Source organism: Myxococcaceae bacterium JPH2, from assembly GCA_016458225.1.
Taxonomy (GTDB): domain Bacteria; phylum Myxococcota; class Myxococcia; order Myxococcales; family Myxococcaceae; genus Citreicoccus.
In genome coordinates, this window is sequence record JAEMGR010000005.1 from 572,829 (window position 1) to 630,499 (window position 57,671).

Genomic DNA, 57,671 nt, shown 5'->3' on the forward strand with positions numbered 1-57,671 from the left:
CGCGAACCTCAACTGCAAGCGTGCGTCGTAGCCCTGCGCACCTGAACCGGAGTCCGCGTATCGCACCGAGTTCGGCGCGACACTTCCGATCTCCAGGAGGCACGTGTCCTCTTGGAGTGCCTGGTCTCCCTTCCACGTATAGGCGCGCTTGAAGATGTCCCCAAGCACTCCGCCCGCCTCCACCTTCGAGACCGTCAGCCCAGAGAGTCGACCGGAGGTATCCCCCGTGCTGGCGAAGCCCGTCCCATTGCAGCTCGTGAGCGGCTGGTTCGAGCCGCCTCGGTGGTACTCCACCCGCACCTGCTTGTTCGAGGCGGGCGCACTGGGCGCGTTGAGCACGTAGGAGCGCAGGCCGCCGAACGGCTCCCAGCGAGCATCGTCGATGAGCGTCACCATGCCCGACCAGGAGGTCCCATCCCACGTCGTCGCGGAGATCGACTTCACGCGGTGCGAACGCCCCGTCGTGTTGCCGTAGTAGCCGTAGGACACATAGCGCCCACCAGGCATCCACTCATTCATCAACAAGCCCGTTCGGTCGTAATAGAGGACACGATTGGGAGAGGCATTCGTATGGGCACCGACGCACGGATGCGTCCGGGCCGCCCAGCCGGTCTGCTTGCGCACACGGTAAAGGCCAATCATGTTCCCGTGCGCGTCATACTGATACCAAGAGTCTCCGAACGAGTCCGTCAACACCTGCGCCCGCCCCAAGGCCAGCGCGGGACGACTCGGGGAAGAGGCAGGACAAGCCGATGGCGCGGCGACCTCGTTGTCGTAGGCAAAACGATAGAGCGACTCCACCGAACTCGACGTGACGGCATTCGCGCCCCGCAGGCGTCCCAAGCTGTCGTACTCGTAATCCAGCCACTGCATGACGGTGGCGGCGGACATGGCGGGCGTCTGCTCACGGACGAGGTTTCCCGCCGCGTCGTACTCGAACTGATAGATGCCGCGGCCCTGCCCCGAGGAGCCGGACTCTTGCGGCCCCAGGGCCCAAGGAGCATGGACGCGCACGACGTTGCCGAAGTCGTCATGCTGGTAGTTCACGACAGGCTGGCTGCACGTGCCGGCGCCAGGCGGACAGCCCTGCTGGACACTCCGAAGGTTTCCGGCCGGGTCATAGGAGAGGAGTGTCCGCACCGCGTTCCCAGCGGTCGAGTTGGGGCCCAGCGGCTCCACGAGGCTGACCAGTCGATTGAGCCGGTCATACGAGAATGCCGTGCACTGCGGACTCAGCGGCTGCGGTGAGCCACTGCTCAGCGTGTTGGGGTCAATCCCTCCGCAGAGAGGGGGCGGGACCGACGCCCCCGGCTGATAGGCCAAGCCCATGCCGATGCGATTGCCCTGCGCATCGAACAGGCCCGTCTGGGAATAGATGGCTGCCGCCGTGGGCGAGGGTCCCGGAGAATTGGTCCCGGACGCCTCGAACGTGATGCGGCCCAGGGGGTCGCCCTCGAAGTAGCGCGTGCGGCGCACTGCCCCGGTCTCATCGCGATAGGTCTCGCTCCGCAGCTTCCCCTGGCGATACGTGTAGTCGACGCGCTCGGAGTAGACCGCGCCCCCCGGAGTCGCCGACGAGGCCTTCCACTGCAACAGATCCGAGCGAGGGTGCGCCCCACCCGAGTCGGCGCAGTCCGCCCCCGGAGCAACCCCCAGACGGAAGCACTGCACCTCGTAGTGCCCATCCGGGTGCTTGATGTAGTCGCCGTGCGCGCCGTTGTCATAGCCATACTCCGTGACGGCCTCCAACGAGGTCCCGACAGCGGTCGTGAACCGGGCCAGACGCTCACCCGCATACTCGAAGGTCGTCACGATTCCATTCGGGTCGGTGCTCTGGAGCAACCGTCCCCGCGAGTCATACGCATCGTAGGTCGTATCGAGGAACGTCCCGGTGCATCCCGCGCTCGTCGCCTGCGTGCAGACCCGCTTCTTCGAGACACGACCCGCCCGCTGCCCCGTCGAGGTGTCCGCCCAGTATTCGTACCGGGTCAGTGGGAAGGTGTACGCAGGCTTCCCGGAGGGCGCCGCCTTGTCGCAGGTCGTCGAGGTCTGACTCTCCACGAGGCAGGGCCCCATGACGGCTCGGATGCGCCCGCGGGGATCCTGCGCCGCGCCCGCGCTTCGAGAGCAATCATCGCTCGTGCAATAGAAGGTCCCAACGAGCCGCGGCGTGCGCGCCCAGGTGTGGGTGCCGTCCGAAAACTCCCACGTCAGCCCGGAGCGAATGACGCCCTGCAACTGATTGGTGAAGGAGTCATATTGCATGAACACCCCAGCCTGGGCGCCCGGGACGTCCTCACTGAAGGCGGAGGGTGAGAGCTTTGACTGAACCAACTGCTCAAACCCGCGCTGCGAAGCCGCGCGGGTGGCCCCGCCATACGCGTAGGTGTACTGGTTGACCAGGAGCGGTGAGCCTCCATCCTCACCAGTCGCCCCCAGATAGACCCGGTTGAGTTCGGCGGGAGGAAGGAACCCGGCCGACAGCACATCGGTTCCCGTCGCGAGCCCATGCTCGAAGACCGAGAAGCTCCCGTTGGGCTGCTGCTGGTACTGCGCCACCTCGACCTTGCCAGTCCGGCCGACGGGCGACAGGAACGTCATGTCCCAGGCTGTCGTCGCCCCAGCCGTCGCGAGCCCGGCGCACATCCCGCCGTCGCACTGCGCCACCACCTGCGTCTTCCCCAAGACAGGGCCCTGATCGCCTCGTGGCGCCCATCCACTCAGCTTCATCAAGAATCGATGCTCGACCGAGGACACCGCAGTCCCCGTTCCATCTCCCAGGAGCGACTGACTGCTCGTGAAGGACTGGTACTGATTGGGGCCACACGGCGACGTCAGCGTCAGCGACATCATCCCGGGCGCACACCCATTCCCGGAGACGCCAATGGAATACGCGTCGTGCGGACTCACCTCCTGACCGACATACCCTTCGGCGATTCCGCCATCCGTGCCCGTCAGACTCTGCCGAACGACGAGCACGCCATCCCGGGTCACTTCCCAGATGGGCTGTCCCTGAGCATCACGATAGGCGTAGTTCATCACCGTCCCAGGAACCGTTCCGCCACCCGACATCGAACGGTCCGGCCACTGGGTTCCGGAGACCAGACCCGCCTTGCTCTCCAGATACGAGTACTGAACCGCGCCAACCTCCAGGCTGCCACCTCGCCCGACAACATCGACGGACGCCACCACGCACTCCTTCGTCTTCCCATCGATGAGTGTGGGAACACGGGCCGGAAGCGCCTGATAGTGGAACACCAGCTTGTCCCCGCTGGCGGTGGTGACTGAATCCAGGACGGGCAGGTCCGCGCCCAAGACACCCGTTGTGCCCTCGGACGGCGTGCACTCCGCCGGGCTCTTGCTGCTGGGAATGGCATAGGAGAGACGCACCGCGCGCCGATGACATGAGGCAACGACGTCCACTCCAGCATCCTCCTGGCCCTCGGATGGACACGAGGCGGCGTCATATTGGGATGGCTCGACGTAGCTGAGGAAGTACGCGCCCTGCCAGATCATCTGCTGTGAGCGCACCGGCAGGTCCTTCAACACGTAGATGGGGCGAAGCGTCCGATAGTGATAGCGCCCCGAGGTGGTGTACACGATGAAGCCGTCACCGCTCCGCTGGATCTTCATGGACTGCTCGGACTCATCCCGGCTGAAACAGCCATCCGACTCGCAGGCCGCGAAGGTCTTCTTCGTTCCCGCCGGGCCGCCGTAGACATCCCAATAGGTCATGTCCTCGCAGGACGGCGTCTGGGGATCGCCACTGCAATGACTGCCCGTGTGCACCCGGAGCAGGATGAAGCTGTGAAAGTTGTGCCACCATTGGAGCGAAGCACCCGAGCGCCCTCCCGTCGCGGCCATGTGGCCGAACGGCGCGGGGAGGACCTGGGCCGGGTCGGCCTCGAGCCACGCGTTGTTGGCGCCGCTGAAGTGACGCTCGAGCGTGGCCCCGCCAAAGGGAGCGGAGAGCTTGAGGTCCTTGTTTGAGTAGCTCGGCTTGAGGGAGCCCAGCGCCACGGGGCTGGCCTGAGCCACGCCGAACTGGCCCGAGCCACCCAATGGCGGGAGAGGATTGAGACTGGCCTGGGCGATCTTCTCTTCAATCTCGTCATCCGGCAGCGGGTCATCCGTCCCGGTTGCGATGGCAATCACCGCCACCAGACTGAACGACAGACACACGACCACCGGGGTGCGGCGCCACCAGGGCCCGCCCCGCGTCATCAGAGGAGGAGTCAAGTTGAGGTTCTTTCAGTTGTGGCCCGAGGGCCAGGATTCAGGGAACAGGGGACGGGGACGGGCCTTCACCGACAGCCTCGGGAGGCGCGCGTGGCGGAAGACAGACTGCTTCCTTCGCGCCAGGGACCACGCTCACACAGCGCCACTCGGGCAAGCATTCAGCGCTGGATTGGCAACGACGGCTGCACACGTAGCCCGAGCCTCGCTCCGGTCGGGCGTGCACACACACCTGACTGAGACACTCCGAGGCGCCGTGCGCGCTGCAGTCCTCACCGACTTGTTTGTTTGCGGCCTGGTCCATGGGAGCGGGTCGCCACTCGCTCACCACGGTCCGGGTGCCATCGTCGGTTTTCGGCAGCGACTCCGCACGGCCCTTGTCGAGTGCCGGGTTGCACGCCACCAGTCCCACGAGGAGCAAGGCACTTGCCGCCAGACTCCTCGAACCCACCTTCCCCATGCGGGGCCACGCCATCTCCAATACCGACATCATCCCTCACGCGACAGAGCATTGATTGAACTGGAATGCAAAGTCACGTGTGTCAATAGCTGAGGCCAGTCCGACAAACAAGCCCCACTCGCGAAACAGCCATTTCGTGTCTCGGTGTCACATCGTGGGTTCGGCCAGGAGGGCGGCGCCAATGGCTCCCGACAGGTCTCCCAACTCGGCGACGTGAATCAATGGGGCACGCTCGGGGATGAACAGGTGGGGATACATCGACTCCGCGATGCGTCCCGCGTACTCCGGCCCCAGTCGCGTCCCGAGGCCTCCCCCCAGAATCACGGCTTCGACATCCAACAGGTTGATGGCCGAGGCAATGGCTGCTCCCAGCATCTCGATGGCCCGGTCAATCAACGCGATGGCCAATCCATCCTTCTTCTGCAAGGCGCTCATCCAGACACCGCTCGACAACCGCGAGCGTCCTTTGTCTCGCATGATGTCGAAGAGCTGGGTGCGCCGCCCGCGATGCACCTCCTTGCGCGCCTTGCGCTCCATGGAAGCGCGTCCCGCATACGCTTCCAGGCATCCCCGTCGGCCACACCCGCAGAGCGCGCCATCGGGCTTCACGACCATGTGGCCGATCTCCCCCGCGCCGCCGCGCCCACGCCAAGGCGTGCCATCCAACACCAATCCACCGCCCACGCCCGTGCCCCACCACACCCCCAACACCGAGCGATAGGGACGGCCCGCCCCCAGCCGGTACTCAGCCGCCACGGCCACCTGGACGTCATTGCCCAGCACCACCCGCCCTTTCACCAGGTCGCCCAGGTCCGCGGCCACGGGGTAGGGCTTCTCCCAATCCGCGACCACGTTGGTGGCGTGCGCGAGCGTGCCGTGATTGGCATCCACCGAGCCAGGAGCTCCCACCCCAATGCCTGACAGCCGAGGCGTCGCCAGCCCCGCGGCGACCGCCGCTTCCTCCAGGGTGCCGTACATCTCCCGGACGACCTCACCGGGCCCGCCCTTGCCTGGTGTTGGGTGGCGTGCCTGACCGAGCACCTCGCCCCGTGCATCGACGACCACGGCCTCGATCTTCGTGCCTCCCAGATCGATGCCACCCCAGACGCGCAGCTTGCCAGTGCGGGCCTTGGAGGTTCGCGGCATCGCGCGCGGCTTCTTCCGCGTCACACGAGACGTCGTCGTCTTTCGCGTGGCCATTCCCATGCCTCCCAGTCGCGGCAGCCAGGCCCTGGCGCCCTCCGCAATCTGGTCAGCACCGCTGGCGACTGAGGGCCGGCGTCCAAGCCAGCCCTCGACGGACCGCATGAGCCTGGGACACGCGAACACCCCTCAGCGCGGCCCCTTGGTCCTCCGCGGCGCGCTTACACTGGCACCGGCCGGAACAAGAGGTTGGGCGAGAGCGCCGCCACCGAGAGGCCGTGAACGGTCTGCGAAGCGGGGATCTCCGCGTAGCCAACGGACGCCAGCAACGACATCACCTCGTCGCGGCTGGAGCCCGCGCGGCGCAGCAACGAGTCCACCACCTCGATGACAAGCAAGCGGGGACGCCGCGCCTTCAGCGTGGCCAACATGCCGCGCAAGACCTCGGCCTCCGCGCCCTCGACGTCCATCTTCAGGACATCCCACCGCTCCAGGGGACGTGCCTCCGCCCACGCATCGAACGTCGTGACCTGCACCGAGATGGACTGCGCTCCGGTGCCGTACAACGAACGCACGCCGACATCGTGGGACCCGAGCTCGGCGGAGCTGCGGAGCTGCGCGGTGCGCGGACGGTCTCCCAGCGCGACCTGCACCACCTCCAGGCTCCCGGCCACGCTGTTCTGCTCCGCGAGCCGCCGCAGCCGCTCCGCCGTGTCCGGCGCTGCCTCGAAGGCAAACACCTTCCCGCGAGAGCCGTCCTGAAGCATCCGCGCCACGGGCAGGCAATGGACGCCGATGTTGGCCCCGACATCCACCAGCACTCCGCCGCCGCGCAGCTCGGCCATGAGCAAGGCATGCAGCTCAGGCTCATAGGAGCCACAGAAGAAGAGGTGTCGCTGGAGGTTGTCTCCCAGCATCACCTCGAAGCGGATGCCGTCATACGTCACGGTGAACGGCTTCTTGCTGTAGCTGAAGTGGCGGATCAGCCGAGCGTGGAAGGTCCGCGCCAGCTCCGACCGGGTGCTCCAGGGATACACCCCACGAGCCACATGCCCCACGGCGCGAACAATGGTCTTCTTCACTCAGCTACCCCTTTCAGCGTCTCGAAGCAGCGCCCGGTAGAACCCCACCACATCCTCGCGCTCGCGCGCCGGAGCGTACTCCCGATGGACGAACTCCGAGGCACTCCGCGACATGGCCTCGAAGCGAGCCGGGTCCTCACGGTGGAGTCGAATCGCCTCCTCCACGCGCTGACTGAAGGCCACGATGTTCCCCTGCTCCACGGGCAGAGACCACTCGGGGCGAAGGAACTCGCGCCCACCTTGCCCATGGAAGCCCACGACCAGGCAGCCGCACGCCATCGCCTCCACCGGCGGGAGCCCGAAGCCCTCCTGATGGCTGAAAGTGAGGAACAACGCCGAGCCCCGCAGCGCCTCGGCCACGCGCGCCGGGGTAAGCCCTTGCAGGATGTCGACGGCCCAGTCGCGCAGGCTCCCACGCGCGCGCAGCATCTGCAGCACCTGGACCGCGTCCTCCCGGTTGCGGCGCGACATGAGCGCGATGCGACGGCGAGACTCGCGCCCGCGTGCATGAAAGAGCGTGGGGTCCACCGCCGGGTGGACGCGCTCCACGCGAACGGATGGGAACGCGTAGCGCAGGTAGGCGGCGCTGTCCTCGGACACGACCAGCACCGCGCTCAGGTCCGGGTTGTCTTGATAGGGCGAAGGCGCGGTGTCCGTGAGTCCAGCGCGCGCGAAGGTGAGGTAGGCGCCCTGGTTGAAGAGGACCTGCCGGACGCCCCTCGGGAGTCGGCGGATGGAGGCGCCGTACACCTCCGGCACCACCAGGATGTCCTGGGCGCCGACGGGCGTGGAGGGCACGTGGCGGATCCGCGTGTGGTGCTCGAACCAGGTGCACGCGAAGCCCGGCCGCGAATGGAGGACCGCGGCCGAGATTCCCGCCTGCTCGAGCAGGTCCACATGGCGGTACAGCGTGCGGATGCCCCCGCTCGGCTCGTCGTAGTCCGGCGTGAGGAAGTAGACAGTGGGCGGTGTCGTCCGCGGGCCTTCGTGTCGCCGCAGCACGGGCACCTCGGCGCCAGCAGGCCGAGCCATGCCCAGACGCCGCAGCGCGGAGCGGGCCACACCGCGAAGAAGGGCTCGCGGGTCCAATGGGCTCACGTGTCCTCCTCTCGGGCGCGTGGGGCCGCGTCCCGTCAAGCGAACGCGGGTGATTAGCCGACGCGGTGGTGAGCGACAAGCAGCAAGGAGGGTCGAACTTGGATGCTCCCCTGGCCCACCTGCATGCACGGGCCCTGCCTCGACCGTCGCTTGTCCCCTCCCCTCCTGGCGCATACGCTCCCGCGCTCCCCCATCATGAGCAGCCGTCCCGCATCGAATCCGGAGCAGGCCCGGTCAGACGTCAAGACCCGCGCCTTCCGCTCCATCGTCGCCTTGACCCTGCGCACCTTTGCGTCTCAGGGGCTGCGCGTCGTCAACGCACTCGTCCTTTCCCGGCTGCTCTTCCCGTCGGACTACGGGGCGTTTGGCATTGTCGCGTTCGCGACGTCGCTCGGCGCCTATCTGGGTGACCTGGGGCTGAGCGCCTCACTGGTGCGCCAGTCGCATGAGCCCACCGAGGACGAGACCACCACCGCGTTCTGGAGCCATCAGGCCCTGACCGGCTCCATCGTGGCGCTGCTCCTGGTGCTCGCGCCGCTCGTCTCGAGCGCATACGACCTGGGTCCTTCCGGCACGCCCATGGTGTGCGCCATGGCGGTGGGCCTGTTCTTCTCCTCGCTGCGCGTCATCCCCATGATGATGCTGGAGCGCCACCTCCACTTCCCCGCCGTGGCGAGGATGGAGCTCGTCGAGGGGCTGACCCAGACCGGGACGACCATCGCCTTGGCCCTCCTCGGCTGGGGCCCGTGGGCCCTGGCTCTCGGTGGGCTCGTGCGTGGCGCGGTGGGGCTGGTGATCCTCTGGAGCGCCTCGCCCTGGCGCCCCCGTGGCCGCTTCCGCAAGGACATCCTTCAGCGCCTGCTGGGCTTCGGCATCTGGTTCCAGTTGGGAGGCATCATCCCCGCCATCCTCTCCGGGTGGATTCCGCTCATCGTCGGGAAGCTGCTGGGGAAGGACGCGGTGGGCCTGGTGAACTGGGCGTGGGCGCTCGCGTCGGTGCCGTTGATGATCAGCGGCATCCTCAACCGCGTCGCGTATCCCGCGTACAGCCGCATGCAGGAGGACGGCGCGGGGCTGGCGGAATACCTGCGCACCTCCATCCGGCGCATCAGCGCGGTGCTGTGTCTGGCCATTCCCTTCGGCGTCATCGCGCTGCCCATGCTCATCCCCATCGTGTTTGGCGAGCGATGGAGACCTGCCGCCCCGCTGGTCCAGTGGTACACGCTGGAGGCCACGCTCATGGCGGTGCACGGGCTGCTGTGCTCGCAGCAGAACGCGAGCGGACAGGCGCGTGAGCGCGTCTATGTCACCACCGTGTCGAGCATCCTGCGCGCGGGCCTGGGAACGCTCGCGGTGATGCACCTGGGCATCGTCGGCATCGGCATCATGGGCGCGACCATGACGCTGACCGAGCTGTGGCTCACCGCCTGGATGGTGGCCCGCCGCAGCCCGCATCTGACCGGACTGGAGGCCGAGGTGATGGAGCCCTTCCTGACGGTGGGCGCGCTGTTGGCGTTCGCCGTGGCGGTGTCGCGCTTCGCGACCGGCGAACAAGGCCCCCTCGTCCAGGCGCTCGTCGCGAGCGGCGCGCTGGCGCTTGGCGTGGTCGCCCGGGAGCGACTGCGCAGGGGGCTGTCCCTCATGGGCGAGGTGCGCTCCGTCGTCCAGTACGTGCGGTCGAGGCGGGCCGCCTCGTGACGAACGCCGAGCCAGGCGAGCGGCCAGGGCTCGCCGCGCTCACGGGACTGCGCTTCCTCGCCGCCATGGGCGTGCTGGGCTTCCACTACTACTGCGGCCCTTGCGAACCCCACCTGCCCGCGTGGGTGGGACAACTGCTCGGCGCCGGCTTCACCACGGTCAGCCTCTTCTTCATCCTGTCTGGCTTCATCCTCGCCTACACCTACCTGGACGCGACGGGGAACTTCCGCGGCGCGCTGTCCACCTTCGCCCGCGCCCGCTTCGCGCGGCTCTACCCCATCTACTTCGTGGCGTTGGTGGTGGAGCTTCCCTTCTTCATCCGCTCCACCCAGCTCGCTGCGCCCAAGGCGAGCGCGGTCGAGGTCTGCCGGCACACGGTCGCCACGCTGACGCTCACGCAGTCCTGGGGCATGGATGTGTCGCGCCCCATCTGGAACATCGTCGCCTGGACCCTCTCGGTCGAGGCCTTCTTCTACGCGGTCTTCCCCCGCCTCGGCCCCAGCCTGGGTCGCCTGCGCGCGCGGAGCCTCCTCGCCGTGGCCGCAGGCGCATGGTTGCTGGGACTCAGCCCGCATGCCGCGCCCTTGGCCGAGTCGTGGTTGAGCGCCCATGACGCGCCGGCGCTCCTGCGTTCAGCACTGAGCGCGTGGAGCCGAGCGATGGCCATCGCCATTCCACTGGCGCGGCTGCCGGAGTTCGTCATCGGCGTCTGCCTGGGCGTCCTCTTCCTTCGCGCGCCCCAGCCGGCTGGGAGTCCGCGCACGCGCACCCTGGGCGTCCTCGTGACCGGGCTCGCGCTGGCCATCGCGGTCTCATGGGTTGATGGTCCGCCCTCGCCCTTCCTGCAGAGCGCGGTCCTGGTGCCCTTGTTCGCGCTGCTCATCTTCCTGCTCGCGGGTGGAGTCGCCTGGCGAGGACTGGGACTGGCAACGCGCGGGCTCGCGGTCCTGGGGGGCGCCAGCTACGCGCTCTACATGACCCACGGCGCGGTGCTGAACTCCCTGCTCGCGCTCAACACGCGCTCCCTGGGGCTCGGGCACAACACGGTCGCCTTGCTGGCCATGCCCTGCGCGGTGCTGCTCTCGGTCGTGCTCTTCCGATTCATCGAGGAGCCCGCGCGAGCATGGCTCCGGCGGCCACGCGCCTCGCTCGCGGTCGCGAGGCCCGCGGTCCCAGCCTCCACCGGGGATTGAGGCCCAACGCGTTAGCCGTCTCGTCCCCGGCGGATCAGCGAGGTGGCGAGCACATACGGAGGGAACCCCAGCATGTAGCGCCAGCGAGGGACCTCCAGGTGATAGGCGAGGCTCCTGCGATACAGGTCCAACGCCAGCCCCCATCGACGATGCGCGAGCATCCAGTGGGTGACGTGACGCAGGCCGAAGAGCAGCATCATCAGCCGCTCCCGCCGCCGCGCCGCGCCCCCGGGATACTGCCCCTGCTGCTCCTGCTCCATCAGGAACACCGTGCCCTCGTGGCCGCGCTCCAGGTCGGTCGAAGAGGAGCCCGAGTGCCTGCGATAGCCGAGCGTCACGGGTGATTCGATGAAGGCAAATCCTGGCTCGACGCCCAGGCGGTACAGCAGGTCGTAGTCCTCGGCGACGATGCGCCGCGCGCAGAAGCCACCCACGCGCCGCAGGGCCTCCGTGCGCACCGCCACGGCGCACGCGGTCCGGATGAAGCGGGACTCCGCGCTGGCCAGATAGTCCGCGAAGAACCGCGTCCTCGGCGGCTCGGACTCCGTCCCCTTCAACTCCGATGGATCCGCGAAGGTCTTGGCCTGTCCCATCACGACCGCGGGGTCACCGTGCATCCGGATGGCCTCGCGATAGGTCGACAGCGTCCAGGGGAACCAGAGGTCATCGCTGTCGAGGAAGACGACATACTCACCGCGCGCCTCCCGAATCCCCAGGTTGCGAGCCATGCCCTGTCCCGCGTTCGCCTGGCGCAGCACGCGCACCCGGTCACCATGCCGGGCCAGCGAGGCCACCGTGTCATCGGTGGAGCCGTCATCGATGACGAGCACCTCGTAGTCCGTGTCGTCCTGCGCGAAGACCGAGGCGAGGGTCTCCTCCAACAACCGCGCGCGGTTGTACGTGGGGATGACGACGGAGAAGTAAGGCATCCGCGGCCGCATCAACCCACGCGCGTGCGCAGCCCCATCTGGGCGATGCGCGCGAAGGTGGACAGCTGCCGTTTGTACTCCGCGAGGGTCGAGCGCTGGCGCAGCAGGGTCTGCGTCAGCACCGCGGAGTTGTAGGGCAGCGTCCCCACGAGGATGAGCCGCAAGAGCGCCTCATGCATGCGGCCATGGTGCTTGCGGAAGTACGCCAGCCGGGTGCGCCACAGCTCCACGCGGACCTTGTCCGGCCCCGTCACGGAAGGACGGAACGAGCGGCTCGTCAGGTGCGTAATGACCGCTTCTGGACAGAAGGCCACCTCCCAGCCCGCCTTCCAGGCCCGGACGCACCAGTCCGTGTCCTCGGTGTTCCCCAGCGGCGACATCACTTCGTCGAGCAGCCCTACGTCGCGCAGGCACTCTTCCCGGACGACGATGCACGCGCCCAGCACCCAGTTGACCCGCGCCTCCTCCTGACCGAACTGCGCCGGGTCGATGTTCCGTCCCTTCAGGAAGTGCAGCGGGCGCGGGAGGAAGACCAGGTCGAACAAGGCCCCGGACAGCGACATGGGGCGGAACGTGCAGTTCTGGATGGTGCCGTCCGCGTTCAGCAGACGGGCGCCCGCCATGCCCACGCGCGGATTCTCGTCCATGAAGCGAACCAGGGCGTCGAAGGCCCCTTCGTGGACGATGGTGTCGTCGTTGAAGATGCAGATGTGCCGGCCCTCGGCCTGCTTCAGCACCTGGTTGTGGTTGGCCGAGAACCCCTTGCGCTCCGTGTTGAAGATCCAGCGCACGGCTGGGAAGTCGCGCTGCATCTCCGCCACGCCGCGCCCGTCCGTCGCGTTGTCCACGACCCACACCTCGTACGAGATGTCGTGCGTGGTCGCGTGCAGCGTGCGCAGGCAGTCGTGCAGCAGGTGAGGGTTGCTGTGATTGACGATGGAGATGACAAGGTCGGGCTTCTTCATGCGTCGCGAGTCGGACCGTAGCGGGCGACCTCGGGGACCTCAAGCGCACTGCGCCGACATGTTTCCCCTTCGCCACCGGAGGCGGTGTAAGACACCCGCGCTCGCCGGACGCTCCGGCATGCCCGCCTGCCCTGCGCTCGGGTGACCTTCGCGTGCACGACGCCCCTCCTGATTGGCACCTGCTGACCGGTGAGTATCCGCCCCAGCCCGGCGGGGTCGGCGACTACACCCGCCTCGTGGCCGAGGCCCTGGCTCGCACGGGAGCGGGCGTCCATGTGTGGGCACCGGGGCCCGAGGGCATCACGAACGAAGCGGGCGTCACCGTGCATCGCGCGCCGCGCCTCTTCACCGCGGGCCTGCTTGGGCTCACGCGCGCGCTGAATGCCTGCCGCGCTCCCCGTCGCCTGCTTCTCCAGTACGTCCCGCACGCCTTCGGCATGAAGGCCATGAACCTGCCCTTCTGCGCCTGGTTCGCGTCGCGACGACACGACGAGCGCTGGGTCCTCTTTCACGAGGTGGTCTATCCCTTCGAGCCGGGGGCGCCACTTCGACGGCACGTCCTCGCGGGCGTCACCCACGTGATGGCGCGCTCGGTGGCGAGCACCGCCGACCGCGTCTTCGTCTCCATTCCTTCCTGGGTCGAACCCCTGCCCGGCGATGCGCGTCGCCGAGCGGAATGGCGCCCCGTCCCCAGCAACCTCCCCACGCAGGCACCGGAAGACCGCGTGCGGGAAGCCAGGGCGGAGCTGGGAACAGGCCCCGTGCTGGGTCACTTCGGGACCTATGGGCCGAGCATCACCCGATTGCTGGAGCCGCTCCTCGTCCGCCTCCTGAGCGGAGACGCTCGGAGACGGGCGTTGCTGCTCGGACGTGGTGCGCTCGCCTATCGCGCGGCCCTCGCGGGACGTCATCCGGAGCTGGCCGGTCAGCTCAGGGCGCTCGACGCGCTGACCCCTGCGGATGCGGCGGTCCACCTCAAGGCGTGTGATGTGCTGTTGCAACCGTATCCGGATGGCGTCAGCAGCCGGCGCGGGAGTGCCATGGCGGGCCTGGGGTTGGGCGTGCCGCTCGTCACCAACACCGGGCACCTCACCGAGCCGCTCTGGCGCGAGCGGCGCCCCGTGGCACTCACGGAGGGAAGCGACCCCGTCGCGATGGCCACGGCCACGGAGCGTCTGCTCAGTCACCCCGACGAGCGCCACGCCCTGGCCACGCGCGCCGTCGAGGTCTACCAGGAGCACTTCGCGCTGGAGCGCACGCTGGAAGCGCTGTTCGCCTCCCCGACGAAGAGGCCAACGCCATGACGGAGCGACGGACTCCCCTGCGACTGGCGCTCCTGCTCGACCCTCGAGAAGAGGGCTGGCCCAGCATGGACCTGGTGGGCGAGGCCCTGCACGAGCAACTCGCCGCACGCCCCGACGACGTCGCGGTCACCTTGATGCGGCCAGGCATCCCCGCCATCGCGCGAAGCCTCCCTCGCGTGGGCGAGCGAAATGCCGCACTCAATGCGGACCGGCTGCTCACGCGCTTCGGGCTCTATCCCGCACAGGCGCTGCTCGAACGCTCGAAGCAGGACGCGTTCCACGTCGTGGACCATTCCTACTCACAGCTCGTGCATGCGCTGCCCGCGGCGCGAACAGGGGTCTTCTGCCACGACCTGGATGCGTTCCGCTCGGTGCTGGAGCCTGAGCGGGAGCCCCGTCCCGCCTGGTTCCGACTGATGGCACGAGCGAGCCTCCGTGGACTGCAGCGCGCCGCCATCGTCTTCCACAGCACGCAGGCCATCCGCGAGGAGCTGCTGCGCCACGACGTGGTCGACGCCGGGCGCCTCGTGTGGGCCCCGTATGGCGTTTCATCGGAGTACCAGCCCGAAGCGCTGCCAGGAGATGACAGCGAGGCCGTGCTGGCGCCGCTGCGAGGCAGGCCCTATCTGCTGCACGTGGGCAGCTCCATTCCGCGCAAGCGCTTGGACGTCCTCTTCTCCGTCTTCGCCGCGCTGCGAGCCCGGCATCCCGACTTGATGCTCGTGCAGCAAGGGGGAGCCCTGAACCCGACCCAGCGCGAACAGGTCGCCCGGCTGGGTCTCGGCGACGCCCTCCTCCAGCCACCACGGCAGGAGCGCGCGACCCTCGCGGGGCTGTATCGACGGGCCCGGATGGTCCTCGTGCCCAGCGAGGCAGAGGGCTTCGGGCTGCCCGTCATCGAGGCGCTCGCATGCGGCGCGCCCGTGGTGGCCAGCGACCTCCCGGTCCTGCGCGAGGTGGGCGCGGAGGCTTGCGACTACTGCCCCGTGGGCGACGTGAGCGCCTGGACGGACACGCTGGACGCGCTGCTCACCGGACGCAGACACCCCGCGCCTCGCGACACGCGCCTGGCGCGAGCGGCCCGCTTCACGTGGAGCGCCCACGCGAACACCGTGCTGGAGGCCTACCGCGAAAGACTCCCGGGCCGAGGCGGAACGGCTTGACCACCCTGGATGGGTCTGATTCCGTCCCAGCGCCTTGCGCATCCTCTTCCTCAACCCGGTGGGCATCCTGGGCGGTGCCGAGCGCGCGCTCCTGGACCTGATGGACTGCTTGCGGCGCGAAGACGCGCGCCTCTCGCTCCATCTGCTCGCGGGGACCGACGGACCGCTGCTGGATGAGGCGCGTCGCCTCGGCGTGGAGGCCAGATGGCTGCCCTTGCCCGAGCGACTGTCCGCGCTGGGAGACAGTGGCTTGCGAGGACAGGGGCTGCGCCAGACCTGGCGCTTCGCACGAGACCTGGCACCCACTCCCGCGCTCCTCGCGACATATGGCTGGGAACTCCGGCGCGCAGTGCAGCAGATCGCCCCGGACCTGCTGCACTCCAATGGCATCAAGACCCACCTGCTGAGCCCCGCCACGCTGGGCTTGCCCTTGCGGCGTGTGTGGCACGTGCACGACTTCCTCGGGGAGCGCCCCCTGGTGCGCCGCGCGCTACGGGTCCTGCGTCCACTGGCATCCGCGGCCATCGCCAACTCGCGTGCCGTGGGCGAGGACGCGCGCGCGGTGCTCGGGGAGGTGCCCGTGCAGGTCGTCTACAACGGCGTGGATGTCGAGCGCTTCGCACCGGGCCCGGGAGACGGCTCGCGTCTGGACCAATTGGCGGGCCTGCCCCCGGCGCCCGAGAACACGCTGCGCGTCGGGCTCGTCGCCACCTATGCCCGATGGAAGGGACACGAGGTCTTCCTGGAGGCCGCGGCGCGGCTCAAGTCCCAAGCCCCGTCGGCGCCCTTCACGCGGTTCTATCTCGTGGGCGCGCCGCTCTATCGCACGCCCGACTCCCAGTTCTCCGAGGACGAGCTGCGGCAACGCATCGCCTTCCATGGACTGGAAGGACGGGTGGGCCTGATTCCCTTTCAAGCCGAGCCCGCCGGCATCTACCGAGCCCTGGATGTCTTCGTCCACGCGAGCACGCGCCGCGAACCCTTTGGCCTGACCATCGCGGAGGCACTCGCGTGTGGCCGGCCCTCAATCATCTCGCAGTCGAGCGGGGCCGCCGAGGTGCTGCGCGACGGTGAAGAGGTGCTGTCCATTCCCTCGGGCGATGCCGCGGCGCTCGCCACCGCGATGCACACCCTGCTCCACGATGCGGAGAGGAGGGCACGACTCGGGCAGGCCGCCCGGCACGCGGCGGAGGCGCGCTTCTCTCGCGAGCGCTATGCCCGCGAGGTGCTCGCCGTGTACCGGCAACTCCTGGCGAGTCCGTGACACAGACCGCGCAGGGCCCAGCTTGACCCGACACCAGGGCTCTGGTTCGGTCATCGCTCCGGGGACGCACCCCGGTGCACGTCGAGGATTCGTGTCGTGAAGCAGCCGCGCCGGCTCGTCAGTGTGTCGCACTCCTATGTCGTCGGGCTCAACCGTCGACTCGCCAACGAGATGGCCCGCGTGGGCGCGGGGCGCTGGGCAGTCACCGCGGTGGCTCCGCGCTCCTTCCGAGGGGACCTCGGTCCGCTCACCCTCCAGCGCGCCCCGGACGAACCCGCTCACGTGGAGGCGGTGCGAGCCCTGCTGAGCCGGTCACTCCATGCCTTCGTCTACGGGCCGGAGCTTCGCGCGCGCCTGTCGGGGAACGTCTCCCTGGTGCACTCGTGGGAAGAGCCCTACGTGATGGCCGGATGGGAAGTGGCCATGCTCACGCCACGCCGCGTTCCACTCGTCTTCTGCACCGCACAGAATCTCTCCAAGCAATATCCCTTCCCCTTCGCGCAGGCCGAACGGTTCGTCGTGCGGCGCGCCGCGGGATGGATTGCCTGGGGCCAGACGGTGCGAGACACGCTGCTCACGCGCGCGGGGTACGAGCAGCGCCCCTCTCGCGCCATCCCCATGGGCGTGGACGTGGAGCTGTTCCATCCCAACCGTCCCGCGGGAGAAGACTTCCTGCGAGGCCTGGGCTGGGCCTCCGCCGGTCCTCCCGTCGTGGGCTACCTGGGCCGCTTCGTTCCCGAGAAGGGCGTGCCGCTCCTGATGGCCGCGCTGGAGCGACTTTCCACGCCCTGGCGGGCGCTCTTCGTGGGCGGAGGCCCCATGAAGGAGCACCTGCGCGCGTGGGGCAAACGCTTCGAGGACCGCGTGCGCGTGGTGACGGGCGTCCCTCACGGCGACGTGCCACGCGCGCTCAACGCGATGACGGTGCTGTGCGCGCCCAGCCAGACCACGCCCCGCTGGAAGGAACAGTTCGGTCGCATGCTCGCCGAGGGATTCGCCTGCGGCATCCCAGTCCTCGGCAGCGACTCAGGCGAGGTTCCACGAACCGTGGGCGACGCGGGCTGGGTGCTCCCCGAGACCAACCCCGAGGCCTGGACGGCCGCGCTGGCCCGATTGCTGGAGAGCCCGGAGCAGCGCGATGAACTCGCCGCGCGAGGACGGGACCGGGCGCTGACTCACTTCGCCTGGCCCGTGGTCGCGCGGGCCCACCTCGACTTCTTCGAGCAGATCCTCGAAGGCTCACCCCTCCAATAGCTTCACGAACGAGGCCGCCATCGCGTCCCATGAGCGGGCGCGCAGCACGTCCGACAGTGCAGCCACCCGAGGCGCCAGCGCGTCCGCCTCCGAGCGCCACGACTCCAGTGCCTGCACCAGAACCTCCACCTCGTCCGATGCGTCCAGCAGCAAGCGGCGCAGCTCGGGCGGATAGCACTCCGCCACCCCCGCCGAGCGACTCACCAGTGCGGGGACACCCGCGCACAGCGCTTCGTGCACGCCCAACCCATAGGGCTCGTAGCGAGTGGGCGCCACCAACACATCCGCCGCGGACAGGAGCACGTGGACGTCCTTCCGGAAGCCCAGGAACTGGATCCGCGAACCCATCCCCTGCGCCAGCGCCTGTCGTTCCCAAGCGCTCCGCTGGGCGCCCTCTCCGACGACCTTCAGCTCCACGTCCCACCCCTCCCGCGCGCACAAGCGAGCCCACGCGGCGAAGAGGCGATCGAACCCCTTGCGGCGATCTCCCAACGCCCCGATGAAGAGCGCCACCCGCCGCCCCTCCGACCAACCCAAGGCCGCTCGAGCCGCGCGCCGTTCATCCGGCGAAGGAGGACGGAAGCGCCCCGGGTCGCTTCCCAGATAGACAACGTGAACACGGTGCTCGGGCACGCCCGTGGCGGACAGCAAGTCCTCACGCGTGCGCGCGGAGTTGGCGATGATGATGCGCGCGCGACGCAATGCCACGCGCTCGCGTTGGACATACAGCGCGTGGCTCATCTGCGTCTTGAGCCGCCTCAGTGGAGTGCCGGTCGCCTCGGGTGCCCAGGCCCCGTGTACGTAGTGCACCCAGTTGACCGCGGGCACCGCGCAGTTGCCGCCATTGGCCACCACCTCGCCCCCCTCGGCCAGGGTGCGCGTAGCCCAGAAGCGGCCCGCCGCATCCAGGAGCGGCTCCCCGAGCAGCGCTGCGCCCGCGGGCCTCGGCACCTTCACGAAGTGCACGCGAGGGTGCTGGCGCAGCGAGTCCGAGATCCGATGCGCCACCAGACGCACCTTCCCCCCCTGTCGCACGAGCCAATCCGCCAGAGCGAGGTTCGCGCGATCCATCCCCCCCGTGTCGACGAAGTCACCTGCGATGAGGGTGTAGGGTCGCATGATGGTAGGCGCTGTAGAGCGCGGCGTTGAGCAGCCAGAACTCCATGCCGGACTGGCTCATGAAAAAGGGATAGCTGAACGTCAGCGCGAGCGCGCCCAGGTCATAGGCGAACAACAAGCTGCCCCAGAGCCAGAACTCACCGGACAGCTCATCGCGACGGCGCGCCACCTGGAATCCCCACGCCATCGTCACGAGCAACGCGAGGGGATACAGCAGGATGCCCAGCGCGCCTCCGTCGTAGACCCAGGCGGTCCACTGAATCTCCGCCCACAGCGGAGGGTGCTCGGGGTCCCGGTTGTCGCCGAAATAGGCGTTGGCCATGCCGTAGCGACCCAGCCCGGCGCCCAGCGGATACTCCGGCAGCGCCTCGCCGAACGTGCTCTCCAGGAAGTGGCCGCGGTTGCTTTGGTAGACATTGCCCGGCGTGCTGTCGAAGAGCGTGTTCCAGCGCGACAGCACCGCGTCGCCGCCCATGGTGAGCGCCCAGCCGAAAGCCAGCACGGCCAGCGTCCCCACCACGGAGGCCAACGTGACCATGCGCACCAGACGCCCACTGAGCGTCAGCACGACGCCCATGGCCACCATGCACACCGCCAACGTGACGGCGGCGGCCCGGACCTGACACAAATACAGACTCACCAGGCCAACGCCGATGCCCGCCACCGCCAGCACCTGCCAAGGCGACCTGCGTCCGCTCAGCAGCAGCCCTCCGCCCAGCAGCACCGAATAGAACGCGCCGGTGGCCGCTCCGCCCGGCAGGTCCGTCAGCCCCATGGGGCGAAAGACACGCTCACCCGTCGTCGTCTCGAACTGGAGGCTGCGCAGGTAGCCCTCGCCCTGACTTTCGACGATGGACGACAGCGCCGGCTGGAAGCGGCCCGGGAAATAGACCTGGAGCACGCCAACGGTCGCGCTCGCCATATTGAAGAGAAAGAGCAACACGACGATGCGGCGGAACATCCGCTCGTCGATGACCAGACGCGTGGCCCAGAAGATGGGCGCGAGGACCGAGAGCTGGATGCCGAGTTGCACGGCCGCAGCCATGGGGCTGTTCGTGCTCGGGTGGAAGAAGTTCAGCGCCGCGATGCCGACCGCGGCCATCAAGAAGCCCCGCGCGGGGTGGCGACGGCCCTGCCCGGGAACCATGACGAGCAGTGCCAGACTCGTTCCGAACGCGGTGATGCGAAACAACACGCGCAGCGGAGAGAGCGCGCCCACCAGCAACGCGAGCTGACAGGTGATCAGCAACGCGATGAAGAAGATGACCACGCGCCCCGAGCCCAGGAAGCCTGCCGCGGGCGCCGCGGGCTGTGGGTTCGCGGAGGTCGTCGCGGCACCCGGGGCGTCTCCTCCTTCAGGGAGTCGGACGTAGCGCTTGCGCAGCACCCCCGGGCCTTGCAGCTCCGGGCGCACTGGCCGCACGGACAGCGCGGACCTCGGGGCGCTCATCGGCCCGCCCTCCGCAGCGAGGCGACGTCACTCTCCAGTCCCGCCAGGAACGCGCCGGGCTCACACAGCGCACGGGCTCGCGCGGGCCCCGCGCTCCCCAGTGTCTCGCGCAGCGCCGCGTCCCCGATGAGCCGGCGCAGCGCACCCGCCAGCGCCTCCGCGTCAGGCTGTACGAGCACGCCACACGAACCATCCACGATCTCAAGCGGCCCACCGAGCGCGGTCGTCACCACCGGCAGCCCGGCCTGCAAGGCCTCGACGAACGCCAGCCCGAAGGGCTCCGCTCCCGTGTTGGGCTGACAGTGCATCTCCGCCGCGCGCAACAGCCGCGGGACATCCGAGCGCTGCCCCAGGAAACGCACCCGCGCCCCGAGCCCCAACTCCTCGGCCCGCGCGCGCAGCGAATCCAGGTACGCCTCTTCCTCCGGCCGCTGCGCCCCGCCAATCACCCACGCTCGCCAGCGAGGCACGTCGCGCAATTGGCCCAGGGACTCCAGCAGCAGCCGCTGCCCCTTCCACTCCTGCATGCGGCTGGCCTGGACGATGACGACGTCCTCATCGCTCGCGCCCAGCTCCGCGCGCAGCGACCCACGCGCGTCAGCGGACAGGGGCTCGGCGGTGGCGGCCAGCGGCGGGTGACGCACGCGGTGCGGCGTGCGCGGATACACGTTCGGCAGCGTCGCCGCCGAGTACCTGCTGTTCGACAGCGCGAGGTCCGGCTCGGTGACGCGCGCCCATCGCTCCAGCCAATGCGCGCCTTGCAGCGCATCGTGCTGATAGAAAATCAGCGGCACACCCGCCGAGCGCGCCACCGGACCGAAGAGCGCCTGCGGCCACGCCGCGTGACACACCACCGCCGCGAAGTCCTCGCGCTTCAGCAGCCGCATCAACTCGCGACGCGCGTTCCACACGGACCAGGGCCGGCTCACCTTCACCGGGCCAAGCAGGTGCACCCGCGCGCCGGCCTCGCGCAGCTCCGAGGCCACGCGTCCCTCGAAGCACAGCGCGAACTCGTGCCGGCGTCCGCCGTCGCGAGCCGCGTCCGCCAGCGCCACCGTGCGCAGGAAGACCTCGATGCCTCCATAGAGATTGCCGCTGGAGACGTGCAGCACACGCGGGGCCGAGCTCAGGACGCGCCTCCCGCCGCGCGAGGCAAGGACACGTCAGTGGGCGACACCACCGGCGCGGGCCGTCCGAGCGCCTCCGCGTAGAACACCAGGCTGCGCGACGCCATCACATCGTGTCGGAACTCCGCCACCGCGCGCTTCCTCGCGGCCTGCCCCAAGCGCTCGGCCAACCCTGGCTCTTCCAACAGCCGCCGCGACGCCAAGGCCAGCGCCAGCGCGTCCCCCACCAGAACCGTCAGCCCCGTCAGCCCGTCCTGGCTCACCCAGGGCACACCCGAGTGAGGAATGGCGGTGTTGATGACAGGCAACCCGCTGGCCATGGCCTCCACCTGTGACAAGCCATACGCCTCGCTGCGTGCATTGCTCGGGAACCACAAGGCCGTGGCCGCGCGATAAGCGCCTCGCAGCGCGTCCGGAGACAGATACCCCGCCCACGTCACGCGCGACTCGACGCCCAAGGCCCGCGCACGCGCACGGCCGGACTCCGCCAGCGGCCCCTCGCCCACCACCAACAGGCGCCCAGGCACGCGCGTCAGTGCCTCCAGCGCGGTGAACAAGCCCTTGTAGTAGACGAGCCGGCCCACCATCAGCCACAGCGGTCCACCGTGCGCCCGCTCACGCGCCTCGGCGTCGAGCACCGCCGACGAAGGCTCCAAGAAGGGCGCAACATCAATGCCCAGCGGCAGCGCCCGCACCTTGCGGTGGAACATCCGCAGGAGCGGCGAGCCTTGGACATACGCCTCGCTGGTGGAGAACACCCGGCGAGCCCGTGCATAGGCGATGGCCTCGAAGGGCCGAAAGAGCGCACCCGCGATGCGCTGACGGATGACGTCACTGTGATGCGTGATGAAGAGTGGTGGCAGCCGAGGCAGTGCGTCCAGCGCGAGCGTGAGCGTGGGATTGGGCGTGTGCAGGTGCAGCACGTCCACGCCTCGGGACAACGCGCGGCGCAGCACGCGCGGCAGATCCACCATCACGTCCATGCGCGCCACGGACGCCTGCCGGCCCAGCCGCACCACACGAACCAAGCCGTCCCACTCCTCGCGCGTCGCGCTGCGGCCTCGGAACTCGTGGCTCGTGTCCCCTTCATCCGCCGAGTGGTTGGCGACGAGCACCTCCACCTGGGCGCCGAGCGCGGCCTGCTCCCGCGCCAGCGTCTGGACATGCCCTTCCATGCCACCCGACGCGGGCGGATAGAACTTGCCCAGGTGCAGCACCCGCAGGCCGGCCGCCGTCACGAGTGCGCCACCCCATCCTTGGACTCGTCCGCGTACTGGCCATAACCCTGATAGGCCATGTACGCGTCGTTGTAGCGCTGGGCGCGCAGGTCCACGTCGTTGAGGATGGCCCCGTACATGCGCGCCTGCACATCCGCCAGCGAGCGCAGCGCGCGCCGCGCGGACTCGCGGTTCGTGCGTCCGGCCTTCAGCACCAGCACCACGCCATCGCTCTGCGTGGCCAGCACCGCGGCGTCCGCCACCGCGTTGAGCGGCGGGCTGTCCAGGATGATGCGGTCGAACCGCTCCGAGGCCGCGCGCAAGAGGTCCGCGAACGCCCGCGTGTGGAGCAGCTCCGCCGGATTGGGCGGCAGCGGACCGCACGGCAGCACGAAGAGGTTGGGCACCTCGGTGCTCTTCACCGCCGCCTCCAGCGAGCCCTCGCCCACCACGAGCGAGCTGATGCCCATCTCGTTGGGCACGCCGAACGCGCGGTGCAGCCGAGGCCGCCGCATGTCCGTGTCCAGCAGCAGCACGCGATTGCCGCTCTGGGCCATGGCCACGCCCAGATTGATGCACGTGGTGGACTTGCCCTCCTGCGGCCCGCTGGAGGTGATGACCATCGTCTTGAAGGGCTTGTCCGGCGACATGAACAGCAGGTTCGTCCGGATGGCGCGGCAGCACTCCGCCACCGAGGACTTCGGCTCGCGGTGCACGTACAAGTCGCGCTCCTTGGGCTGCTTGCCTCCCTCGATGCGCGGCACCACGCCCAGGAACGCGAGCCCCAGCCGCTCCTCCACGTCCGCCTGCGAGGACACGCTGTTCTCCAGGAGGTCCAGGAGCAGCGCCACGCCCAGGCCCGCGAGCAGGCCCAGCACCAGCCCCACCATCAGGTTGCGCCGCACATTGGGGCGCACCGGGGCAAAGGCGGGCCGCGCCGCGTCCAGCACGCGCACGTTGCTCGTGCGCAGGAGGCCCGACAGCTCGATGTCCTTCAGGCGCTTGAGCACCAGCTCATACAAACGCTGGTTGTTGTCCGACTCGCGCTTGAGCCGGTCGAACTCGATGGACTTCTTGTTCACCACGAAGGCCTCGGCCTTCGCCGTCTCCAACAGCTTCTCCAGGTTGCGCTCCTGCGCCACGGCCTCCGCGAGCGCCGTCTCCGCCGCGCGCACCACGTTGTTGAGGCTCTTGAGCAGGTCCTCGCGCATCACCGCCAGCTTGCGGGTGCACTCGAGGAGCTTGGGGTGTTCGGGCAGATAGCGCTCGGTCAGCTCCGCGCACACGCCACGCTGTTCCACGTAGCGCGACTTGAGCTCCTGGATGGGGCCGTCCTTGGCACCGGGCAGCGCCTCCGCCCACGTCTCATCATCCCCCGCGGACTTGCGCAGCTGACGGATGGCATCCACGCGGGCCTGCTGCTCGGCGATGCGCGTGCGCACCTCGGTGAGCTTCAGGTTGTATGTGTTGATGCGCTCGCTGACGATGCTCATCCGTGACTCCAGCGACGTGGACAACATGTCCGCGTCCTTCTTGAAGTCATAGACAGCCATCTCGCTCGTCTTGGATTGGTGCGCCAGCTCGTCGAGCCGCCCCTCCAACCAGCTCCGCGCGTCTTCCGTCATCCGCAGCTTGAGGGCCAGGTTCTCCGCCATGTACGCGGCGGCCACCTCGTTGGCCAGGAGCGCCGCGCGAGGAGGGTCTCCGTCCTCCACGGCGATGTTCATCACCCGCGAGTCCTTCTCCGGCAGCACGCGGATGCGGTGCTGGAGCATGTCCACCGCGTCCGTGGCCTGCATGGCCTGCACGCGCGCCGTCTCGTTCTGGATGTGCGCCAGCCCGAGGAAGGCCGCGTCGTTGCTCAGCCCCAGCTTGTCCACCACGCGGCTGGCCACGGCGCGCGAGGTGATGATCTCACTCTGGGTGGCGTAGTACTCCTTGTTGAACCAGTAGTTGCTGCGCTCCTCCCCCATCACTTCCTTCACCTCGCCATCCAGGATGCGGGGCGCGGTGACGTCGATGATGAGCGAGGTGCTGGCCGCGTAGACCTTGGGCTGGCGCAGCGTGTAGGCCGAGGCGACCGCCGCGACGATCGCGGCGACCCCGAGCACCACCCACTTGCGCCGCCACAGCGCACGCGCGCGCTGCACCAAGGCTGAAGGCGTCAGGCCACCCGAGGGGGCAGCCGGTTCGAACAGGCTTCCTTCCACGTCTCTCTCCCGGAGCACATCTGGCGAGGCGCGCCAGCCCGGCGTCGCCGCCCCGACCTGCACCCACACCCGCTCGAATATCCGGACCGAGCGTGCAACGTCCCCGCCGGGTTGTCCATCGTCCCGGCACTGCTTGGACGCTCCTCGTCCATTCGGCCCCACAGCAGGCTGGCACACTCCAGGCGTGCCTGTGCTACTCACCCCCGCCATGAGTCTGTCGCTCTCCGTCATTCTTCCCTACGACGCCAGCACCGCAGGGGCCGCGGCTCGCTTCGCGCGGGCTCTGTCCGGAAAGGCACAGGTCGTCCTCGCGGGTGACGGCCCCATGGACGTGCCCCCTGTGCCTGGAGTCGAAGGCGTCGTCGCGCCTGGCGGGAAGGGAGCGGCCCTGCGCGCCGCGCTGCCCCTGGTGAAGGGGGACGTGACAGTCATCCAGGACCCCGACATCGCCTACGCGCTGGATGTCTATGACACGCTGGTGCGCCCCATCCTCGACGACACGGCGGATGGCGTCTTCGGCCGTCGGCCCGGCCTGGCCCCCGAGCTGTGGGCGGATCGCGCGCTCGGAGGCGTCACCCGCTTCGTCACCGACGTGCCCCTGACGGATCCGCTCACCGGACTGCGCGCCTTCCGCACCGAGGCCCTGCGCGCCATCCACCTCACCAGTGACGACGAGGCCGTCGACGCGGAGCTGGTGGTGAAGCTGGCCGCCCACCTCTTCCGACTCACCGAGATATCCCTGCCACCGCTGCAGGGGACTCCGAAGCGCCCGGTGGCCACGCACCTCGCGCGGCTGCGCACGCTGATGCGCTACGCCACCGTGCGAGACGACGCGGACAACCAACACGAGGGTTACTCCACGCTGGAGCGCATGGACGGCGCCACCCACTACAACCAGTGGTTGGGCCGCCGGTTCCGCGAGCACCTCGGGCGCCGCGTGCTGGAGATTGGCGCGGGCATCGGCACCATCACGCGCGAGCTGGAGTCCGGCGCCGAGCTGCTCGTCGCGTTGGAGGTCGAGCGCTTCTACGTGGACCGGCTGAAGAACATGTTCCGCGGCAAGCCCCACGTGCGGCCCTACCTGTCCGACGTGGCGCTGGCGGACTGGGAAGCCCTGAAGGCCGAGCACCTGGACACCATCGTCCTCTCCAACGTGCTGGAGCACATCCCGGACGACGCGGCGGCCGTGCGTCGCTTCCGGCAAATCCTCGCATCGGAGGGCCGCGTGCTCATCCTGGTGCCCGCGCTGCCCTCGCTCTTCGGCGCCATCGACGAAGCCGTGGGCCACTACCGCCGCTACACGCCGGACTCGCTGCGCGCGCTCCTGGAGACCAATGGCTTCGAGGTGGAGCGGCTGGAGTGGATGAACCTGGTGGGCCTGCCGGGTTGGTTCCTCAACAGCCGCATCCTGCGCCGCCGCGCGGTGCCCAAGCTCCAGCTCCGCATGTATGACGCGCTCGCGCCTCTCTTCGCCCAGGCGGAGCGGAACGTGAAACTGCCTGTGGGAATGAGCCTGTTCGCCGTGGCGCGCGTCACCGGAGACGCCGCGCCGTGAGCGCCGCGCCCGAGCCCGTGACCGCTGGGGCGCCCCCCGCCGAGTCTCCCGGCGCGCCCGCTCCCAATGCCACGCCTCGGGCCATCGGAATGCCGCGCGCGGCGTGGGCCGCCATGGCGGCGCTGTACCTCTTGCTGTTTCCCTACCATCCCGGACTCCGCTCTCCGAACGAGCTGTGCCGGCTGTGGCAGACCCGGGCGCTGGTGGAGTACGGCACGCTCGACATCAACGGCGCGCTGCGGGACTACGGGCCGGTGGGCGACCTGTCCGTGAAGGACGGGAAGTACTACCCCTCCAAGGCGCCCCTGCTGTCATTCGCCGCGGTGCCCGTGTACGCCGCGCTGCGAGCCCTGGGCGGAGGCTATCGCTACGCGGTGCCCGAGGTCCCCCTCGTCTTCTTCACGCGGCTGCTGCTCACCGTCCTGCCCACGCTCGTCCTGCTGTGGCTCGTGCGCCGCTTCCTTGGGGCCCACCTGTCCGCCCGCGTCGCGGACGCCGTCACGCTGACCTACGCCCTGGGCTCGCTGGCGTTCAGCTACTCGCTGCTCTTCATGAGCCACCAGACGACCGCGGTGCTGCTCTTCGCGGGCTTCTACGCGCTCTGGAGGCTCGCGCGGGGCGAGTGGCGTGAGCGGGGCTACCTCGTGGCGGGAGCCTGTGCCGGAGCCACGGTCGCCGCCGAGTACACGGGCGCGCTGGGCGTGCTCGGGTTGATTCTCTACGCGGTCCTCACGCTGCTCTCGGGCGAAGGCCCGTGGGCGGCGCGCGCACGACGGCTGGCGCGCGCGACAGGGCTCGCCGCGCTGGGGGCGCTGCCCTTCGTGGTGGGGCTGATGCTCTACCACCAGGCAACGTTCGGACACCCGCTGGAGACGGGCTACAAGCACCTCAACGACTCGGCCTATCAGCCGTGGCACCTGGGTGGATTCCTGGGCATCCGCACGCCGGATCCGCGCGCCTTCGCCCTGTCCTTCTTCTCTCCGCTGCGGGGCCTGTTCACCCTGTCGCCGTTCCTGCTGCTCGCGCTCCCCGGGCTCGTGCTGCTGAAGCGGCAGGCGCGCGAGGCCGCGTCGCTGCGTCCGCTGCTCTGGCTCACCGCTGCGCTGCTGGTGGGCTACACGTACTTCACCTCGTCCTTCTCGTATGACTCGTGGGGCTGGACCACGGGCCCCCGTCACCTGACGGGCCTGGTGCCGTTCCTCCTGCTGCCCGTGGGACTCGTGCTGGAGCGAGTGCGCGACGCCTCGCGCCCGCTCACCCGAGGCATCGCGGCCATGGCCTGCGCGACGTCCGTCCTCTTCACCGGGTTGGCCACCTTCATCAACTACATCCCCGATGACGTCTCGACGCCGCTGTTCGGACTCGCCGAGCCGCTGCTCAGCGCCGGCTACTTCCCGCCCAGCGTGCTCGACTTCCTCGGTGTCCCGTCGCAGGTGGCGGGGCTCGCGATGCTCGCGCTGCTCGTCGGCGTGGCCGTGAGCCTCTTCGTCGAGCTGGGCCGGACACCGGACACGGGACGCCGTCTCGCGCCGAGCGTCTGGATCGCCGGGCTCGTCACCGTGGGACTCCTGGGCGCGGCGCAGGCGCTGGCCACGCGCGGAGACACCGCGGACCGCAACGCGGTGCGCTTCCTCCAGTCCGTCTGGTTGACCCCTCCCCACGGGGCTGTGTCGTTCTGGCCCCGTACGGGAGAGTGACAGCCCCGCGGGGCAATGCGCCTCGCAAAGTTTGCGCGGTACGCACGGCTTGTCATCGCAAGCCGCGTCGCTCCATACCCAGCCCTTAAAGACAAACACCCGCAACTGCTGCGCGGGACTCCCGTCTCGAACGGGCCCGTGGCTTGCTGAATCTCCAGGGCCCGCCTCCGCCCAGCCGGCGAGGAGTCCTGCGATGAACAAGCAGTTTGTGTTGAGTAGTCATCGCCTCGCGCGTCGCGCCAGGTCAAACACACACATCCGTCAGCGGACCCACCTCCAGCGTGGTTTCTCCATGCTGCTGGCGCTGGGGCTCGTGGCGCTCGTCACCACGGCGGTGCTGGTGTCACTGCGTGCCGTCAGCGCCGAAGCCAGTCTCCAGGCGCATGAGCGGCGCGCCCGCGAGGCACTCTTCGCCGCCGAGGCGGGCATGGCGGAGGGGCGCGTGGTGGTGCAGTCACTGCTCGGCGCGAGCAACAACTACACGGGCGTCATCGAGGCCCTCGGCAACCTGCGCACGCCGGGCGGAGGCGCCGATGGCTACGTCAGCGAGACAGCGGACGGGCTGCCCAGCGCGCCAGGCAACGAGTGGTACCAGGTCATCAGCCGCACCGACTACACGATGTCGCGAGGCCCCGGCGCCGCCATCGACCCAGGAGTGAGCACGCCCAACGCCGAGCTGAACGGTCCCACCGGAGTGGCCATCGAGGACTACCCGGAGCCCCTGGGCGTGCACTACCGCGTGTTCCTGGTGGATGACGCGGACGAGGCGCCTCTCTCCAACCGGCGCATCGATACCAACAACCAGGTGTGGCTGGTCTCCGTGGGCGAGGTGGATACGCCCGGAGGCATGCCCTACCGCACCATCATCCGCTCCCTCGTCACCAACGAGAACAGCATCGGTTCAGGCGGCGGCTATTGCCAGAAGGGCGGCTGTGACGCCGCTCATCAAGCGGGCGGCACGGGCGTCGTGGGTGGAGCCGGCAACGTCTACGGCGGGTAGTCGCACCGCGCATTCATTGGGGGATTCACCATGCACCTCACACGCGTCCTCATCTCCGCTGGCGTGCTGACTGTGGCGGGAGTCGTCCTCGCCCAGGGCACGGATGGCGGCACCGGCACGAGCACCGGCGTCGGCTTGTGCATCGACACCACCGGCACCGACAAGCAGCCACCCTTCACCCGCGACGCGGGCATTCCCAGCGCCATCATCGTCACGGAAGACGCGCCGCCCAAGCTGCGGCTCAACACCAACCTCAACGTGTTGGACCCAGAGCGCATCATCCTCCCCTTCGAGCAGGACATCGAAGGGCTCATCGTGGATGACCAGGCCGGCAACGGCGCGTCCCACACGCTCGGGTGGTTCTATTACGACGACCTCATCCGCCTGGGTTACGTGGACATCAAGGACCCCAACGACCCCAACGACGATGTGTTGGTGGATCGCAACGGCAACGGGGTGCCGGACTTCCACGAGGACCTCTACAACATCTCCGCGGGAAGCTCCGCGCGCGCCTATGTCGGCCGCGATGGGCCGCGCTGCCCCGGCCGGGCGCTGTTCAACCACGTCATCCAGGACGGCGGCACCCGCCAGTTCCGCGAGCCGGACCTGCTGACGGGCCCGTGCAGCTCCGGCGGGAGCTACATGGCCAATCACGGTCCCAGCCGGTGGAACGCCGGGACGGGATATCCACCGCAACCCACCACGGGCGGCATCGTCGGTCAGGTCGTCAGCGACTTCGCCGGCAGCCCGTACGACTTCCTCGACAGCAACGACAACCTCAACGCGAGCGCCATCCCCGACAAGGTGGATGGCTGGTTCAGCGACCGAGGCGCCTTCCCGCACATCCCGAACCTGCTCGAGCCGGCAGACCCCGCCAATGACAACAAAGGCATCGGCCACCTCGTCTTCCTCGCCACCGACGACGACGACAACAAGTGCCCCCAGTCTGGCACCGCCGAGTGCCTGTCTCCGCGCATCGCGTGGGACAAGAACGACGACCTTGGAGACGGCATCCCGGACTACAAGGCGAGCGCCTTCGACACCAATGGTCGCCTCAAGCCCGGTCGCAGCGCCGCCGAGCCCATCACCGAGGAGGACCGGCGGGTGAAGATGGGCCACATCGACGGCAACCGTGAGCTGGTCTTCTTCCTCATTGTCTACGTGGAGCAAATCTACGGCGCCGCCACGGACTCGTGCTTCGCGACCCAGTACTTCGCGGACGGTGGCGCGCAGTGCAACCTCTGGATGCACGGGGACATCAACGTCTTCTTCTCCAAGACGTTGCTCAACATGGACCTGCACCAGAGCCTCAACACCACCACGGTGACGACCAAGAACCTGAGTTCGGGCTGGCTGAGCAGCACTGCGTACAACCGGTTGAAGCAAGACGGCGGCGCCTACGGCGGCATCACCTTCCCCTCAGGCCAGACTCAGAAAGTGATGTCTTACAACCGTCGCGCGGCGCACACGCTCGTGGGTGCGCCACGAAACAACCCGCTCGTCTGGATCCTCGGCTGGGAAGACCAGAACGCTGGCGGTAACCGGACGTACGACGACATCGTCATCCTCATCAACAAACAGAACAACGGCTCGTACCGCTCGGACGTCGTGTCAGACATCTCTCTGGACGAGGCCCAGGACTACACCATCACCGAGGTCACCTTCGAAGCGGATGACCAGGCGTTCTTCGTGGCCGATGGAGGAACGAGCAATGCCTGTCGCAGACAGGTGGGTTCCTCCGACGGCGGCACAAGCCTGAGCCAGCCGAAAATCACCTATCAGGTGGCACTGGACTGCAAGGAGTGCACGGCCAACTGCGACACCGCCACGCCCACGTTCGTGGTGAAGAGCAACCCGTCCTGGGTGGACGTCCCAATGCCCGACCCGGACGGCGGTACGGCCGCGCGGCACGTGACATCCGTGGTGAATGACTTCTTGGAGCGCGGCTTCACCGGCTCGCAGCTGTGCTGGCGGGCCATGCTCGAGAGCCCGGGCGAGGCCTGTCAGCCCACCATCAACGACGTCAACGTCTCCTACAAGGCGCAGAAGGCGGGCGAGTACGGACGCGCATCCCTCACCCCGCTGGCCAACGCTGTCGTGTATGGCGTGTATGAGACGCCAGGCCGGACCTGGTTCAGCCCCACGGGCGTGAATCCCTCCGCCCGCGTCTACGACCATGGCGACGTGGACCTCGCGGACCGCGGCCACGTCCACCTCAAGTTGATGTACGACCCGGATGACCCGAACACGGGCTACAGCCCGTTCCAGCCGCGCTGGGACTCTGGCGACCAATTGAGCGACTGGACGCGCACCACCAGCGCCAGCAACCTGGATGCGCGCAAGCTCGTGTCGTGGGACCCGACCGCGTCCCGGCGCTGGCGCGCCACCGCGGACTATCTCCAGGACAGCACGAGCCCCGCGTTCCCCGGCAACCTGTGCGGCATCGAGTCCGCGGGCGTCTACCAGTATGACCTGAACCACAAGAACGGCTGCGACGACGACGACCGGGCCACGCTGCGCAACTGGCTCTATGGCTGGGAATACCGAGACAGCACCACGGGCGCCTCGAGCACACGGCGCGCCTGGCCCATGGGCGGGGTGAACCTGTCCACCGCCGCCGTGGTGGGACCGCCCGGGATTCCCCCCTGGATGCTGAAGTCCTCGAACAACGAGCTGGACCGCTTCGTGTCGCGCTTCCAGAGCGACTCGCGCATCGCGCAGCGGCCCACGATGGCCTACGTGGGCACCACGCAGGGCTATCTGCACGCGCTGGCCACGGGGCGCTACCGCTCGAACGACGACACCTGCACGAGCATCGTGGAGCACCAGGGCTACTTTGCTCGCGCGGGCGGCTGCACCAGCGGCCGCGACTACGGCACCGGCGACGAGGTGTTCGCGTACCTGCCTTACAAACTGCTGCCCTTCTACGTGGAGAACTTCCGCCGAAAGGGCGACGCCAGCCTCGCGCGCGCCACCGTGGACGCCTCGCCCGCGGTGGCGGACGTGGACCTGGGCCAGACCGGCGAGTACAGCGACACCACGGGCTACACCGCGACCGCCACCAACCAGTGGCGGCTGGACACCAGCAGCCCCACCACCGGCGCCAAGACGGTGTTGGCGAGCGCCACGGGTCCCAAGCAGAGCGTCTTCTTCGCCTTGGACATCAGCAATCCGAGCGACACGAAGTTCCCCATGCCGCTGTGGGAGTTCGACATGCGGCGCGACCGGTTCCGCACCACGTCGGGCCAGCCGTGCGCGGACACGAACACCAACTGCAAGAGCTTGCCCGACCTGTTCGTGGCCGCGGGGGCCGTGAAGCCCGACACCACGGGCTCACGCCACGCCCCCACCGTCGTGCGCATGGACTTCGGCCCGGGCGGCACGAAGTGGGTGGCCGTCTTCGCCACCGACTACCTGCCCGACGCCACCAACCCCACCACCGCCAACAGCGTGGGCACCGTCTACCTCATCGACATGAAGACGGGCCTGCCGGTGCAGGTGCCGGGGGGCAGCACCCGCTCGCGGCTCGCGGGCATCGTCACCCTGGGCAGCGCCGCGGACGCCAACGAAGGCATCGGCGGTGAAGTCGCGGCGGTGGACGCCAACGACGACGGCGTCTTCGACGTGCTCTACGTCCCCTCGACGTCGGGGAAGATCTACCGCATCAACACGAGCGACGTGGACACCACGGGCCGGCCGCTGGGCAAGGTGCTCGCCTCGTGCGTCATCGCGGACGCGAAGACGGTGACGGACGTGCCCGCCGCGTGGCGGCCCTACCAGCGCATCTTCTCCAGCATCTCCGTGAAGCTGGAGCGAGGCGGCAGCGGGAACGTGGCGCACATCTACTTCGGCACCGCCAACAGCCCGGACCTGGCCAACGAGCCCGAGGACCTGGCGCCCCTCGCCTCCAAGCCGCACTACTACTTGATGGCCTTCAACGACCCCCGTCCGCTGGGCGCGACCTGCGGCGGCACGTATGCGTGGGCCCAAGAGCTGGCGGCGGGACAGCTCGTCTGGGGTGGCGTGGCCTCGAGCAGCGACAACGTCTTCACCACCACGGCCTCGGGCAAGGCCGCCAACATCTGCAGCCTGAACGCGGAGGGCGGCAAGCTCTACGCCTACAGCGCGGCTGGCGTCGCGGCACCGGGCAACGGCGCGTCGCTCGGAGGTCAGGGCGTGAACGCGCCCGTGCTCTACGACAACCACCTCATCATCCTCACGGCGGACTCGAAGATTCGCGTCCTGGGCGAGAAGGGCAAGTTCAACAACCCAGGCGGCGCGGGCCTGCAACGTCGCTCCAACGTCCTCATCTGGGACGTGCGCTCCGGCTCGAAAATCCAGGAGGTCGTGCCGTGAGTCGCGTCGCGTTCACCGGCGCGCCTCGCGGCGTCACGCTGCTGGAGACCATGGCCACCGCCGTGGTGCTGCTCGTGGGGATGCTGGCGGTCATGGCCGCCCTGCTGGCCGCCTCCAAGCAGAACCGCCGCAACCTCGTCCAGACACAGGCGACCCACGTCGCGGAACAGGAGCTGGAGCGCATCGCGGGCACCCGCTGCGACAACATCGACCGGGCCGACCCCTGCGCGAACATCAAGCGAATGGACCAGACCCAGCGCAAGGTGTTCTGGAGCGCCAACGGCGAGCCCTCCGACAGCCCCTCTCCTCCAGGTGCCCAGCCGCAGCTCGAGTACGACGTCGCCATCGACGTGGACCCGCCCTTCGAGGGCAGTGAGGTGGGCTCGCCCAGCCTCACGCGGCTCGAGGCCACCGTGCCCCTGGCCAACGTGCTCAACGTGCGCGTCACCGTGAGCTGGGAGCTGCCAGGAGCGGAGCGGCGCGCCGTGGCCCTGCAAACCCGGGTGGCGCCATGAGCCATCGCCTCCACTCGCGAGGGTTCTCGCTCATCGAGCTGCTCATCGCCTCCGCCATTGCCATCGCGCTCATCTCCGCCGCCATCTCCGTGGGATTGCAGTTGCAACGCCGTGGCGTTTTGGAAGAACGGACGATGGAGACCCAGAACGCGGCCCGGGCCGCGCGGGACCTCTTCGCCTTCGGCGTCCAGCGCGCGGGCGCGGGCGCGGGCTCGTCACCGCTCGCCATCGGCAACACGCCCGCGAGCCGGCCAGACCTGCGCTACCCGGTCTGGGTGACGACGCAGGCCGACTTCGCCACGGACCCTTCGTTCGCACTGCCGTCCGGTCCCTATCAAGACCTGCGCTCGGATGTGCTCCGCATCTGGGAGACGGATCCCGGCAACATGCTCCGGCTCGTGGCGTGTCAGAGCGGGACGTTCGCGTGGACGGGCGGTCGGCTGTGCACGCAGACCCGGCCACCCGAGGGGCTCAAGAACCTGTTGGTGGCGGTGGTCGCGCCGCACGGCGCCGGAGGCAAGCGACCCATCGCGTGCGTCGGGATGTTGGGCAGCACGTTCGACCAGACCATCAACCCGCCCCTGGACAGTGAATACTCCGTGGACTTCTCGCCTGGCGTCCCGGGGCTGCCAGCCCTCGCGTCCACGCACGAGTGCGGCGCGCCCCCTGTCGCGAGCGGCGTGGACGGAGGCGGCGGCGTCCCCCTCCAGCTCTGGGACGCACCGGACCTGTATGTCATGCCCATCACCGCGCGCGACTTCCGGGTGAACTGGAAGGGCGGTGCACCCGCGCTCGAGATGGACTCCGATGGCTTCATCCCCGACTCGGGCTTCACGGTGGTGTCGCGAGACATCGAGCGGCTCCAGGTCTTCCTGGGCGTCGTCCCCACGGATAACTCCGACGCGGGGGTGCTGCTCTTCCCGGACGCGGTCGCGGGACGGCCCGCGCTCGACACCTGCACGTTCAGCTCCTGTTCCCCCTTCATCACGTGGGACGCTGGGACGCTCGTCTCGGCGGATGAAGGGCCGGACACTCCCCGCGACAAGTTGATGCAGCGCGTGCGGTTGGTGGAGCTGCGCATCACCGCGCGCTCGGAGCGACTGGACCGGCTGGCGGACCTGGCCACCGACGGAGGGCTCGACGATGACGGCAACATCCAGGACGGCTACAAGCGGAGGCACTCCGTCATCCGCCTGTCTCCGAGGAACTTCGGCTATGCGGGCCAATGACAGACACGCGGGCCGGCTGCGCGCGGGCATGAGCCTGTTGGAGCTGATGGTGACCTTGGCCATCCTTACGGTCTTCGTCTCCCTGAGCGTCGCGGGCTTCCAGGGGATGACGGAGCGGCAGCGCGTGGGAGGCGCGCAGCGGGAGATCCTCCTGATGATGCGGGAGGCGCGGCAGCAGGCGCGCGCCTCGCTCCAGCCCGTGCGGCTGACCCAATGGACCACCGATGAGGACGGGCGCGCTGTCACCCGCATCCGCTGGGAGCGACTGCCGTGCGACAACACCTGGGGCACGACCTGTCCCCGCGTGGAGTGCGCCACCAATGCCTGCGGCGTGGGCGCGTGCGACTGCGGCCCGGGCGTAGGGCAGCCCGTGGTCATCCCCCGCGGACTGGAGGCCACTTCGCTCGACCGCCTCTGCTGGTTGGGGGACTCGGCCCGGCCCGTGGCGCCGCAGGGCACCACCGTCTGTGTCGAAGCCTCCACGCCTCCCGCCCAGGGCAGCCTGGTGCTGCGTCGCGACGGAGTGCCGGACCAGGTCATGGACGTGGACGGCCTGACGGGGACCGTCCGCGTGGTCGACTGCACCCGGCTCCCCAGCGCTCCTGGCTGTTCGTAGGACGACGCCAGCGCCCGGCCGCCGTATAGTCACCGCATCCCGAGCGACCTGGGTCGCTCCCTGACGGAGACGGTGAATGAAGACGCGGGTTGCCCTCGTGCTGGCCCTGTCGCTGGCTGCCACTGCTCACGCCGAGACCACGGCGGAGGTTTGGACGGCCAAGTGCAAGTCCTGCCACGGCGAAGACGGCAAGGCTCACACGACCCTGGGCAAGAAGGAGTCCATCGTCGACATGAGCCAGCCTGCCTGGCAGAAGGCCGAGACCGACGCCGACATCCGCGAGGTGATTGCCGATGGCTCCTCGCGCAACTCCAAGATGAAGGCCTACAAGGACAAGCTCACGCCGGAGCAGATTGACGCGCTGGTGGGATACATCCGCACGTTCCAGAGCAAGTAGGGCGCCCCTGAATAACCCCGGCGCGGCAGCGTCCGGGGAACGGAGAATCGGAGCCGCCCATGAAGAACCTCACTGTCGCCCTCGTGTTCGTGCTGTCCCTGGTCAGCCTGTTCGCCACCGTGCGAGCAGAGGCACTGTCCACGCCGCGCATCGAGAAGGGCCTGTCACGCCCCGAGCCCCTCCTGGCCGCGAAGCCCAAGGGCGGAGACGGCAAGGGCGGCGGCAAGGGGGGAGGCAAGGGCGGCAACGGGGACGACAAGGGCGGCAAGGACAACGAAGAGGACGAAGAGGAGTACCGCCAGCAGTACCAGGGCCTGAGCCAGAGCGCCGCGCTGGAGCTGGTGGACCCGGGCGCCCTCGACAACCTCCTCCGCCTGCAGGCCCGCGTCCGCCGAGGCCGCTGAGCACCGCCGCCAAAACCCACACCAGGAGTCCTTCTCCCCCCGCCGCACACGCGCGCGGGGTGGGTCTGCAAAAAGTAGGGGGCTCGCAAACTTTGCAATGGAGAACACTGTTCTCTCGGCAACATCGAGCCACACTCCAAGTGATTTCAGTATGTTAGGGTAGGCAACTGTCGGCATGCGGATTGCTCGCTTGTCGACGTATGCAGCCTTCAAGAGATGGAACGCGGGGGGACCGCGCTCGCCAGGGAGTTCACGCCGCGGCGCGGCGCCGGACCGGGGGCTTCGCCCTCATCGTGGCGCTGGGAGTCGTGGCGGTCGTCACCCTGGCGGTGATGCTCAGCTTCAGCGTCGTTGGACGCGAGTCCGATGCGCAGGCCGACGCCCGGCGGAAGAAGGAAGCCTTCTTCGCGGCGGAGGCCGGCATGGCCGAGGGGCGCGAAGTGATGCGCCTGCGGCTGGGTGAGAGCGACCTGACCTACAACCAGGCCATCACGGCACTCGGCGCCGCGGTGGCCGAGCCCGGACTCGGCTCCCCCGGGCACCCCTGGTTCGAGGTCCTCCCCGGCCCCGGCGCGGACCGTTGGAACTACTACCCGCTCACGCCAGCGACCATGGATGCTTCCGAGTTGGCCAGCGGCGCGAGCACGCGGGTGGCCAATCAGCTTTACGAGGACTATCCCACGCAGAGCACCACGCGATACCGCGTGTTCTTGCGGGACGATGACGACGGAGACAGCGACTTCGCCTCGGATTCCAACCGGCAGGTCTGGCTCGTCGCCGTGGGTGAGGTGCTCAATCCGCAAGGACGCCCCACCCGCTCCATCGTGCAAGCCCTTGTCACCAACGGCAATGCCCAGACGATGAACGGCCCCGGCTGCGTCAACCGCGGGTGTGGTCCCGACAACAACTTCAACAACAACCAAGACCAAGACTCGCCCACCAATCTGGGCAACGTCAAAAACATTCCGTAGGCCCCCGGAAAGCCACTCATGATTCGCATGAAACTCATGTTGCTGCCCCTGGTGCTCCTGCCGTGTCTGGCGGGCGCGGAGGACTCCGGGGAGACGCTCTTCAACAAGGCCTGCTCGCATTGTCATACAGCGCGGCGCTCCGACAAGGAGGCCAAGGCCCATCCCACGGTGGCGCGTGACAGCAAGGTCATCCCGTCGATGGACATGGCCATCCAGAACCGCTCAGCCGAGCAGCTTCGCACCTGGATTCAGGCCCCTCACAAGGTGAATGCGAAGACCGGCTGTGACACGCGGCAACTGCGCGCCGAGGACGTGGACGCGGTGATGGGCTACCTGTCCACGCTCGCCGTGCCGCCCCAACTGCCGCGCCAGGAGATGTTGCGCCAGCAGTTGCAAGAGAAGCTCAAGGCCCAACGCGCCAGCCAGCAATCCAACACCCACCAGCCCAGCTCCTCCCCGGGGGTGAAGTGATGCGCACCTTAGTCCGAGCCCTCGCGGCCCTTTCCCTGCTCGCGATGCCCGTGAGTGGGAGCGCGGCCCCCGCCAAGCTGTGCCAGGACGATCTCTCGCAGGATCGCCAGCCGAACTTCAACACCGGTGACGGCAGCCTCCAGGTCGCCAACCAGACCATCGTCACCACCAACGATTCTCCGCCGCGGCTCCAGCTCAACACGAACCTGGCGCGCCTGGACCCCGAGCACATCTACTTCCCGTTCGATCAGCACGTCACCATCAGCTACGTGTATGAGTCCGCCGGCGCCTCGCACGCGCTGGGCTACATGTACCTGGATGACGTGAAGGCCCGCGGATACCTGGACGCCAACGGCAACCTCGCGGATACGAACAACAACGGCATCCTCGACCTGCACGAGGACCTGTTCAACCTCGCGCCGACGACGCCCGCCAGCGAGGCCCGTCCATACATCGGCAGCGCGCGACGCTGCACGGGCAAGGTCTTCACCTCAGGAGGGAAGACCTATACCCAACCCGAGCTCGCCATGAAGGGCTGTGACTCGGGTGTCTTCGAGCGCAAGTCGCTGTCCGACGCGCGCCCCGGGCATGTCACGGAAGACATCGACGTCGACATCATCGGTCGGTCGGAGAGCGACTCCTTTGTCGCGAGCGACGCTGACTACTCAGACAACGGTCTGTTCCCGCACATCCCCAACCTGCTGGAGCCTGCCTCTGTATCGAACGGCAACAAGGGCATGGGGAAGATGGTCTTCCTCCTCGCCGACGACGACAGCGACCGGAAGACCTACAACAACCTCTCTCCCGTCGTGGACTCGGAGGACTCGGATGACGGCGTTCCGGACTACGACACCTCCAAGTACGACTCCAGCGGTCTGGTGCGAAACACCAATCAGGATCCCGGAGTCACGGCCTTCGACCGGACCGTCGACCTGGGACAGATTCAAGGCGGCAAGGAGATCGTGTTCTTCCTCGTCGTCTACTACGCGCCCCGTCACAACCTCGACGCGGGCAATGCCTATCCCTGCCTGAAGCGAGATCCGGCGGATGGAAAGTGCCTGCTCCACTTGAAGACGCCCGTCTCGGTCTTCTTCTCCAAGGCTGCGTGGAACCTGGACCAGAACTTCATCGGTGGGCGGGTCACGGAGCGCAACATCGGCTGCTCGTATGACGACGGCTGCAACCCCGACGACGCCACGAGCGTGAACAACCTCGGCTGCGCGACGGTAAACCCCGTTGGCCCGAAGGCGTGCGGCTGGCTGGCCGGCCCGAAGTCGGACACGGGATCCACGCTCGGCCGTCTGAAGAACCTGGCGGTCTACGGCAACCTGGACATGCCCATGGAGAAGGTCACGCTGGCGCGACCGCCGCCTCCTGCCAGTGGCGTGGACATGAACTACATGCCGCACGTCATCGTGGGCGCGCCGTCCACGGACCCCTTCCGCTGGATTCTTGGCTTCGAGGACCTCAGCGGCGGTGGTGACCGCGACTTCAACGACGTCGTGTTCGTGGTCAACAAGGAGAACGGCGGAGGCCTGCGCTCCGCCACCGTGTCCGGCGACATCTCGCCCGACATCGCCGAGGACTTCACCATCACCAAGGTGCGCTTCAAGCGACAGGATGACTACGCTCCGGCGCCACGAACCTGCGCGGGCGGCGCGCCGTGCTGGGCCGAGGAGACGCCGGGAGCCTGCACGCCGCCCAGCGGCGTCCGCCCGTCCATCCAGTACTCGGTGGCGGTGGATTGTCGCAACTGCTCCAACGGCACCTGCACGCCAAACCTCAATCCTCAGTGGATCCCGGTGAACTTCGATCCCGCGCCGAACAACCAAGTGAAGGAGCTGGACATCCAGGCGCTCGGCTTCACCGGTTCCCAGCTCTGCTGGAAGGTGGACATCAGCAGCCCGAACGAGCGGTGCCGCCCCATCATCGACAACATCGACGTGGGCTATCAGGCCGTCCGCTCCGGCAACTACGCACGCGCCTCGCCGTCCACCTTGGGCAATGCCGTGGTCTGGGGTGTCAACGAGACGCCTGGCAAGAGCTGGGGCCAGAACTGGCCTACCTCGGGCGTGCCCGCGGCGGGCAATCGCCTCTATGACGGGAGCAAGGATTTCACCCCGCGGGGACACTTGTATCTCGAGTCTCTCTATGACCCCGAGAACCCGGACGCGACCCACCTCGTCCAGCGCTGGGAGGCAGGCCGGGTGATGGCGCTGTCGTTCTCGGGCAGCGGCTCTCCGTCGAGCCGCAACCTCTACACCGTGGACAGCACCGGCGCGCGCATCAACCTCACCCAGGTGGACGCGGGTAGCAACGCGACGGCGGCCGTCAACCCGCTCTTCCCTGACTCGCTCTGCGACACGCTCATCAATGGGCAGCGCGTCTATGACCTCAACCATGACGGCGCATGCCGCACGCCCAGCGGCTCCACGGCGGACAAGAAGAGCAGCTCGGACGACCAGAACGACCGCAAGGCCCTCATTGACTGGCTCTACGGCTGGGAGGATCGCCACGACGTCAGCCCCACCAGCGCGGCGAAGCGTCCGTGGCCCTTCGGCGGCATCAACCTCTCCACCGTGGCGCTCGCGGTCCCGCCGTTCTACGACACGTGGTACCAGAACGCGCGTCCCGCCGAGCGCGACCTGTACCGCCGCAACTTCGCGGAGCCGCTCAAGCAGCGGCCGACGATTGCCTACGTCGGCACGATGACGGGCCTCCTGCATGGCTTCAACTCGGGCGACTTCCGTGGAGAGAAGCAGGACACCTGCGCCGAGAAGCCGCAGCAGCGCGGATTCTTCCTTCCGGACGGCGCCTGCCAGACGAGCAGTCCCTATACCCATCGCGCCTATGGAACCGGCGAGGAGAGCTTCGCGTATCTGCCGCGAATGCTGCTGGACCGCTACCGGAACAACTACGTGCAGTTCCCCGGCTCCGCGAGCCTGCCGCGCCCGCAGGCGGATGCCTCTCCCGCCATCGCGAACGTGGACCTGGGCATCGTGAGCAAGCCGGCCTGGACGCGAGAGACCACGGCCTCTCGCACGACGGGCGCCAAGACGGTCCTGGTCTCCGCGACGGGTAAGAACAGCCCGGTGGTCTTCTCGCTCGACATCACCAACCCCGCGGACTCCTGGTACCCGCTGCCCATGTGGGAGTTCAGCCTCGCGGACACGGCGGTGAACACGGCCTTCACCAACGCTCGCGCCACCAACCCGACGGTAAAGCTGCCGGACAACACGGGCTCTCGCCATGCCCCCTCCGTGGGGCGCATCGCATGGGGCCCCACGGATTCCGTCTGGGCGGCGGTGGTTGGCACCGACTATGTGCCCGCCTCGGGGCGCACGGGCTCTGTCTTCCTCATCGACATGAAGACCGGGCGGCCGATGAACTACGGAGGCACGGGTGCTGGCGCCAACGCGGGCGTCATCACGCTGGACTCGGGTTCGGGCGTGGCCGCGGAGTCCGCGCTGATGGACCTGGACCAGGACGGCACCTACGACGTCATCTACGTGCCCACCACGGCCGGCCATGTCTACCGCATCAACCTGCGCAAGGTGGACACCACCGCGAGTCTGGGCACCAAGGTCCAGACGTGTCTCGTGGCGGACGCCCCCCTGGCCGCGTCGTTGGACCCCAACGCCGCACAGAGCCAGGACCAGAGCTACCAGCAGATCTACTCCAACCTCGCGGTGAAGCTCGTGCCGGGCCCCAATGGCCCCGCGGTGCGCTTCTTCTTCGGCACGGGCGACAACCCGGACGAGTTCTCCGACGGGCCCGCCGACAAGAGCCACTATCGCTACCATCTGTTCGGCTATGAGGACCAGAACCCCACCGGCAACGGTGGCTGTGCGGTGAACGCGCTCACCCCCATGTGGGTGGTGCCCCTCGAAGAGGGCCAGACGGTGTGGGGTGGCGTGGCCATCAATCAGAAGGACGTCTTCGCGACCACCGCCGTGGGCAAGGCCGCGGATATCTGCAATCTGAGCGACTCGGAGAGCGGCAAGTACTACGCGGTCAGCCAGACCCCGACGGGGCCCATCACGGCCCCCCATGGCACAGACCTGGAAGGCCATGGCGTCAATGCGCCCATCGTCCACGACAACCATCTCTTCATCCTCACCGCGACGGGCGGCATGCAGATCCGAGGCGAGGAGAAGTGGAACAACGGCAAGTCCGCCAATGGCGCCACCCGGTCGCGTATCCTCATCTGGGAGCCGGTTCCGGACGGAAAGCTGCCGCAATGACAGACACGCGTAGACACGCGCCCCGAGGCGCGACCCTGTTGGAGGTCATGGCCACCATGGCGGTGCTGCTGCTCGGCATCGCCGCGGCCATGACCGTGGTGGCGGCGACCAGCCGTTCCAATCGGAGGACACTCACGTCCATCCAGGCGCAGCTCATCGCCGAGCAGTACCTGGAGAACATCACGGCCCAGGGCTGCAACCCGGTTCCCCCGGCGTGCAGCAATCTGGCGGCGTGGGACAAGCGGCGCGAACTCGTGTACCAGACCGCCGCGGGGCAGTTCAGCACCACGCCGCCCGGAGCGGGTGTCACGGCGCGCCAGTACGAAGTGGCCGTCGACGTCGATGGGCCCACGCTGCCCGGCTCCATCGAGAACGGCTCTCAGGGTGAGCCGTCCATCTCCCGCACGCTGGTGGGCACCAATACGGGCAACCTCGTCAACGTCCGCGTCTCGGTGAGCTGGGAGGAACTCGGCTCGCGAGCGGGCCGTCAGGTCGTCGTCCTCCAGACTCGGGTGGCCCCGTGATGCGCCGCATGAGGAAGCCTCGGGGCTTCACCCTGCTGGAGGTCATGGTCGCTGCGGGCCTGGCTGTCATCGTGCTCGCGACGGGCCTCGCCGTGGGCATGCAGATGCAGCGGCGCGCCGTCTTCGAGGAACAGACGATGATGGCCCAGGTCACGGGCAAAGCCGTCAAGGACCTGCTGACCACGGACTTGGAGCGCGCAGGCCAGGGTATGGGGAATTCCCCCATGACCTACGGGCAGAACGACAGGCGAGTCGCCCTCAGCGCCTGGACCGAGCCCGACTTGAAAACCACCGTCGCGCAGCCTTCGCTGATGCCGGACTTTTCGTTCAACCTGCCTTCCGGCGTCTACGCGAACATGAAGTCGGACGCGCTCCAACTCGTCTGGGGCGATACACAGTCCATGATTACGCTCCAGGCTTGCCCGCCGGGATCCGGGCCTGGAGTTCGAGAGAAAGACACGGACAACTACTGCGCGGCCACCAATCCGCCCCTGGGACTACAACCGCCAGCCGGGCAGACAACAGCCGCGCTGGTGGTGAATCCATTCAAGGAAGCCATTCCACCGCTGGCCGCCTGTCACATCAAGATCTCCTCGATCAGCACCTCCCCCCCGAAGGTCAACGCGAATCCTGGCACCAATAACGACACCGGCGATCCCTGCTCTTCCACGACCGAAGGGCCGAAGAAGCCGGATTGGACCAACGACGGCTGGCGCGTCATGCGGACCCTGGGCGCGGCATACCGCGTGAACTGGGTATCGGCGGGGACGGAGCCACAGCTCGAGTACCTGCCGCCCGGAGCAGGCTCGTGGCAGGTCGTGAGCCGCGACGTGGAGCGCATGAAGGTGCGCATGGGCGTCATGGACCTGCTCAGCCCCAACCTCGATCTGCGGTGGTTCCCGGACGCTGCGGCGGGACGTCCTCCGATTGATGGCTGCACGATCGCCAAGATGACCAGTGGTGAGTGCAGCCTTGACTCGACTGCGGATGGTGGCTCGCCACTGCTCCCTCTTCCCACCACGAACGCCGATCTCATCCTGCAACTGCGCGAGCGCGTGCGAGAGGTGGAGATCACCCTGACCATCCGCACGCGTCGGGCCGATCGCGACGCCGTGGATCTCTCCGCCGTGGATGAAGAGGGCATGGTGAAGGATGGCTTCAAGCGGCGTACGTTCACGTTCCGGGTGACGCCGCGAAACTTCGCGTCCACTGGCCTCCTGCCTCCGATTGGACCCTGACCATGAAGTCCGTGCGTGGAATGACGTTGCTGGAGATCATGGTCGCCTTGGCGATCCTTGGCATCCTCACCAGCGTGGCGGTGGTGAACTTCCAGTCGCAGCTCACCACCCAGCGCGAGAACGAGGCGACGCGCGCGCTCTGGTCCTCCGCGCTGAGCGCCCGCCAGCGCGCCGTCGCCACCAATCAGCCGGTGCGCGTCGTGGTGGAGGACAACGTCACGCAGGCGGATGGCAGCCTTCGCACGGTGGCGCGCTGGGAACGGCTCGCGTGTGGCAACACCTGGGACAACGGCACGTGCCCCATGGCCGCGTGCCTGTCCGCCACCTGCCGCACCAATGCCGCCTGCTGCAACGAAGTGGGGCCGGACATCGTGCTGCCGCGCACCATGACGGCCACGGAGATCAACGGCCTGTGCTTCCTGCCGGGCACGGGGCGCGCGGTGACCAACATGGCCTGCCCGCAGAATGCCGCCATCAATCCCATCACCGCGCGGTTCATGTTCTCGTCGAGCCGGGCGCGCTCTGTCTTGTCCGTGGAGCCGCTCACGGGGCTGTCCAACGTGCTGGACTGTGATTCCCAGTACGTCGTGACGCACCCCGAGGCCGCCTGCACCGCGCCTTGAGCCGTGCTTCCCGCGAGCGCCGTCACGGGCCTCGCGGGAAGTTCACCACGCCCGCGGGCCGGGCCACCCGAGGCAGCGTGACGCTGAAGCACGTCCCGTGTTCCTGGGACGAGGCCACCTCCACGCGCCCGCCGTGCGCCTGGACAATCTGCGACACGATGTAGAGCCCCAGCCCCAGGCCGCCGCGCACCGGGTGCGGCTGGCCGGGCTCGGTCTCCCCCTTGCGGAAGGGCTCGAAGAGCGACGGCAGCAGCGACTCGGGGATGGGCGGCCCCATGTTGTGCACCTCCATGCGCTGGAAGAGCGGCTCGCTCGACTCCAGCGACACCCGGACGCGCGAGCCATCCACGCTGTGCTGGAGCGCGTTGCCCACCAGATTGGAGAGCACCTGCGCCAGTCGCTCCTCGTCCCAGATGCCGCGGCACTCGCCCCGCACCTGGAGATCCACGCCGCGCTCGGGGTGCGCGGGCTCCAGCTCCGCGATGATGCGGCGGCACACGTCCTCCAAGCACATCTCGGTGGGACGCAGCGGGATGCCTCCGGCCATCCGCGCGCGCGTGAAGTCGAGCAACTGCTTCACCAGCCGCGCCATGCGCTCGGCGCTCCCGTCGATTCGCTGCACGCCCCGGCGCACCTCGGGCGGTAGCGAGGCCCGCGCCAGGAGCGCCGCGGCGGACAGGCGCACCGCGGCCAGGGGATTGCCCAGGTCGTGCCCCAACACACCGATGAAGCGCTCCTGGTAGCGCGCCTCCTGCTCGCGCTCCTCCTCCTGACGGCGGCGCGCGGTGACATCCCGGCTGATGCCGAACAGGCCATACACGGTGCCATCGCGCCTGCGCAGGACGCCCTTCGTGGTCTGCCAGACGCGACCGCTGCCGGGGCCGCCCTCGGAGTTCTCATACGTGGCCGTGCGCGCGGAGGCGAGCACCGCATCATCATGGGCTCGCGCGTCCCGGGCCTGTGTCTCGCCGAGCAGGTCCTCGTCGGTGCGTCCGAGGATCTCCTTCGCGGGGCGCTCGAAGGCGCGCGCCGTGGCGCCATTGATGAGCACGTAGCGCCCATCCAAGCCCTTCACGTAGATGGCGTCGGTGGCGCTCTCGATGACGGCGTGCAGGAGCGCGTGATCCCTCCGCAGCGCCTCCTCCGAGGCCATCCGCTCTGTGAGGTCCTCCAGGAAGACCACGACGCCGTCCTTCCCGGGCGCCACACGGGCCTGAAGCCACACCGTACCCACGGGCGACTGGCGAGACAGGCGCAAGGACTCGGGCGTGCCGCGCAACGCGACGCGCACGCACGCGGCGAACAGGCCACACTCTCGGACCCAGGGCACCTCCGCCGCGAGTCGCCGGCGCACGAGCTGTGCGTCCTCGCGGCCCAGCCACGCCTCGGCATAGGCGTTGGCGGAGACGCACTCGAAGTCGAAGATGCCGCCCTCGGGAGACCACAGGCTGCGCAGGACGACCAGCGCCTCCGAGGCCACCGGCTCGTGCCACGTCTCCGGACGAGCGCTGTTTCCACGACCGGGATGCATGGTTGGCGTGGCCCCCCACGGCACGAATACCGAGGCCAGGGTAGTGCCACGCTCCAGCCCCAGCCATCCGTCCCACGGGAGCCTGCCGGATGTCGGACACAAGCGGCCGAGAGGTCCTTCTCCCCGCCGCATGGCGAACAGTCCGATCCGTCGTTGACGGGGTCGGACCCGGGCCCTAATTACCCAGGGCCCCCCCGAGGGGGGTCCTCGAATGGACAGTCCTTTCACTCAGAAGCGGGATGCGGACACGGCACGCGGTGGAGTGCCGACCGTGGCAGGTGACTCCTTCACGAAGTTGCTCGAGGGCCTGCGCCCCGGGCGCCGGGTTCGCACGCAAGGCCTGAAGGGCGCCGCGCGCGGACACCTCCTCGCCCGGCTCCATCGCGAGCTGCGAGCGCCCCTGGTGTGCGTGGCGGCGGACGAGGAGTCCGCCGACGCCCTGGCGCACGACCTGGCCTTCTTCCTGGGAGGCTCCGGAACGCTGCTCGCGCCCGAGGTGCTCCGGCTGCCCGCCGACGAGGTCCTCCCCTACGACGAGCTGTCTCCCGACGCGGCGACCGTCACCGCGCGCCTGGGCGCCCTCTACCACCTGGGACAAGGCACGCGCTTCCCCGCCCTGGTGCTGTCGCTGCGCGGCTTGTATCGCCGCGTTCTGCCTCCCGCCGTGGTGCGCGCGCTGAGCGAGCGCATCTCCGTGGGGCAGGACTTCGATCGCGACTCGCTGGCGCTCAAGCTCGCGCGGATGGGCTACCAGAACAGCCCGCTCGTGGAGGACGTGGGCACCTTCAGCGTGCGCGGTGGACTGCTGGACGTGTTCAGCCCGCTCTACGACAAGCCCGTGCGCCTGGAGTTCTTCGGCGACACCATCGAGTCCATCCGCGCGTTCGACCCGGAGTCGCAGCGCACGGTGGATGCGCTGAAGTCCGTGGATCTGGTGCCCGCGCGAGAGGCGCTCCTCACCGACGAGACGCGTCCCCGCGCGGAGGCCGCCGCCCGCGAGGTGGCCGACCGCATCAACCTGCCCACCATCAAGCTGCGCGAGCGACTGGAGGCGCTGCGCGACGGTCTGCCGAGCTTCGGCCTGGAGGGGCTGCTGCCTGGCTTCTTCGAGGGCGGGCTCGCCACCGTGTTCGACTACCTGCGCGCATGGGCCGAGGCCCCGGTCTTCTACCTGGATGACCCCGTGGCCCTGGAGCGCGCGGGCGTGGAGCTGTGGGGCGAGTTGGAGCGCTCCGCCCAAGCCGCGGATGAGCGACAGGACCTCGCCTATCCGCCCGCGACGCACTTCCTCGCGGCGACGGACGTGGCGAACGCGCTCCACGCGTTCCGCGTCCTGGAGGGAGGCGGCCTGTCCCTCATGCAGGGCGAGCCGCCAGTGCTGTTCCAGTTCGGCTCGACCCACGACCTGCGCGACGCCATCCTCGCGCACCACGGCGAAGAGGGGGCGCTCACGCCGCTGGTGGACCGGCTGCGACAGTGGCGCGAGTCACGCGTGGCCAGCGTGGTGGCGTGCGGCACGCTGAGCCAGGCGGATCGGCTCAAGCGCTTGCTGTTGGATCGCGGCGTCATGGTGAAGCTGCACACTGAGCCGCTCGGCGACCCCGAGGCGCTGTACGACCCGGCGGTGTGGGCCCACCTCTTCACGGGCGAGGTGAGCCAGGGCTTCGTGGATGGCGGCGGCGGGCTCGCCGTCCTGGCGGACGAAGAGATTTTCGGCGTGCGGGCGCGCCGGCGCGTCAAGCGCAGCAAGAAGCTGGACGCGTTCGCGGCCGGGTTCGGAGACCTGAAGGAGGGAGACCTCATCGTCCACTCCGACTTCGGCATCGGCCGCTACGCGGGCCTGACGAAGATGCAGGTGAACAACGTGCCAGGGGACTTCCTCGTCCTCGAGTACGCGGGGCGGGACAAAATCTATCTGCCCGTGGGCCGCATGCGGCTCATCCAGAAGTTCACCGGCGGCAATCCCGAGACGGTGCAGCTGGACAAGCTGGGCACCACGAGCTGGGAGAAGACGAAGAAGCGCGTCAAGGAGCAGCTGCTGAAGATGGCGGCGGAGCTCCTGCAGATCGCCGCCGCGCGCAAGGCGCACCCCGGATACGCCTTCCAGGCACCGGACCGCTACTTCGCGCAGTTCGAAGCGGACTTCGAGTTCGACGAGACGCCCGACCAGGCCAAGGCCATCGAGGACGTGCTCGCGGACATGCAGAAGCCGGAGCCCATGGACCGGCTCGTCTGCGGCGACGTGGGCTACGGCAAGACCGAGGTGGCCATGCGCGCCGCGTTCAAGGCCGCGCTGGACCGCAAGCAGGTGGCGGTGCTGGTCCCCACCACGGTGCTGGCGCAGCAGCACTTCCTCTCGTTCAAGAAGCGCTTCAAGGACTACCCCGTCACGGTGGAGGTCATCTCCGGACTCAAGAAGCCACCCGAGGTGCGCGACATCCTCAAGCGCGCCAAGGAGGGCAAGGTCGACATCCTCATCGGCACGCACAAGCTGCTCGCGGGCGATGTGACGTTCAAGGACCTGGGCCTGATGATTGTCGACGAGGAGCAGCGCTTCGGCGTGAAGCAGAAGGAGTCGCTCAAGCGGCTGCGCACGCAGGTGGACGTGCTCACGCTCACGGCCACGCCCATCCCTCGCACGCTGCACATGAGCATGTCCGGCGTGCGCGACATGAGCATCATCGCCACGCCGCCGCAGGACCGGCGCGCCATCCGTACCTTCGTGATGAAGTTCGAGCACCAGGTCATCAAGGACGCCATCGAGCGAGAGATTGCGCGCGGCGGCCAGGTGTTCTTCGTGCACAACCGGGTGGAGTCGCTCCCGTCCATCGAGCAGCTCCTGAAGGACCTGGTGCCTCAGGTGTCCTTCGGCGTCGCGCACGGACAGATGGCCGAGGGGCAGCTCGAGAAGGTGATGCTGGAGTTCACCGAGAAGAAGTTCCAGGTGCTCCTGTGCACCAGCATCATCGAGAGCGGCATCGACATCTCCAGCGCCAACACGATGATCGTCAACCGGGCGGACCAGTTCGGTCTCGCGCAGCTCTACCAGCTCCGAGGCCGCGTGGGCCGCAGCAAGGAGCGCGCGTATGCGTACCTGCTGGTGCCGGGCCGCGCGGTGACGAAGGACGCGCAGCGCCGGCTGGAGGTGCTCCAGAACTTCACCGAGCTGGGCGCGGGCTTCTCCATCGCCAGCCATGACCTGGAGATTCGCGGAGCGGGCAACCTGCTGGGCGAGAAGCAGTCCGGAGCCATCGCGGAGATTGGCTTCGACATGTACGCGCAGCTCATGGAAGAGGCCGTGGCGGAGCTCCAGGGCCAGCCGCTCAAGGTGACGATTGAGCCGGACATCAACCTGATGATGTCCGCGCTCATCCCCGACGACTACGTGAGCGACGTGCACCAGCGCCTGGTGTTCTACAAGCGCTTCAGCCAGGCGAGTCACCCGGACGAGGTCACCGACCTGCGCGCCGAGCTGGTGGACCGCTACGGCGAGGCCCCCGACGAGGTGGACACCTTGTCCGAGGTCACCCTGCTGAAGATTGAAATGCGCGAGCTGCGGCTGCGCGGCCTCGAAGCGGGCCCAGGGCGACTGGTGGTGACGCTGAGCGGAGATGCGCTCCTGGATGGCACGAAGGTGGCCATGCTGGTCCAGCGCTCGCGCGGCGTGTACCGGCTCACCCCGGACATGAAGCTCATCGTGCGCCTGCCGGAGAAGGTGCAGGGGCACGACGTGGTCGTCGAGGCCAAGAAGGTGCTGCGCGACCTGCACACCTGCGCGCTGCCGCAGGCGTGAGGGCTCAGCTCACCGGCTGAACGAGGAAGCGCCCCGCGGCTTCGAGCGCGGGCGCGTCCTGCATGACCTCGCCCGGCTTGCTGCCATGGCCGATGAGCGCGCCCCGCCACCGCATCCCCAGATAGTCGGCGCTCAGCTTCAGCGTCAGGATGCTCGGCTGCTCGGCGCCCTCGTCATCTTCGCTGGAGTGCGCGGTGATGAGCGACAGCACCTTGCCCGCCATGCGCTCGCGGAAGCGCAGCTCGGGGCGCCGCATCCACCAGGACCAGTGGTCCAGGTAGAGCTTCGCGGGGGCCGGCAGGCTGTACCAATACACGGGCGCCACGAAGACAATCTCATCCGCCGCCAGCGTGCTCTCGGCCAGTGCGCTCGCGATAGGCCCCGGCGCGGAGTAGCCCCCTGGCGTGTGGCGGAGATCAAGGAAGGGCTCACGCTGGAGCGAATCCAGGCGAACCCAGTCCACCTGGGTGTTGGCGGGCAGCGCCTTCGCCGCGGAGCGGGCAAGCTGCTCGGCATTGCCCTGCTCTCGGGCGCTGGAGAGCAGGAACAGGACGCGGCGCGGGGACTCGGTGGGCTGGCTCATGCGTCTCTTTTGCTAAAGGTCTGGCTTAGCGCGCGCAGCAGAAATGCTCGACCGCGCGCGCGAGCGCGGCCTCGCAGCGGACCAGGTCCTCGACGGGGACATACTCGCCGGTCTGGTGCGCCACGCGAATGTCTCCGGGGCCGAACACGACAGCCTCGGCGCCCAGCTGCGTGAGCTGAGGCGCCTCGGTGCCAAAGGGCACGGTCTCGGGGGCGTGGCCGCTGGCGTCGACGAGGAAGCGAACGACCTCCGCGTCCGCCGAGGTGTTGACGCCTCGGTCCGTGCGCACCACGCGGATGTGCGCCTCGAAGGCGGGCTCGTCGCGCACCAACTCCTGACGGATGCGCTCCAACAGTTCGCTCACGCGCTCCGGTGGCTGGTTCGGAATGGGGCGCCACTCGACGACGAAGCGGCACGCGCCCGGGATGATGTTCTTCGCCTTGCCGCCCTGGATGACGCCCACGTTGACGGTGGTGAACGGCGGCTGGAAGCCCTCGTCCACCTCTTCGCGCAGCACGGTGGTGGCGAGCTGCTCCAGGCGCTGGAGGAACCGGCCGGCGCGGAAGATGGCCGACGCGCCCGTGTCCGGATAGGCGCTGTGCCCTTCCTTGCCCAGCACCTCCACCTCGGCGAGGCAGTAGCCCTTGTTGGCGCGCACCGGGACGAGCCGGGTGGGCTCTCCGACGATGGCGTGCCGCGCGCGCCCCAGTCCCGCTTGCACGAGCTTCTTGGCGCCCACGAGGCCCACTTCCTCGTCGGCGGTCAGCACCACCATCAGGGGCGCGTTGAGCCTGGCCGCGTCCACGCGCGTGGCGGCGTGCAGGGCGCACGCGATGAAGCCCTTGGTGTCACAGGCGCCACGGCCGTAGAGGCGACCGTCGCGCTCGGTGAGTCGCAGCGCGTCCGTCCACGCCGCGTCGAAGGGAACGCAGTCCGAGTGGCCCACCAGCGCGAGCGACGCGCGGCCCGAGCCCCCCTTCACCGCGACGAGGTTGAACTTCTCCACGCCCGCGTCATCGGTGTACCGCTGCCGCTCGCAGGAGAAGCCCGCGGCCTCCAGCTTCGCCTGCGCATAGTCGATGAGCGGAGCATTGGGGCGCGAGGAAGTGGTGTCCAACGCCACCAGGTCCGTCAGGATGGCCCGCAGCGCGGGCAGCGTGTCGCTCATGGGGACGACCTCCGAGAGGCCTCATGCCACCGCTCGTGGCGCTACGCCAGCCCCCTCGGAGGTCCCCCGCTCAGTGGGGCAAGCAGGCCAACGCGCGGCCCTCTCCCCTCGAGGGGAAGACCGAGTTGTCATCCGCTCCGGGCTTGCCCAGCCCTCGCAAGATCGCGGGCTGCGACGCGCTGACCCTGCCCACGTAGAAGACGCCGTCGTATCCCGCCGCGTTCGCGCCGCCCCACACGTGGACGAAAGGCCGCGCCCCGTTGTCCTTCCCCTTCGTCTCCTGGACACCACACGCCAGCTTGTCCTTCTTGCCCGTCCGGTCCACCGCGCAGATCCACGCAGTCCCGCTGTCGTAGGCCATGTCCAACGACACCACGCCCTTCAGCTTCTCCTTCAAGAGCAGCCCCATCGGACGGTAGCTCTCATCCCATGGCAGCCCGGCCTCTCTCCTTGAGTGCACGTTGCCGCTCACCACGAGGTGGAAGCGGTCTGCGTCCTGCTTCACGTGCTCCAGCACCGTCGCGGTCAGCGCATCCTCGCGCGCCTGGCCATTCAGCTTCGGGTGGTCATAGACAAACACCTTCACGTCCAGCCCCTGCGCGCGCAACAGCCGCAGTTGCTCCAGCATGTTCGCCACGGCCTCACTGCCACGCCCATCCGGGTACGGGCTGCGCCAGAAGCCCGCGTCCATCAAACGCAGCCAGTCCTCCTCCTCGCCCTTGCTCGCGAGGAACGTCTCCATCCGCTGCTCGTTCTCCACCGGCAGCTCCAACCCCACCGACACCTTCACACCCGCCGAGGCCACCTGACACGCCGCCTGCGCGATGAACCGTGGCACCTCCTGCGTCCCGTGCAGCTCCCCCAACAGCAGGACGTTCCCCGCCACCGCGTGACGGCCCAGCCCCGCGATGGGAAGACCACACTCCGTCAGCTCGCGCGTCGCCGTCTTCGCGGCCTCCTGGGATACCGCCACGCCGTTCGACTTCGCGGGCTCCTCCACCTTCGCCAGCTTCGGCGCCACCGCGCTGTACACCTTCCACTCCAGCACCATGTCCCGCTGGCCCTGCGCCGACTCCGCCGAGATGCCCGTGTCTCCCGTGGGCACCTCCAGGCGATCTTCCAGGTCGGCCATTCCCATGAAGCCGTCGTCGGCGTTCCCCGTCACGGCGCGGTTCACGCCCCAGTCCAGCTCCTTGCCCGGGCGTGACAGCGTCTTGTTCGCGCTGCGCGTCACTCGGATGATCCACAGCTTGCCGCGCGTGGGGGTCTCGCGCTTACCGATGACCATGTAGCTGTGCCAGAAGCCCGCGACCTTCGAGCCGCCAAACTCCGCGCGCCAGTCCGTCACCAGGACATAGCTGCCCTTGTCCTGACGGTAGTGCAGCCCCGCGTCCGTGAAGTACTGCTGGACCGAAGGCCAGACCTCTTCCAAGGGACGGTCATAGATGGCCTCACGTTCGGGAAAGTCCAAGCCCCCCTGACGCGCGGCACACCCCGACAGCAGGCAGGCCACGGCCACTGCCAGCATCGACACAGAACGCATCTGTCTCCTCCGATTGGCGCGGCCCCGTGAGAACCTGAACGCCGGATGCGTCTGCGCATATCGCGCGCGCGTCTTTTTCAGCGTCCGCCAGCCCGTGCGCCTCGAGCAGCGCGAACATGGCGCTCATGCATCCGCTCCCCATCGGGCTGGGAGGATGCAACGAGCGCCAAGGCGGTCCTATCGGGCTCGCGTGACTCCTTCAGGAATACAACTTTCGCGCGAGCACCTGGAACGCCTGACCACTCTCGCGCGCCAGCGCATGGTGACCGTCGCGCACCACGCTGCGACCCGCGACCACCACATCGCGGATCGCACCCGAGGACGCTCCGAACACGATGCCGGGCAACAACGACGTGGGGTCGGCACCCACCAGGGACGGGTGCTCCAGGTCCACGGTGAAGAAGTCCGCCGGATGCCCCGGCTCCAGCTTCCCCGTGCGCATCCCCAGACTCCGCGCGCCCTCCACCGTCGCCATGTCGAGCAGCCGCGACGCCAGCCCGTCCATGGTTCCCGAGCCCGGGTCGAGCACCGCGCGGCGCAGGCGGGCGAGCCGCAGGTGCTGCTCGACCTGCCGCGCCTCGTCCAAGAGGTCCACGAGGGTTTGACTGTCCGAGCCGAAGCTCACGTGCGCTCCCGCCGCCAGCAGCGCATCCGCGGGCACGATGCCGTCTCCCAGGTTGCGCTCGGTGGACGGGCACGCGCACACCGTGGACCGCGACTGCCCCAGCATCGAGACCTCCGCGTCCGTCAGGTGCACGCCATGCACGGCCGTGAACAGGGGCCCCAGCAAGCCCACGTCCGCCAGCAGCTCCGTGGGGCGGCGCCCGTACTCGGCCAGCGAGGCTTCGATCTCCTTGGGCTGCTCCGCCACGTGCATGTGCACCGGCATCCCGCGCGGGCTCGACCGGGCCAGCGCCTCCAGCCACGCGCGCGGCACCGCTCGGACGCTGTGCGGCGCCAGCCCCACGCTCACCGCCGAGTCTCCGCGCACGGCGCTCGCCAGCGCTTCGGTGGTGGACAGGAAGGTGTCCACATCTGGATCGATGAACCGCCGCTGCCGCGGATTGGGAGGCACGCCGTGGCCCGCGCGCGCGTAGCCCACGCGCAGCAGGCAGATGCGCAGGCCCACGTCTCGGGCCGCGCGGATGACCGCGTGCGCCAGCGCGTTGCGGTCCGCGTAGGGCGTGCCATCCGGTTGATGGTGCACGTAGTGGAACTCACCCACCGAGGTGATGCCCGCCAGCGCCATCTCCAGGAAGACCTGTCGCGACGCGACGTGGAGTTCCTCGGGCGTCAGGGCCTCCGCCGCGCGGTACATCGCCTCGCGCCAGGACCAGAAGTCATCCTGTCCGCGCCCTCCGGCCACGTACTCCGTGCGGCCTCGGATGAGTCGCTGGAAGGCATGCGAGTGGCCGTTCACGAGCCCCGGCAACAAGGCGCGTCCCGGCAGGCGCACCACGCGAGCCCCGGGCCCCGCGTCCGCGAGGATGTCTCCCTGGGCGCTCACGGCCAGGGAGCGGCCCGCCTGGAAGCGGCCTTCGGTGTAGAGGAAATCCGGCTGGTAGACGGTGATGTCGCTCACGCGCGGCAGCGTATGTCAGGGCCTGGGGCCGCGCAGCAGCGGCGCGCGCCGGGAGCGTCAGGCGCTTGCCTCTTCGCCCTCTGATGTCGCGGCCCGCTCGCGCTCCCACGGACGGGTGCGCACCGCGTCGCGAATCCACAGCACGTGGCGCCGCTCGTCCTCGCGGTGCTTCTCGATGAGGCCCCGGACCGCCGGGCTCCAATCGAAGCGCAGCGCGAGTTCATAGGCGCGGTTGGAATATTCCTCGTTGCCGAGCATGGCCACCAGCGCGGCCTCGGTGCCCATCATGCTCGTCATCGCGGTGAGGCCCTTCATGGCCGTGCCCTTGAGGTCCGGCCGGAGCGACAGGGGTTCACCGCCGAACTGGATGATGACGGTGTTCAAGTCCTGCACGTGCCGAGCGTGGTCGATGCGGAAGTCGTTGAGACGCTCACGGACCAGCTGCTCGGCGATGCGGGAGATGGCGGCGTCATAGGCACCCACTGCATCCGCGTCGAGCTGGGCCAGGCTGCGCAGTCGGGCCACTTCTGACTTTTCGGCCATCACCCGCTCCTTCTCTTCATCTCATTCAGGCTCTCAGGCTCTCGACAATGTGAGGGGCCAGCAGCACACGGCCAACCCTCCCGCGAGGGCCAGACTCAGGTCGACCCAGGGCCAGGCGACCGAGCGGGATGGGCATGCTCGCGCGGGTCAGCGCGGGCGGCGAGCCAGGGAGCAAGCGCCCTCGCGCAGCGACACTCGACGGCCCGAGTCTCTGGGCGCATCAGCCATGAACTCCCAGGAAACCCAGCGAGCGCTCCGAGGGGTGGGCCGTGGGCGACATCCCATCGTGCATGCCCAGAGGGCACGTGTTACTCCCGCGCCGCGCATGTCTGCTTCCGCCACCGAGGGGCCCGTGAAGTCCGCGAGCCCGATGAAGATCGCCGTCGCCTACTGCATCTGTTTCCTCCTGTGGGGCTCGACCTGGGCCGTGGTGAAGGTGGGGTTGCAGGACCTGCCGCCCCTGCACTTCGTGGGCACGCGCATGCTGGTGGCGGGGCTGGCGCTGTTGCCCTTCGCCCGAGCGGGCGCCGCGGCGCTCGATGTCCGCACGGGCTGGCGCATCGTGGGCTTGGGGCTGTTGCAGCTCACGATTCCCTTCGGGTTCCTCTTCACCGCGCAGCAGTGGATTCCCTCCAGTTGGTCCGCGCTGCTCTTCTCCACGTTCCCCGTGTGGCTGCTGCTCATGGGTCGCGTGCTCATGCCGGACCAGCCGCTGACCGCGCGCAAGCTGGTGGCGGCGGGGCTGGGGCTCGCGGGCGTGGTGGTGCTCCAGCACACGCAGCTCGGCTCGCTGAGCATGTCGGGCACGGCGCTGTTGGGCGGCCTCTTCACCCTGGTGGCCGCGGCGGTCGTCGCGGTGGCCAACGTGTTGGTGCGGCAGCACATGAGCCACGTGCCTCCGCACGTGCTCACCTTTGGACAAACGCTCAGCAGCGGCGTGCTGCTCCTGGGCGCCGCCGCGCTCTTCGAGCAGGGACAGCCCTCGCACTGGACGCCTCGCGCCATTGGCGCGCTGCTCTATCTGGCGCTGGGCGGAACGGTGCTGACGTATCAGTGCCTGTATTGGCTGCTGCCGCGCATCTCGCTCACCGCGCTGGGCGCCATGGCGCTGCTGGACACGCTGGTGGCCGTGGTGCTGGGCGTGGTGGTGCTCGATGAGCCGCTCACGTCCTCGCTGCTGGTGGGCGGCGCGCTCATCCTCACGAGCGCGGCGCTGGCCAATCGCGCGGCGCCCGAGAGTCACGCGGCTCCGGCGGAGACAGCCGCACCGGAGCGAGCGGAAGCCTCGGGGACCTAGCCTGTCTTCTGCTGCGGGGCCCGCCGGGAGCGGTGGGCGGCAATCCACTCGCGGGCCTGCTCGGCGGTGTCCGCGTAGTGGACGTCATGGGGCTCGTTGCCGTTGAGCATGGACGCCACGGTGAGGCTCTTGGTCGCGGCCTTCTGCTCCAGTCCCGCGCCGATGTAGACGATGGCGTGGAACCACCGCGCCTTCGAGTGCTCCACCAGGTACTTGCGCGACTCCGGGCTGAGCATCGAGCTGCCGATGTCCGCCGCCAGGTAGAACCGCTGACGCTCTCCCAGCTCCCGGTAGATGCCCACCGACCAACGCGAGCACTCCTCGTCGGTCGGGCCGTTGAACCGTGCCCAGAGGATGTCCGGAGCCTCGAACCAGGCCCGGTGCGTCCCCAAGGTCCACTCCCGCTGTTCGTCCATGTCCACCCCCGTCGCTGCTCAGGCGGGCGCAGCATAGACGCAGCGACCGGACAGCACCCAGTGTCGCCCGGTCGGATGTCTAGAATTCGAAGGGCAATGGCAAGACGAACGCGGTGCCGTTCTGCGTCCCGGTGCGATAGCTCCGCGACGCACCCATGACGACCACCGTCGGCTGAGTCCCGCTCACCGGCGCCAGCGCGAGCGACTGGCCCAGCATGCCGCGCTCCGCCGTGTCTCCCACCACGGTGAGGAAGGGCGACAGCGCGCCCGTGGACTGAGGGCCACCCGCGTAGAAGAAGACCGCGCCCCCGCCATCCGAGGCCACCGAGGCTCCCGTCGCTCCGACGATGAGGTCCGGCACGCCGTCTCCCGTGAGGTCCTTGCCTCCCGCCAGCGAGGCGCCGAAGCCCACCGCGCGCGTGCGATGCACCAACGGGGTGGGCGACAGCCGGTCATCCATCGC

42 protein-coding genes (2 of these 42 cut by a window edge) are annotated in these 57,671 nt (G+C 68.7%); 23 read left to right on the top strand and 19 right to left on the bottom strand.

Annotation, left to right across the window (positions count from 1 at the left end; translation table 11 throughout):
- The 4 genes from JGU66_11285 to JGU66_11300 form a co-directional block, all read right to left on the bottom strand.
- Positions 1 to 4,239, bottom strand: partial view of an RHS repeat-associated core domain-containing protein gene (locus JGU66_11285; protein ID MBJ6761348.1) — the 5' portion only. The gene continues 1,851 nt to the left of window position 1, outside the view; 4,239 of the gene's 6,090 nt are visible here — the first part of the coding sequence; the start codon lies at positions 4,237 to 4,239; its stop codon lies beyond the left edge, outside the window.
- Positions 4,240 to 4,843: 604 nt separating this feature from the next.
- Positions 4,844 to 5,842 carry an ROK family protein gene (locus JGU66_11290; GenBank protein MBJ6761349.1) on the bottom strand — a complete coding sequence of 333 codons (999 nt, stop codon included), beginning with the start codon at positions 5,840 to 5,842 and terminating at the stop codon, positions 4,844 to 4,846.
- 218 nt (positions 5,843 to 6,060) lie between these two features.
- Positions 6,061 to 6,921, bottom strand: coding sequence for an FkbM family methyltransferase (locus JGU66_11295; protein MBJ6761350.1), 861 nt, complete (start codon positions 6,919 to 6,921; stop codon positions 6,061 to 6,063).
- Entirely contained in the window at positions 6,922 to 8,019 is a 1,098-nt protein-coding gene (locus JGU66_11300; GenBank protein MBJ6761351.1) for a glycosyltransferase family 4 protein, read from the bottom strand. It lies immediately after the preceding gene.
- Between the two features lie 195 nt (positions 8,020 to 8,214).
- Between JGU66_11300 and JGU66_11305 the strand changes: the two genes are divergently transcribed.
- Together JGU66_11305 and JGU66_11310 are read left to right on the top strand one after the other, a co-directional pair.
- On the top strand, positions 8,215 to 9,717 hold the full coding sequence (locus JGU66_11305) for an oligosaccharide flippase family protein (GenBank protein MBJ6761352.1): 1,503 nt from the start codon (positions 8,215 to 8,217) through the stop codon (positions 9,715 to 9,717).
- Entirely contained in the window at positions 9,714 to 10,910 is a 1,197-nt protein-coding gene (locus JGU66_11310) for an acyltransferase (GenBank protein ID MBJ6761353.1), read from the top strand. Before JGU66_11305 ends, JGU66_11310 begins: the two co-directional genes overlap by 4 nt.
- 11 nt (positions 10,911 to 10,921) lie before the next feature.
- Here JGU66_11310 and JGU66_11315 read toward each other — a convergent pair whose 3' ends face one another.
- Positions 10,922 to 11,839 (bottom strand): glycosyltransferase family 2 protein, encoded by a 918-nt coding sequence (locus JGU66_11315; GenBank protein ID MBJ6761354.1) that lies wholly within the window; start codon positions 11,837 to 11,839, stop codon positions 10,922 to 10,924.
- A gap of 11 nt (positions 11,840 to 11,850) precedes the next feature.
- Complete coding sequence (locus tag JGU66_11320; protein MBJ6761355.1) at positions 11,851 to 12,804, bottom strand: glycosyltransferase family 2 protein; 954 nt, start codon at positions 12,802 to 12,804, stop codon at positions 11,851 to 11,853.
- Positions 12,805 to 12,956: 152 nt separating this feature from the next.
- Between JGU66_11320 and JGU66_11325 the strand changes: the two genes are divergently transcribed.
- From JGU66_11325 to JGU66_11340, 4 genes are all read left to right on the top strand, one after another.
- Positions 12,957 to 14,108, top strand: coding sequence for a hypothetical protein (locus JGU66_11325; protein ID MBJ6761356.1), 1,152 nt, complete (start codon positions 12,957 to 12,959; stop codon positions 14,106 to 14,108).
- The gene (locus JGU66_11330) at positions 14,105 to 15,271 is read left to right on the top strand and encodes a glycosyltransferase family 4 protein (protein ID MBJ6761357.1); all 1,167 of its coding nucleotides are present in this window, start codon (positions 14,105 to 14,107) and stop codon (positions 15,269 to 15,271) included. The genes JGU66_11325 and JGU66_11330 overlap by 4 nt, the downstream gene beginning before the upstream one ends.
- A gap of 34 nt (positions 15,272 to 15,305) precedes the next feature.
- A complete protein-coding gene (locus JGU66_11335; protein MBJ6761358.1) occupies positions 15,306 to 16,535 on the top strand; it encodes a glycosyltransferase family 4 protein in 1,230 nt (409 codons plus the stop codon).
- A 96-nt stretch (positions 16,536 to 16,631) separates the two neighbouring features.
- The gene (locus tag JGU66_11340; GenBank protein ID MBJ6761359.1) at positions 16,632 to 17,789 is read left to right on the top strand and encodes a glycosyltransferase family 4 protein; all 1,158 of its coding nucleotides are present in this window, start codon (positions 16,632 to 16,634) and stop codon (positions 17,787 to 17,789) included.
- Here the strand turns inward: JGU66_11340 and JGU66_11345 are convergent.
- The 5 genes from JGU66_11345 to JGU66_11365 are packed head-to-tail and all read right to left on the bottom strand — an operon-like array spanning position 17,775 to position 24,912.
- The gene (locus JGU66_11345) at positions 17,775 to 18,860 is read right to left on the bottom strand and encodes a glycosyltransferase family 4 protein (GenBank protein ID MBJ6761360.1); all 1,086 of its coding nucleotides are present in this window, start codon (positions 18,858 to 18,860) and stop codon (positions 17,775 to 17,777) included. The genes JGU66_11340 and JGU66_11345 overlap by 15 nt on opposite strands.
- Positions 18,861 to 18,879: 19 nt before the next feature.
- The gene (locus JGU66_11350; protein MBJ6761361.1) at positions 18,880 to 20,358 is read right to left on the bottom strand and encodes a hypothetical protein; all 1,479 of its coding nucleotides are present in this window, start codon (positions 20,356 to 20,358) and stop codon (positions 18,880 to 18,882) included.
- The gene (locus tag JGU66_11355) at positions 20,355 to 21,488 is read right to left on the bottom strand and encodes a glycosyltransferase family 4 protein (protein MBJ6761362.1); all 1,134 of its coding nucleotides are present in this window, start codon (positions 21,486 to 21,488) and stop codon (positions 20,355 to 20,357) included. The genes JGU66_11350 and JGU66_11355 overlap by 4 nt, the downstream gene beginning before the upstream one ends.
- Positions 21,485 to 22,660 (bottom strand): glycosyltransferase, encoded by a 1,176-nt coding sequence (locus tag JGU66_11360; protein ID MBJ6761363.1) that lies wholly within the window; start codon positions 22,658 to 22,660, stop codon positions 21,485 to 21,487. Before JGU66_11360 ends, JGU66_11355 begins: the two co-directional genes overlap by 4 nt.
- 59 nt (positions 22,661 to 22,719) lie before the next feature.
- Positions 22,720 to 24,912 (bottom strand): polysaccharide biosynthesis tyrosine autokinase, encoded by a 2,193-nt coding sequence (locus JGU66_11365; GenBank protein MBJ6761364.1) that lies wholly within the window; start codon positions 24,910 to 24,912, stop codon positions 22,720 to 22,722.
- A 208-nt stretch (positions 24,913 to 25,120) separates the two neighbouring features.
- On the opposite strand from JGU66_11365, the gene JGU66_11370 reads away from it, so the two are divergent.
- The 15 genes from JGU66_11370 (at position 25,121) to JGU66_11440 (ending at position 44,752) form a co-directional block, all read left to right on the top strand.
- On the top strand, positions 25,121 to 26,467 hold the full coding sequence (locus tag JGU66_11370; protein MBJ6761365.1) for a methyltransferase domain-containing protein: 1,347 nt from the start codon (positions 25,121 to 25,123) through the stop codon (positions 26,465 to 26,467).
- A gap of 17 nt (positions 26,468 to 26,484) precedes the next feature.
- Entirely contained in the window at positions 26,485 to 28,164 is a 1,680-nt protein-coding gene (locus tag JGU66_11375) for a hypothetical protein (protein ID MBJ6761366.1), read from the top strand.
- A gap of 292 nt (positions 28,165 to 28,456) precedes the next feature.
- Positions 28,457 to 29,164, top strand: a complete 708-nt coding sequence (locus JGU66_11380; protein MBJ6761367.1) for a hypothetical protein — start codon at positions 28,457 to 28,459, stop codon at positions 29,162 to 29,164.
- 30 nt (positions 29,165 to 29,194) lie between these two features.
- Entirely contained in the window at positions 29,195 to 33,520 is a 4,326-nt protein-coding gene (locus JGU66_11385) for a pilus assembly protein PilY (GenBank protein MBJ6761368.1), read from the top strand.
- Between the two features lie 50 nt (positions 33,521 to 33,570).
- On the top strand, positions 33,571 to 34,035 hold the full coding sequence (locus tag JGU66_11390) for a hypothetical protein (protein ID MBJ6761369.1): 465 nt from the start codon (positions 33,571 to 33,573) through the stop codon (positions 34,033 to 34,035).
- The gene (locus tag JGU66_11395; protein MBJ6761370.1) at positions 34,032 to 35,264 is read left to right on the top strand and encodes a prepilin-type N-terminal cleavage/methylation domain-containing protein; all 1,233 of its coding nucleotides are present in this window, start codon (positions 34,032 to 34,034) and stop codon (positions 35,262 to 35,264) included. The genes JGU66_11390 and JGU66_11395 overlap by 4 nt, the downstream gene beginning before the upstream one ends.
- On the top strand, positions 35,251 to 35,880 hold the full coding sequence (locus tag JGU66_11400) for a prepilin-type N-terminal cleavage/methylation domain-containing protein (GenBank protein MBJ6761371.1): 630 nt from the start codon (positions 35,251 to 35,253) through the stop codon (positions 35,878 to 35,880). The genes JGU66_11395 and JGU66_11400 overlap by 14 nt, the downstream gene beginning before the upstream one ends.
- Positions 35,881 to 35,956: 76 nt before the next feature.
- Positions 35,957 to 36,277 (top strand): cytochrome c, encoded by a 321-nt coding sequence (locus JGU66_11405; GenBank protein MBJ6761372.1) that lies wholly within the window; start codon positions 35,957 to 35,959, stop codon positions 36,275 to 36,277.
- A 59-nt stretch (positions 36,278 to 36,336) separates the two neighbouring features.
- Positions 36,337 to 36,681, top strand: coding sequence for a hypothetical protein (locus tag JGU66_11410; GenBank protein MBJ6761373.1), 345 nt, complete (start codon positions 36,337 to 36,339; stop codon positions 36,679 to 36,681).
- Between the two features lie 290 nt (positions 36,682 to 36,971).
- A complete protein-coding gene (locus JGU66_11415; protein ID MBJ6761374.1) occupies positions 36,972 to 37,652 on the top strand; it encodes a hypothetical protein in 681 nt (226 codons plus the stop codon).
- 18 nt (positions 37,653 to 37,670) lie between these two features.
- Positions 37,671 to 38,123 carry a cytochrome c gene (locus tag JGU66_11420; GenBank protein ID MBJ6761375.1) on the top strand — a complete coding sequence of 151 codons (453 nt, stop codon included), beginning with the start codon at positions 37,671 to 37,673 and terminating at the stop codon, positions 38,121 to 38,123.
- On the top strand, positions 38,123 to 42,367 hold the full coding sequence (locus tag JGU66_11425) for a DUF4114 domain-containing protein (protein MBJ6761376.1): 4,245 nt from the start codon (positions 38,123 to 38,125) through the stop codon (positions 42,365 to 42,367). The genes JGU66_11420 and JGU66_11425 overlap by 1 nt, the downstream gene beginning before the upstream one ends.
- Positions 42,364 to 42,891 carry a pilus assembly protein gene (locus JGU66_11430; GenBank protein MBJ6761377.1) on the top strand — a complete coding sequence of 176 codons (528 nt, stop codon included), beginning with the start codon at positions 42,364 to 42,366 and terminating at the stop codon, positions 42,889 to 42,891. Before JGU66_11425 ends, JGU66_11430 begins: the two co-directional genes overlap by 4 nt.
- Positions 42,891 to 44,129 (top strand): prepilin-type N-terminal cleavage/methylation domain-containing protein, encoded by a 1,239-nt coding sequence (locus JGU66_11435; GenBank protein MBJ6761378.1) that lies wholly within the window; start codon positions 42,891 to 42,893, stop codon positions 44,127 to 44,129. The genes JGU66_11430 and JGU66_11435 overlap by 1 nt, the downstream gene beginning before the upstream one ends.
- A gap of 2 nt (positions 44,130 to 44,131) precedes the next feature.
- Positions 44,132 to 44,752 carry a type II secretion system protein gene (locus JGU66_11440; GenBank protein ID MBJ6761379.1) on the top strand — a complete coding sequence of 207 codons (621 nt, stop codon included), beginning with the start codon at positions 44,132 to 44,134 and terminating at the stop codon, positions 44,750 to 44,752.
- Between the two features lie 22 nt (positions 44,753 to 44,774).
- Here the strand turns inward: JGU66_11440 and JGU66_11445 are convergent, their stop codons facing one another.
- Positions 44,775 to 46,217, bottom strand: coding sequence for a PAS domain-containing sensor histidine kinase (locus JGU66_11445; GenBank protein ID MBJ6761380.1), 1,443 nt, complete (start codon positions 46,215 to 46,217; stop codon positions 44,775 to 44,777).
- Positions 46,218 to 46,494: 277 nt separating this feature from the next.
- On the opposite strand from JGU66_11445, the gene mfd reads away from it, so the two are divergent.
- Positions 46,495 to 50,076 carry a transcription-repair coupling factor gene (gene mfd, locus JGU66_11450; GenBank protein ID MBJ6761381.1) on the top strand — a complete coding sequence of 1,194 codons (3,582 nt, stop codon included), beginning with the start codon at positions 46,495 to 46,497 and terminating at the stop codon, positions 50,074 to 50,076.
- Between the two features lie 4 nt (positions 50,077 to 50,080).
- Here mfd and JGU66_11455 read toward each other — a convergent pair whose 3' ends face one another.
- The 5 genes from JGU66_11455 to JGU66_11475 form a co-directional block, all read right to left on the bottom strand.
- Complete coding sequence (locus JGU66_11455; GenBank protein ID MBJ6761382.1) at positions 50,081 to 50,659, bottom strand: NAD(P)H-dependent oxidoreductase; 579 nt, start codon at positions 50,657 to 50,659, stop codon at positions 50,081 to 50,083.
- Between the two features lie 25 nt (positions 50,660 to 50,684).
- Positions 50,685 to 51,827: an acetylornithine deacetylase gene (gene argE, locus JGU66_11460; GenBank protein ID MBJ6761383.1), complete on the bottom strand. Its 1,143-nt coding sequence runs from the start codon at positions 51,825 to 51,827 to the stop codon at positions 50,685 to 50,687.
- A gap of 70 nt (positions 51,828 to 51,897) precedes the next feature.
- Positions 51,898 to 53,370 carry a hypothetical protein gene (locus JGU66_11465; GenBank protein ID MBJ6761384.1) on the bottom strand — a complete coding sequence of 491 codons (1,473 nt, stop codon included), beginning with the start codon at positions 53,368 to 53,370 and terminating at the stop codon, positions 51,898 to 51,900.
- A gap of 199 nt (positions 53,371 to 53,569) precedes the next feature.
- Positions 53,570 to 54,952, bottom strand: coding sequence for a formimidoylglutamate deiminase (hutF, locus tag JGU66_11470; protein MBJ6761385.1), 1,383 nt, complete (start codon positions 54,950 to 54,952; stop codon positions 53,570 to 53,572).
- A gap of 57 nt (positions 54,953 to 55,009) precedes the next feature.
- Complete coding sequence (locus JGU66_11475; protein MBJ6761386.1) at positions 55,010 to 55,495, bottom strand: ferritin-like domain-containing protein; 486 nt, start codon at positions 55,493 to 55,495, stop codon at positions 55,010 to 55,012.
- A 325-nt stretch (positions 55,496 to 55,820) separates the two neighbouring features.
- Between JGU66_11475 and JGU66_11480 the strand changes: the two genes are divergently transcribed.
- Positions 55,821 to 56,792 (top strand): EamA family transporter, encoded by a 972-nt coding sequence (locus tag JGU66_11480; protein MBJ6761387.1) that lies wholly within the window; start codon positions 55,821 to 55,823, stop codon positions 56,790 to 56,792.
- On the opposite strand, the gene JGU66_11485 is transcribed toward JGU66_11480, so the two are convergent.
- Complete coding sequence (locus JGU66_11485) at positions 56,789 to 57,208, bottom strand: hypothetical protein (protein ID MBJ6761388.1); 420 nt, start codon at positions 57,206 to 57,208, stop codon at positions 56,789 to 56,791. The two genes, JGU66_11480 and JGU66_11485, sit on opposite strands and share 4 nt — an antisense overlap.
- 79 nt (positions 57,209 to 57,287) lie before the next feature.
- On the bottom strand, positions 57,288 to 57,671 hold the final stretch of the coding sequence (locus tag JGU66_11490; protein ID MBJ6761389.1) for a VCBS repeat-containing protein. Its footprint extends 3,330 nt past the window's final position; only the last 384 of its 3,714 coding nucleotides appear in the window; its start codon lies beyond the right edge, outside the window — the gene reads right to left on this strand; its stop codon occupies positions 57,288 to 57,290.

Excerpts from the sequence above, each read along its gene's own strand:
- JGU66_11290 (MBJ6761349.1), bottom strand. The coding sequence starts at position 5,842 with ATGCCGCGAACCTCCAAGGCCCGCACTGGCAAGCTGCGCGTCTGGGGT.
- JGU66_11305 (MBJ6761352.1), top strand. The coding sequence starts at position 8,215 with ATGAGCAGCCGTCCCGCATCGAATCCGGAGCAGGCCCGGTCAGACGTC.
- JGU66_11315 (MBJ6761354.1), bottom strand. The coding sequence starts at position 11,839 with ATGCCTTACTTCTCCGTCGTCATCCCCACGTACAACCGCGCGCGGTTG.
- JGU66_11320 (MBJ6761355.1), bottom strand. The coding sequence starts at position 12,804 with ATGAAGAAGCCCGACCTTGTCATCTCCATCGTCAATCACAGCAACCCT.
- JGU66_11330 (MBJ6761357.1), top strand. The coding sequence starts at position 14,105 with ATGACGGAGCGACGGACTCCCCTGCGACTGGCGCTCCTGCTCGACCCT.
- JGU66_11345 (MBJ6761360.1), bottom strand. The coding sequence starts at position 18,860 with ATGGATCGCGCGAACCTCGCTCTGGCGGATTGGCTCGTGCGACAGGGG.
- JGU66_11350 (MBJ6761361.1), bottom strand. The coding sequence starts at position 20,358 with ATGAGCGCCCCGAGGTCCGCGCTGTCCGTGCGGCCAGTGCGCCCGGAG.
- JGU66_11360 (MBJ6761363.1), bottom strand. The coding sequence starts at position 22,660 with ATGGAAGGGCATGTCCAGACGCTGGCGCGGGAGCAGGCCGCGCTCGGC.
- JGU66_11370 (MBJ6761365.1), top strand. The coding sequence starts at position 25,121 with ATGAGTCTGTCGCTCTCCGTCATTCTTCCCTACGACGCCAGCACCGCA.
- JGU66_11380 (MBJ6761367.1), top strand. The coding sequence starts at position 28,457 with ATGCTGCTGGCGCTGGGGCTCGTGGCGCTCGTCACCACGGCGGTGCTG.
- JGU66_11385 (MBJ6761368.1), top strand. The coding sequence starts at position 29,195 with ATGCACCTCACACGCGTCCTCATCTCCGCTGGCGTGCTGACTGTGGCG.
- JGU66_11390 (MBJ6761369.1), top strand. The coding sequence starts at position 33,571 with ATGGCCACCGCCGTGGTGCTGCTCGTGGGGATGCTGGCGGTCATGGCC.
- JGU66_11395 (MBJ6761370.1), top strand. The coding sequence starts at position 34,032 with ATGAGCCATCGCCTCCACTCGCGAGGGTTCTCGCTCATCGAGCTGCTC.
- JGU66_11400 (MBJ6761371.1), top strand. The coding sequence starts at position 35,251 with ATGCGGGCCAATGACAGACACGCGGGCCGGCTGCGCGCGGGCATGAGC.
- JGU66_11405 (MBJ6761372.1), top strand. The coding sequence starts at position 35,957 with ATGAAGACGCGGGTTGCCCTCGTGCTGGCCCTGTCGCTGGCTGCCACT.
- JGU66_11410 (MBJ6761373.1), top strand. The coding sequence starts at position 36,337 with ATGAAGAACCTCACTGTCGCCCTCGTGTTCGTGCTGTCCCTGGTCAGC.
- JGU66_11420 (MBJ6761375.1), top strand. The coding sequence starts at position 37,671 with ATGATTCGCATGAAACTCATGTTGCTGCCCCTGGTGCTCCTGCCGTGT.
- JGU66_11425 (MBJ6761376.1), top strand. The coding sequence starts at position 38,123 with ATGCGCACCTTAGTCCGAGCCCTCGCGGCCCTTTCCCTGCTCGCGATG.
- JGU66_11430 (MBJ6761377.1), top strand. The coding sequence starts at position 42,364 with ATGACAGACACGCGTAGACACGCGCCCCGAGGCGCGACCCTGTTGGAG.
- JGU66_11435 (MBJ6761378.1), top strand. The coding sequence starts at position 42,891 with ATGCGCCGCATGAGGAAGCCTCGGGGCTTCACCCTGCTGGAGGTCATG.
- JGU66_11440 (MBJ6761379.1), top strand. The coding sequence starts at position 44,132 with ATGAAGTCCGTGCGTGGAATGACGTTGCTGGAGATCATGGTCGCCTTG.
- mfd (MBJ6761381.1), top strand. The coding sequence starts at position 46,495 with ATGGACAGTCCTTTCACTCAGAAGCGGGATGCGGACACGGCACGCGGT.
- JGU66_11455 (MBJ6761382.1), bottom strand. The coding sequence starts at position 50,659 with ATGAGCCAGCCCACCGAGTCCCCGCGCCGCGTCCTGTTCCTGCTCTCC.
- argE (MBJ6761383.1), bottom strand. The coding sequence starts at position 51,827 with ATGAGCGACACGCTGCCCGCGCTGCGGGCCATCCTGACGGACCTGGTG.
- JGU66_11465 (MBJ6761384.1), bottom strand. The coding sequence starts at position 53,370 with ATGCGTTCTGTGTCGATGCTGGCAGTGGCCGTGGCCTGCCTGCTGTCG.
- JGU66_11475 (MBJ6761386.1), bottom strand. The coding sequence starts at position 55,495 with ATGGCCGAAAAGTCAGAAGTGGCCCGACTGCGCAGCCTGGCCCAGCTC.
- JGU66_11480 (MBJ6761387.1), top strand. The coding sequence starts at position 55,821 with ATGTCTGCTTCCGCCACCGAGGGGCCCGTGAAGTCCGCGAGCCCGATG.
- JGU66_11485 (MBJ6761388.1), bottom strand. The coding sequence starts at position 57,208 with ATGGACGAACAGCGGGAGTGGACCTTGGGGACGCACCGGGCCTGGTTC.